This is a genomic window from Eubacterium sp. 3_1_31, assembly GCF_964249515.1.
GTDB classification, from domain to species: domain Bacteria; phylum Bacillota_I; class Bacilli_A; order Erysipelotrichales; family Erysipelotrichaceae; genus Longicatena; species Longicatena caecimuris.
The window spans coordinates 1-57,671 of sequence record NZ_CAXUBY010000010.1 but is presented as its reverse complement, the minus strand read 5'-3'; the positions used below and the strand labels follow the sequence as shown (position 1 = coordinate 57,671).

The 57,671-nt window shown below is 40.1% G+C and carries 54 protein-coding genes and 1 riboswitch (1 of these 55 running past the window's edge); of the genes, 30 read left to right on the top strand and 24 right to left on the bottom strand.

Going from position 1 to position 57,671, the window contains the following annotated elements; translation table 11 throughout:
* The 3 genes from ACESSZ_RS06045 to ACESSZ_RS06035 all read left to right on the top strand — a co-directional run.
* On the top strand, positions 1–165 hold the end of the coding sequence (locus ACESSZ_RS06045; RefSeq protein ID WP_008689553.1) for a sugar isomerase domain-containing protein. Its footprint begins 585 nt before the window's first position; only the last 165 of its 750 coding nucleotides appear in the window; the start codon falls outside the window, past its left edge; it ends in the stop codon at positions 163–165.
* A gap of 9 nt (positions 166–174) precedes the next feature.
* Positions 175–915, top strand: a complete 741-nt coding sequence (locus ACESSZ_RS06040) for a sugar isomerase domain-containing protein (protein ID WP_008689551.1) — start codon at positions 175–177, stop codon at positions 913–915.
* Positions 916–1,405: 490 nt separating this feature from the next.
* Complete coding sequence (locus tag ACESSZ_RS06035; RefSeq protein ID WP_117547130.1) at positions 1,406–4,519, top strand: ABC transporter ATP-binding protein/permease; 3,114 nt, start codon at positions 1,406–1,408, stop codon at positions 4,517–4,519.
* A gap of 222 nt (positions 4,520–4,741) precedes the next feature.
* On the opposite strand, the gene ACESSZ_RS06030 is transcribed toward ACESSZ_RS06035, so the two are convergent.
* Positions 4,742–5,704: an alpha-helical endospore appendage domain-containing protein gene (locus ACESSZ_RS06030; RefSeq protein ID WP_008689546.1), complete on the bottom strand. Its 963-nt coding sequence runs from the start codon at positions 5,702–5,704 to the stop codon at positions 4,742–4,744.
* A 141-nt stretch (positions 5,705–5,845) separates the two neighbouring features.
* Between ACESSZ_RS06030 and ACESSZ_RS06025 the strand changes: the two genes are divergently transcribed.
* The 15 genes from ACESSZ_RS06025 (at position 5,846) to ACESSZ_RS05955 (ending at position 23,092) form a co-directional block, all read left to right on the top strand.
* Positions 5,846–6,142, top strand: a complete 297-nt coding sequence (locus ACESSZ_RS06025; protein ID WP_008689543.1) for an alpha-helical endospore appendage domain-containing protein — start codon at positions 5,846–5,848, stop codon at positions 6,140–6,142.
* Positions 6,142–8,232 carry a DUF11 domain-containing protein gene (locus tag ACESSZ_RS06020; RefSeq protein WP_008689542.1) on the top strand — a complete coding sequence of 697 codons (2,091 nt, stop codon included), beginning with the start codon at positions 6,142–6,144 and terminating at the stop codon, positions 8,230–8,232. Before ACESSZ_RS06025 ends, ACESSZ_RS06020 begins: the two co-directional genes overlap by 1 nt.
* 624 nt (positions 8,233–8,856) lie before the next feature.
* Entirely contained in the window at positions 8,857–10,845 is a 1,989-nt protein-coding gene (locus tag ACESSZ_RS06015) for a BglG family transcription antiterminator (protein WP_008689540.1), read from the top strand.
* Positions 10,826–11,317 (top strand): PTS sugar transporter subunit IIA, encoded by a 492-nt coding sequence (locus ACESSZ_RS06010; RefSeq protein ID WP_008689538.1) that lies wholly within the window; start codon positions 10,826–10,828, stop codon positions 11,315–11,317. Before ACESSZ_RS06015 ends, ACESSZ_RS06010 begins: the two co-directional genes overlap by 20 nt.
* A gap of 20 nt (positions 11,318–11,337) precedes the next feature.
* The gene (locus ACESSZ_RS06005) at positions 11,338–11,613 is read left to right on the top strand and encodes a PTS sugar transporter subunit IIB (RefSeq protein ID WP_008689536.1); all 276 of its coding nucleotides are present in this window, start codon (positions 11,338–11,340) and stop codon (positions 11,611–11,613) included.
* 195 nt (positions 11,614–11,808) lie between these two features.
* Positions 11,809–13,086, top strand: coding sequence for a PTS ascorbate transporter subunit IIC (gene ulaA, locus ACESSZ_RS06000; RefSeq protein WP_008689534.1), 1,278 nt, complete (start codon positions 11,809–11,811; stop codon positions 13,084–13,086).
* 26 nt (positions 13,087–13,112) lie between these two features.
* On the top strand, positions 13,113–13,691 hold the full coding sequence (locus ACESSZ_RS05995) for a D-sedoheptulose-7-phosphate isomerase (protein WP_008689532.1): 579 nt from the start codon (positions 13,113–13,115) through the stop codon (positions 13,689–13,691).
* A gap of 74 nt (positions 13,692–13,765) precedes the next feature.
* Positions 13,766–14,629: a class II fructose-bisphosphate aldolase gene (locus ACESSZ_RS05990; protein WP_008689530.1), complete on the top strand. Its 864-nt coding sequence runs from the start codon at positions 13,766–13,768 to the stop codon at positions 14,627–14,629.
* Position 14,630: 1 nt separating this feature from the next.
* Positions 14,631–15,263, top strand: coding sequence for a zeta toxin family protein (locus ACESSZ_RS05985; RefSeq protein ID WP_008689528.1), 633 nt, complete (start codon positions 14,631–14,633; stop codon positions 15,261–15,263).
* Complete coding sequence (locus ACESSZ_RS05980) at positions 15,260–15,565, top strand: hypothetical protein (RefSeq protein ID WP_008689526.1); 306 nt, start codon at positions 15,260–15,262, stop codon at positions 15,563–15,565. Before ACESSZ_RS05985 ends, ACESSZ_RS05980 begins: the two co-directional genes overlap by 4 nt.
* A 347-nt stretch (positions 15,566–15,912) precedes the next feature.
* Positions 15,913–16,182, top strand: a complete 270-nt coding sequence (locus ACESSZ_RS05975; protein ID WP_008689523.1) for a short-chain dehydrogenase — start codon at positions 15,913–15,915, stop codon at positions 16,180–16,182.
* Between the two features lie 321 nt (positions 16,183–16,503).
* Positions 16,504–16,585: riboswitch (ZMP/ZTP riboswitch) on the top strand.
* A 127-nt stretch (positions 16,586–16,712) separates the two neighbouring features.
* Positions 16,713–18,968 carry a formate C-acetyltransferase gene (gene pflB / locus ACESSZ_RS05970; protein WP_008689521.1) on the top strand — a complete coding sequence of 752 codons (2,256 nt, stop codon included), beginning with the start codon at positions 16,713–16,715 and terminating at the stop codon, positions 18,966–18,968.
* Positions 18,969–19,024: 56 nt separating this feature from the next.
* Positions 19,025–19,786, top strand: a complete 762-nt coding sequence (gene pflA / locus ACESSZ_RS05965) for a pyruvate formate-lyase-activating protein (protein WP_499842713.1) — start codon at positions 19,025–19,027, stop codon at positions 19,784–19,786.
* Positions 19,787–20,007: 221 nt separating this feature from the next.
* Positions 20,008–22,467, top strand: a complete 2,460-nt coding sequence (locus tag ACESSZ_RS05960; protein WP_008689518.1) for an ATP-binding cassette domain-containing protein — start codon at positions 20,008–20,010, stop codon at positions 22,465–22,467.
* 205 nt (positions 22,468–22,672) lie between these two features.
* A complete protein-coding gene (locus ACESSZ_RS05955; RefSeq protein ID WP_008689516.1) occupies positions 22,673–23,092 on the top strand; it encodes a helix-turn-helix domain-containing protein in 420 nt (139 codons plus the stop codon).
* Positions 23,093–23,260: 168 nt separating this feature from the next.
* Here the strand turns inward: ACESSZ_RS05955 and ACESSZ_RS05950 are convergent, their stop codons facing one another.
* The 21 genes from ACESSZ_RS05950 to ACESSZ_RS05850 all read right to left on the bottom strand — a co-directional run bounded on the left by ACESSZ_RS05950 (position 23,261) and on the right by ACESSZ_RS05850 (position 41,887).
* Positions 23,261–24,901 carry a recombinase family protein gene (locus tag ACESSZ_RS05950; RefSeq protein ID WP_256146778.1) on the bottom strand — a complete coding sequence of 547 codons (1,641 nt, stop codon included), beginning with the start codon at positions 24,899–24,901 and terminating at the stop codon, positions 23,261–23,263.
* 90 nt (positions 24,902–24,991) lie between these two features.
* Positions 24,992–25,237: a hypothetical protein gene (locus tag ACESSZ_RS05945; RefSeq protein WP_008689511.1), complete on the bottom strand. Its 246-nt coding sequence runs from the start codon at positions 25,235–25,237 to the stop codon at positions 24,992–24,994.
* Positions 25,224–25,589, bottom strand: coding sequence for a replication initiator protein A (locus ACESSZ_RS05940; protein ID WP_008689510.1), 366 nt, complete (start codon positions 25,587–25,589; stop codon positions 25,224–25,226). Before ACESSZ_RS05940 ends, ACESSZ_RS05945 begins: the two co-directional genes overlap by 14 nt.
* Before the next feature lie 370 nt (positions 25,590–25,959).
* The gene (locus ACESSZ_RS05935; protein ID WP_081484672.1) at positions 25,960–26,322 is read right to left on the bottom strand and encodes a cysteine-rich VLP domain-containing protein; all 363 of its coding nucleotides are present in this window, start codon (positions 26,320–26,322) and stop codon (positions 25,960–25,962) included.
* Positions 26,323–27,033: 711 nt separating this feature from the next.
* On the bottom strand, positions 27,034–27,474 hold the full coding sequence (locus tag ACESSZ_RS05930; RefSeq protein ID WP_008689509.1) for a winged helix-turn-helix domain-containing protein: 441 nt from the start codon (positions 27,472–27,474) through the stop codon (positions 27,034–27,036).
* Positions 27,475–27,662: 188 nt separating this feature from the next.
* A complete protein-coding gene (locus ACESSZ_RS05925; RefSeq protein WP_008689508.1) occupies positions 27,663–28,991 on the bottom strand; it encodes an MATE family efflux transporter in 1,329 nt (442 codons plus the stop codon).
* A gap of 13 nt (positions 28,992–29,004) precedes the next feature.
* Entirely contained in the window at positions 29,005–29,835 is an 831-nt protein-coding gene (locus ACESSZ_RS05920; protein ID WP_008689507.1) for a GNAT family N-acetyltransferase, read from the bottom strand.
* Between the two features lie 138 nt (positions 29,836–29,973).
* Positions 29,974–32,610: an ABC transporter permease gene (locus ACESSZ_RS05915; RefSeq protein WP_008689506.1), complete on the bottom strand. Its 2,637-nt coding sequence runs from the start codon at positions 32,608–32,610 to the stop codon at positions 29,974–29,976.
* 13 nt (positions 32,611–32,623) lie between these two features.
* Complete coding sequence (locus ACESSZ_RS05910; protein ID WP_008689505.1) at positions 32,624–33,289, bottom strand: ABC transporter ATP-binding protein; 666 nt, start codon at positions 33,287–33,289, stop codon at positions 32,624–32,626.
* Between the two features lie 141 nt (positions 33,290–33,430).
* Positions 33,431–34,462 (bottom strand): sensor histidine kinase, encoded by a 1,032-nt coding sequence (locus ACESSZ_RS05905; protein WP_008689504.1) that lies wholly within the window; start codon positions 34,460–34,462, stop codon positions 33,431–33,433.
* On the bottom strand, positions 34,459–35,142 hold the full coding sequence (locus tag ACESSZ_RS05900; RefSeq protein ID WP_008689503.1) for a response regulator transcription factor: 684 nt from the start codon (positions 35,140–35,142) through the stop codon (positions 34,459–34,461). Before ACESSZ_RS05900 ends, ACESSZ_RS05905 begins: the two co-directional genes overlap by 4 nt.
* A 61-nt stretch (positions 35,143–35,203) precedes the next feature.
* Positions 35,204–35,377, bottom strand: a complete 174-nt coding sequence (locus ACESSZ_RS05895; protein WP_226906243.1) for a DNA-binding protein — start codon at positions 35,375–35,377, stop codon at positions 35,204–35,206.
* A gap of 351 nt (positions 35,378–35,728) precedes the next feature.
* Entirely contained in the window at positions 35,729–36,172 is a 444-nt protein-coding gene (locus ACESSZ_RS05890) for a winged helix-turn-helix domain-containing protein (RefSeq protein ID WP_008689502.1), read from the bottom strand.
* A 319-nt stretch (positions 36,173–36,491) separates the two neighbouring features.
* On the bottom strand, positions 36,492–36,920 hold the full coding sequence (locus ACESSZ_RS05885) for a DUF3788 domain-containing protein (RefSeq protein ID WP_008689500.1): 429 nt from the start codon (positions 36,918–36,920) through the stop codon (positions 36,492–36,494).
* Between the two features lie 13 nt (positions 36,921–36,933).
* Entirely contained in the window at positions 36,934–37,863 is a 930-nt protein-coding gene (locus ACESSZ_RS05880) for an AraC family transcriptional regulator (protein WP_008689497.1), read from the bottom strand.
* A gap of 144 nt (positions 37,864–38,007) precedes the next feature.
* A complete protein-coding gene (locus ACESSZ_RS05875; protein ID WP_008689495.1) occupies positions 38,008–38,493 on the bottom strand; it encodes a flavodoxin domain-containing protein in 486 nt (161 codons plus the stop codon).
* A complete protein-coding gene (locus tag ACESSZ_RS05870; protein WP_008689492.1) occupies positions 38,493–39,122 on the bottom strand; it encodes a TetR/AcrR family transcriptional regulator in 630 nt (209 codons plus the stop codon). The genes ACESSZ_RS05875 and ACESSZ_RS05870 overlap by 1 nt, the downstream gene beginning before the upstream one ends.
* A 13-nt stretch (positions 39,123–39,135) precedes the next feature.
* Entirely contained in the window at positions 39,136–39,576 is a 441-nt protein-coding gene (locus ACESSZ_RS05865; RefSeq protein WP_008689490.1) for a hypothetical protein, read from the bottom strand.
* 290 nt (positions 39,577–39,866) lie between these two features.
* Positions 39,867–40,472 (bottom strand): GNAT family N-acetyltransferase, encoded by a 606-nt coding sequence (locus ACESSZ_RS05860; RefSeq protein WP_008689488.1) that lies wholly within the window; start codon positions 40,470–40,472, stop codon positions 39,867–39,869.
* Between the two features lie 11 nt (positions 40,473–40,483).
* The gene (gene tsaA / locus ACESSZ_RS05855; protein WP_008689486.1) at positions 40,484–40,957 is read right to left on the bottom strand and encodes a tRNA (N6-threonylcarbamoyladenosine(37)-N6)-methyltransferase TrmO; all 474 of its coding nucleotides are present in this window, start codon (positions 40,955–40,957) and stop codon (positions 40,484–40,486) included.
* 117 nt (positions 40,958–41,074) lie between these two features.
* Positions 41,075–41,887, bottom strand: coding sequence for a MerR family transcriptional regulator (locus ACESSZ_RS05850; RefSeq protein WP_008689484.1), 813 nt, complete (start codon positions 41,885–41,887; stop codon positions 41,075–41,077).
* 145 nt (positions 41,888–42,032) lie between these two features.
* On the opposite strand from ACESSZ_RS05850, the gene ACESSZ_RS05845 reads away from it, so the two are divergent.
* On the top strand, positions 42,033–42,179 hold the full coding sequence (locus ACESSZ_RS05845) for a hypothetical protein (protein WP_213540207.1): 147 nt from the start codon (positions 42,033–42,035) through the stop codon (positions 42,177–42,179).
* A gap of 278 nt (positions 42,180–42,457) precedes the next feature.
* Here ACESSZ_RS05845 and ACESSZ_RS05840 read toward each other — a convergent pair whose 3' ends face one another.
* Together ACESSZ_RS05840 and iteA are read right to left on the bottom strand one after the other, a co-directional pair.
* Complete coding sequence (locus tag ACESSZ_RS05840) at positions 42,458–44,734, bottom strand: S8 family serine peptidase (protein ID WP_008689482.1); 2,277 nt, start codon at positions 44,732–44,734, stop codon at positions 42,458–42,460.
* A complete protein-coding gene (gene iteA / locus ACESSZ_RS05835) occupies positions 44,727–45,866 on the bottom strand; it encodes an anti-phage ATPase IteA (protein WP_008689480.1) in 1,140 nt (379 codons plus the stop codon). The genes ACESSZ_RS05840 and iteA overlap by 8 nt, the downstream gene beginning before the upstream one ends.
* A 375-nt stretch (positions 45,867–46,241) precedes the next feature.
* Between iteA and ACESSZ_RS05830 the strand changes: the two genes are divergently transcribed.
* The 11 genes from ACESSZ_RS05830 (at position 46,242) to ACESSZ_RS05780 (ending at position 57,570) form a co-directional block, all read left to right on the top strand.
* Positions 46,242–46,658, top strand: coding sequence for a pyridoxamine 5'-phosphate oxidase family protein (locus tag ACESSZ_RS05830; RefSeq protein WP_008689478.1), 417 nt, complete (start codon positions 46,242–46,244; stop codon positions 46,656–46,658).
* A 101-nt stretch (positions 46,659–46,759) separates the two neighbouring features.
* A complete protein-coding gene (locus ACESSZ_RS05825; protein ID WP_008689477.1) occupies positions 46,760–47,803 on the top strand; it encodes a bifunctional GrpB family protein/GNAT family N-acetyltransferase in 1,044 nt (347 codons plus the stop codon).
* Positions 47,804–48,350: 547 nt separating this feature from the next.
* On the top strand, positions 48,351–50,252 hold the full coding sequence (locus ACESSZ_RS05820) for a BglG family transcription antiterminator (protein WP_119983462.1): 1,902 nt from the start codon (positions 48,351–48,353) through the stop codon (positions 50,250–50,252).
* Entirely contained in the window at positions 50,249–51,313 is a 1,065-nt protein-coding gene (gene ypdE / locus ACESSZ_RS05815; protein ID WP_008689472.1) for an aminopeptidase, read from the top strand. The genes ACESSZ_RS05820 and ypdE overlap by 4 nt, the downstream gene beginning before the upstream one ends.
* Entirely contained in the window at positions 51,306–51,626 is a 321-nt protein-coding gene (locus tag ACESSZ_RS05810; RefSeq protein WP_008689470.1) for a PTS lactose/cellobiose transporter subunit IIA, read from the top strand. The genes ypdE and ACESSZ_RS05810 overlap by 8 nt, the downstream gene beginning before the upstream one ends.
* Position 51,627: 1 nt before the next feature.
* Positions 51,628–51,960 carry a PTS sugar transporter subunit IIB gene (locus ACESSZ_RS05805; RefSeq protein WP_008689469.1) on the top strand — a complete coding sequence of 111 codons (333 nt, stop codon included), beginning with the start codon at positions 51,628–51,630 and terminating at the stop codon, positions 51,958–51,960.
* Between the two features lie 47 nt (positions 51,961–52,007).
* Positions 52,008–53,333: a PTS sugar transporter subunit IIC gene (locus ACESSZ_RS05800; protein WP_119983461.1), complete on the top strand. Its 1,326-nt coding sequence runs from the start codon at positions 52,008–52,010 to the stop codon at positions 53,331–53,333.
* 191 nt (positions 53,334–53,524) lie between these two features.
* On the top strand, positions 53,525–54,613 hold the full coding sequence (locus tag ACESSZ_RS05795) for a M24 family metallopeptidase (RefSeq protein WP_119983460.1): 1,089 nt from the start codon (positions 53,525–53,527) through the stop codon (positions 54,611–54,613).
* Between the two features lie 3 nt (positions 54,614–54,616).
* Positions 54,617–55,804: a MalY/PatB family protein gene (locus tag ACESSZ_RS05790; RefSeq protein WP_119983459.1), complete on the top strand. Its 1,188-nt coding sequence runs from the start codon at positions 54,617–54,619 to the stop codon at positions 55,802–55,804.
* A gap of 17 nt (positions 55,805–55,821) precedes the next feature.
* On the top strand, positions 55,822–56,568 hold the full coding sequence (locus ACESSZ_RS05785) for an RDD family protein (RefSeq protein WP_008689465.1): 747 nt from the start codon (positions 55,822–55,824) through the stop codon (positions 56,566–56,568).
* A 495-nt stretch (positions 56,569–57,063) separates the two neighbouring features.
* Positions 57,064–57,570 carry a hypothetical protein gene (locus tag ACESSZ_RS05780; protein ID WP_008687389.1) on the top strand — a complete coding sequence of 169 codons (507 nt, stop codon included), beginning with the start codon at positions 57,064–57,066 and terminating at the stop codon, positions 57,568–57,570.
* The last annotated feature ends 101 nt before the right edge of the window (positions 57,571–57,671 follow it).

Sequence of the window (57,671 nt, the reverse complement as noted above, 5' to 3'; positions counted from 1 at the left end):
TATTTGCAAAATGCTGTTTTGGTGCAGATGGTTGAATTATTGGTTGAAGAAGGCATGGAACCGGATGTGTATTACAATGGGCATATGGCATTTATGAAACCGGAATGTGCAGATCATAATGATCAATTAGTCGATAAGTATTTTTATCGCATTCGTAATTTATAGGAGCTGTTTATGGAAAATAGCAAATTGTATATTGAGCATGTGATAGAACTTTTGCATGCAATTGCCAATGAGCAAGATGTTTATGTACAGCAGGCAAGTGATTTGCTTGTGGAAACGATAAAACAACAACATAGCATTTTTATTTTTGGGGCATCTCATGCCGGTATTTTGGCACAGGAAATGTTTTATCGTACAGGCGGTCTGGTAGTGGTAAATCCTATTTTACCAAGAGAAGTCATGCTAGATGTACGGCCGATCATTCAGACATCGCAAATGGAACGCTTGGCTGGATATGGTAAGATCTTAGCAGATAATAGTAAGATGAAAGCGCATGATGTATTGATCATTCATTCTGTCTCAGGTAGAAATACAATCGCCATTGATATGGCATTGGAAGCGAAGAAAAAAGGAATTGCGGTAATCGCCATCACCAATGTCACATATTCCAAACAGGTCAAAAGTCGTCATGCATGTGGAAAAAACTTATATCAAATCGCCGATATCGTAATTGATAATTGCGGGGATTTTGAAGATTCCTGCATGTTGATGGATGGTATGAAGCAGAAAGTAGCGCCTACTTCTACAATAACGGGAGCTGCCATCATTAACAGTTTGGTCATTCAAGTTGTAGAAAAGTTATTAAAGCAACAGATAGAACCGCCGATTTTTCATTCGGCGAATGTTGATGGCGGAGATGCGTTCAATAAAGCGCTCATCGAAAAATATAAGGATCAGATTTTTTATATGTAGTCATAGCATAACATAAGAATCTATGAAACCCTGACGATAGTAAGATTCGCACTGGCATCTTGTAATACCCATTATAAGATGCTTTTTTAAGTTATTTCCGCTTCTTTTATTAAAAAGCACTTTGGATATTACCATTTCTTATATCCAAAGCTTAATGAAACACGCAGTTCTTAATTTCTGTAAAGTATTGATACAGTGTTGCTCCAAATCGGTTTCGCTTGTTGCCGACTACATATCTTGAGGGGAATTACTTTTTGTTAGGTTATAAAATATGGTATAATCTATCTTGTAACCTATGCATCATGAAATGATATAAGAAATGGTTGCTCATAAAAAAGGATTCCTCTGTATTCTTGTATACAGCATATCAATTATTATCTGTTTTTCAAATAATCTTCTCCATTTGATAACAGCATCTTTTATGATTATCTTAAGAATAGATGCATAAGGCATGAAAACCATGCTTACAATAAGACAAGGAGGTATGCAAGTGTTAAGACTGGATACAATACGTAAAACTTATAAGACTGGTAACTTTGAACAAAAAGCATTGGATGGGGTATCCATTAATTTCCGCAGCAATGAGTTTGCGGCAATTCTTGGACCATCGGGCTCAGGTAAGACAACGATGCTGAATATTATCGGTGGTTTAGATCATTATGACAGTGGTGATCTTGTCATTGAAGGGATTTCCACCAAAAAATACACCTCACGAGATTGGGATACGTATCGTAATAATCGTATCGGTTTTGTTTTTCAAAGTTATAATTTAATACCTCACCAAACGATTCTCTCCAATGTAGAGCTAGCCTTGACATTAAGTGGTATACCGGCGGCTCAGCGCAAAGAAAGAGCAATTGCGGCTTTAACAGAAGTTGGATTAAAAGAGCATATACACAAAAAGCCAAATCAATTAAGCGGCGGTCAGATGCAGCGTGTTGCGATTGCCAGAGCTTTGATCAATAATCCGGAAATCTTGTTAGCGGATGAACCAACCGGGGCACTGGATACCAAAACAAGTATTCAGGTCATGGATCTATTGACGAATATTGCCAAAGATCGATTGGTCATTATGGTAACACATAATCCAGAACTTGCACATCAGTATGCAAACCGTATCGTACAGCTGCAGGATGGGAAAATTACCGCGGACAGTCATCCATTTGCGTTGGATGAGCAAGAAGGGGTAGTGCAACGCACGATAAGAAAAGCTAAGATGTCTTTACGTACCGCCATATCGTTGTCTTTCAGTAATCTGATGACCAAGAAAGCACGTACGTTTATTACCGCTTTGGCCGGTTCCATCGGTATCATCGGTATCGCGGCAATCTTATCGTTAGCGAATGGTATCAATTTGTATATCGAAGATGTAGAGCGGGAAACGTTAAGCCTGTATCCATTGACGATTCAGCAAAGTGGTATTGATCTTACCAGTATGATGAGTGAACATGGACAGAGTACGCAAGTAAAAGATAAGAAGGATGAGCAAGGCGTTAGTGAAATCAGCATGATCAAAGATATGTTTTCTTATCAAAAACAAAACGATATGACAGCATTAAAAACATATCTGGAAACACATGAAACAGCAATCTCGCCTTATGTTAATACGATACAATATACCTACAATATCACACCACAGATTTATTTAAAGGATACGGATAAAGCGATTGAACAAGTGAATCCGGATTCGTTATTTAACACCGCAAATGATCCGGCACAAAATATGAGTGCCATGATGGGAATGGGAAATTTCACCAGCATGAATGCCTTTCATGAATTACCGCAAGAAACCAAGATGTATGAAAATCAATATGAGGTAGTAGCAGGGCGTTGGGCTAAGGAATATGATGAAATGGTGCTAGTCTTGTCCTCCAGTGGCAAAGTATCGGATTTTGTTTTATATTCCATGGGAATCAACGACCGTGAAGAATTACGTAATTTATTGGAAGATTCACAAAATGGTAAGAAAGTAAAAGTGGAAAAGGAAAAGACAGTAACGAAACATTCTTATGAGACGTTATTGTCTCCTAAATTCAAGGTCATTCTGCCTGCGGATAAATATCGTTATGATGAAAAACATAAGATATGGAATGATGAATCAAAAAATAAGAAGTATATGAAAAAAATCATAGCGAATGGCGTGGAATTGAAAATTGTCGGCATTGTCAAACCTGAATCGGATGCGGCTATCTCCTCTTTATCCTCAGGCATTAATTATTCACCAAAGCTGACAAGCTATTTAATGAAGGAAGCCGAAAAGCAAAAAATTGTCCAGGAACAATTAAAAAATCCGACGATTAATGTGTTTACAGGGAAATCTTTTCAACAAGAAAACAATGATCAGCAGCCGAAGTTGGAATTTGCGGATGTTGTTTCCATTGATGAACAAAAGATTCAGAATGCTTTCAAAATGGATACTTCTGCCTTTGATATGAGTAAAATAAAAGTTAAGGTCGATAAATTTGAAATACCGAACGATGAGCTTCCTAAAGTGAACGCCAATATGGAAGAGGTGTTTGCTTCTGTTGCCAGTCAGGTCCAGATACCAACCGATCAGCTCTCGACAATCTTTTCTTCCCTTATGATGAATTTCATTTCGGAAGAATTAAAAAATGGTGTAAGTGATCCTACCCAGATGTCACAAGATCTCAACACGTATCTGGCAAAACCAGAAGTGCAGGCACAGATTGGGCAGCAATTGGGAAGTGCCATTGATACGACGAAATTATCGAAACAGCTAAGCAAAGCTTTGCAGACACAGATGGAAGGTGTTATGCAGACGTATGTCAAACAAATGAGCACACTCGTTGAAAAACAAATACAGCGACAATCGCAGCAAGTTATGCAACAGCTTATGGCACAGTTGCCGGCACAGCTGAAAAACAGCATTCAGATAGATACAACAGCGTTTCAAGATGCTTTCCAGATGAATATGAGTGAAGAGGAATTGATGAATTTCTTAAATACGCTGATGAATCCGGTGGTAACGACATATGAACGTAATATGACGGCATTAGGTTATGCGGATGTGAATACACCACAGCAGGTAAATATTTATCCTTTGAACTTTCAATCCAAACAAAATATTCTGAATTTTCTTGATCGTTATAATGCCGATTTAAAGAAACAAGGAAAAGATCCGATTCATTATACGGATCTGGTAGGGACGATGATGACTTCCGTGACCGATATCGTGAATACGATTAGTGCAGCATTAATTGCCTTTGTAGCTATTTCCTTAATTGTATCAAGTATTATGATTGGAGTCATTACGTACATTTCGGTTATTGAACGTAAGAAAGAAATTGGTATTTTGCGTGCACTTGGTGCCAGCAAGCACAATATCCGCAGTGTCTTTAATGCGGAAACTTTGATTGTCGGTTTTGCCGCAGGAATGTTGGGCGTTTTCGTAACAGCCTTATTATGTATTCCGGCGAATATCATTGTAGAAAAGGAATTTGCAATTGAAAATATTGCCCAATTGCCGATTTCTGGTGCTATCATTTTAGTCATTATCAGTATGGTATTGACTTATATTGCAGGCTTGTTCCCGGCATCAGCAGCAGCTCGTAAAGATCCGGTGGAAGCTTTGCGCAGTGAATAGTGCATAAGCCATATCTTTTAGTAATCATGTTAGTAAAATATCCTAAAAAAGCTTCTTTTACAGTATTATAGTACTGTAGAAAGAAGCTTTCTTAACGTGAACCCTTTTCCTTTATTATACAATGGTTTTTTCCTTGATTGATTTGTTGGATTAAGGAAGAACCTGTTCATTACAAAGGAAGGGGGTTCTGAAACAGATTCTGAAAAAGCATCCCTTCCTTTTCTATTCACACGATACATCATTTTGTCGTTCTTGTATCGCTGTTAATTTGGCATATAGTACCTGTTCCAACATCGTAACATTGGTAATGGTCTGGATGATAGAGCGATTTACTTCCAGTAACTCACAAATAGAATCGGATAATGCTATGGCTCGCTGTAGTTTTTCACCCTCTGCATTGAGAATATGAGAAAGGGCTGCCTCCATACAGGCAATGGATGATAATAGTTTACATATGCAATCGGTTTTACAATCCATTTCGCAACAGCACGGTTGCTTACAGGTGCAGGGCTTTAAGATACAACGACAAAAACCACAGCCATCCGGTTTTTGCAGCAACAATAAGAAACATAAGGATGAGCCTGTAGCCATCTTATCATGATCCCACAGCATATCTTTTATGACACCTTCTACGGGCAGATCATAGCTTTCTAACATATCGCCTTGCGATGAGACGATATCAAAAAAAGACATGTTTTGGCTGATTCGAATAAGTGCAAAGGCATCCGCAAAGGGTAACGCAGTGTGACAGGCTGGTAGGGGAAGCGGGCATTTATGCAGAAACTCTCCGTTTTTTGTGATTTCTGCAATTCCATCTGTATACGACAATAGCAAGGTATCACGTTCTTCCTGATATGCGATTTGCTGAATATCGCCGGTTAGGTTCATCTGCACGTAAAAGCATTGAAGCTCATTTAAATCGCTGTCCAAGCAGTATACTACATTATGCTGTTGGGCATCACTCACCCAAAAACAATAATTTATGGAATCATAGCAAATCGCCGCATAAGCATGTGGACATGTGCATGACGTAAAAAATGTAAAATCTGCCCCATAAATATGGATGCTGTGTTCTAAAGGAACTGTCAGATAATACTCTTCACCGGTAAAGGCGGCTCCTTCATAAGTGGCAAGGTCATCTTTTTGTAATGCGATTTCATCCGTAAGCTGCAGTGTATATTCCATATTCATCACCTCCATGGTAGTTCTTTTTGTAGTGTATGATGATGATTTTTAAAACATGCGTATTCATGTGCACATTTCCGCTTGTTCATACATAGAATAAACTATGTAAGTAAATGCAAATAAAAAGAGGGAGGAATGCATATGGGAATGCCGACGATCACCCCGGGAAACCGTACACAGGAACAGGTGATGACGGATCTTATCGAATCCATTGCGATGCAGGAACGAGCTCTTTCGCACATCGTAAATGCCGAATCGGAAAAAATGCAGGCAATCATCAATATGGATACTGTGAGTACACAACAGCTTTTACAGCTGAATCAATCCGTTGAGCATATGATCAATGCCGCAGCACGTTTAGAAACCGTCTTACAGGCCAAATTAGAGCTAAGCAACCAGGAATGTAACATTAACGAAGAAGAAGAGGTGGATAGCTAGTGGCAACAGTTTCAGGAAGAGTCATCTTTGATCGTGATCGCAGTCTCAGTGTTAATACTGGAGACAGTGGTATAGCCAATATCCCTATCGTTTTACAAAATGTTGCGACAGGGGCAAGACTAACCGTCTTAACAGATGCCAATGGAAATTATAGCTTTATCAATGTGCCAAATGGCAGTTATCGTATCGTCGAGTCTTATGGAACAAATGGTGGGGTAACATCACCTGCCGATTTTACCAATGCCAGTGTAGGGAGTATTCCAACAGGTGCGAATCCACCGATAAGTGCCGTACTCAATCCGCCTACAGGAGCGACCAATATTGATTCTTTAACGCCGGATACTCTTTTCATTACGGTGAATCAAGCAGATATCGGAAATCAGAATTTCTTCAATGGTCCGGTTATTTATACACCAATTGAAGCAATTCTAGATCAATGTGCCATTATTTCCGGGGAAAACTTAATTCATGCTGCAGATGAAGGAACCTTTGGGACTTTCCCAGCGGGTACACCTGCGAATACAGGTGCTCCAACAGAGCCATATCCCGGGGTGTCACCTGATTTCACCTATGTATTGCCAAATCCTGAAACCTTTACACCGCTAGATGGGGAATATACCGTACAAAATATTATGAATAATTCAAGGAGTGCAGAAATCGGCGCTTGGTGGAGAATTGCGGATCATACCTCTGGCAATGAAACTGGACGAATGATGATCGTAAATGGGTTTAATCCGGGGGCTATTTTCTTTCGCGAAACCGTAAATGTCACACCAAATACGAATTATCTTTTTAGTTCTTGGATCTTAAATCTGTTTCGTGTTACGGGATATCCTAATCCAGAATTAGGTGTGGAAATACTTGATCAAAATGGTGCTGTCCTATATAGTGCTACCCTTGGCGCTTTAATTCCGGTAAATACAAATGCACCGGAGTGGAAGGAAATCGGCAGTGTGATCAATTCCCAAAACAATACAACGTTAACTGTCGAATTTCTCAGTGAAGGGCCTGAAGTTATCGGTAATGACTATGCTATAGATGATATTGCTTTGCATGAAATACTCATTCGTGAATTTATTCCGGTAAAAACCGCTAGTACCTCGACCGTATATTTACAAGAGACTTTTGAATATACGGTAACATTAGAAAATACTTGTGATAATCCCTTAACCGATGTCTTCTTCCAAGATCTGATTCCACAAGGGCTCAGCTTTGTGCCTGGTAGTGTCATTGTGAATGGTATTTCGCAACCTACGTTGCAGCCGAATACAGGCTTTGCTTTACCGAATGTGGCTCCTCACAGCAGTGTAGTAGTGACCTTTACGGTACGTGCAGATGCCATACCTGCAACAAATCCTACCTTAAATCATGCCGATATGCGATATTCTTATACACCGGTAGAAGGTGGAATTCCACAGGAATTTGAAGTAACTTCCAATGAAGTAGCGGTAACGGTTGTGGGAACGTTAGCAGATGTATCCATTACAAAACGCGTTTCACCAACGAATGCCCAGCCCAATGAACCACTCACCTATACGCTAACCATTGCGAATGCAGGCCCATCGATCGCAGAGGATGTGGTGGTGAGTGATGAATTGGCTGCAGGTCTTAACAATGCACAAGTTTCGTTGGATGGCGGTAATAGTTTTCAGCCATGGGGTGGAAGTTTATCTTTAGGAAATCTAAATGTGAATGAGACAAGAACACTTCTGTTACGGGCAACAGTTGCGAATGATGTAACTGCACCACTAACCAACACGGCACGCGTAAGTGCCCAGACACCGGATCCCAATCTTGAAAATAATACAGCAACGATCACGACACCGATTGCAACACCACGCTGTCAGGCTTGGATTGATATTATGGATTCCATTGCCTTACAGGAAGCCGCATTAGCAAATCTCATCCAGGCAGAAGGCAGTAAGATGCAGAAAATTATACAGATGGAAGATGCTACTGCCTCACAACTTTTCCGCCTAAATTGTCGCATCACTTCTCTCATGGATGCCATTACCCGTTATGAACTGCTGTTGCAAATGAAATTGCAGACGGCTTCTGATGAATTGGCGGATTGTAATCTTTCTTCATAATGTCATCCTTTTATAACCATATGCAATGAACGGATCAAGCACTTGTTTTTTCAAATAGCATCAAAAGGAAGGATACTGCTTTGGTATTCTTCCTTTTATGATGCGTATCAGAAACAGCAAACGTCCTGTGTATTGCTTTTTTTATGGTTTTATCATGGTAAAGAGGAAATGTCATGATCGTTATTGCATAGACTGAATGATGGTTGTATGTAAGAAACTTAATTGACTATTTGCTGCTTTAATAAATTACATAATGTTTTTTTATAGGTTTAAAAAGATATTTGGACTATTTGCATACTGGAATTCATTATCGAATGGTTTTATACATAAGTTGCATCGATATGCTTGTGTACTGGATGTACGCGGCTTGAATAATGATATTTATAATGTAAAGTTTATCAGTTTTTAGAATGATAAACCTCGTTTTATGATAATAAAGAAAATGCTATGATAAAACAATACAGAAATAATGGATATGGAACAGGTGGATGGTTTAACTTCCAGTTTATACCAAACTTCGGCATCTGCTTCAACATCTGTTTTCTGTTTTTCCTTTTTAAGTGGAAAAAGGATACCTATTATATTCTTTGGTATTTTTATATACTAACATCGAAGGAGGTACGAATGGAAAATTATAACAAACGATGGATTGCGATTCTGTATTATTTTCTTGATCATAAAGATATTGCCAATGGCGATAAGATTGCCTTGAGCGTTGGTGTATCCAGCCGAACGATCCGCAATGATATTAAAGAACTTAACACTCTGCTTGTTCAATATGATGCAGAAATCGTATCAGAAATAGGCATCGGCTATTTTCTTAAAATCAATGATAACCAAAAGTTTCAAAACTTCCTAGAAGAAATAAAAGCTGCGGAACGCTTTCGTCCATTAAAAAACATTGTACCTTCCAATGCGGATGAACGTATCTGGTACATTACATCACAGCTGTTGATTCATTCTTTGAAGGAAAAAGATCTGCTTACCACAGACATGTTGGAAGAACAGCTTTTTATCAGTGATTCTACCTTGCATAAAGATTTACAGATAATCAAAACAATCTTAAAGGAATATGGATTAAAGATCAGTAATACGAAACAGGATGGTTTACATATCGTTGGAGATGAAGCCAAGATACGCTTTTGCATTTCACAATATGTCTTTAATGCAAAGAGCAATGTCATTCAATATTCCCAAGCTTTTTATGAGGATATCTTTGATCATCGCGATATTGAAATTATTAAAAATATTTTAACCAATGCCATCATTCAATATGATTTAAAGTTAACGGATATTGCTTTTAAAAATTTAAATATCCATACATTGATTATGCTGAAACGCAGTAAGGGAAAACAGCATGTCATGTACAACCATGAGGATATACAGATGCTGAAAAGTTCAAAGGAATATCAATGTGCTTATGCGATCATCACAAACATCAGTAAAGAATTAGGTATCTCCCTAATGAATGAAATTTTCTATCTGAGCCAGCATCTCATCGCCAGTCAGAAGTTCTTTATTGAGAATGTCGATGATGATTATCAGTATAAGGATATCGTCATTCATATTCTGGAAGAAATTAAAGAAACCATGCACATTGATTTGGCAGATGATTTACAGCTGATTAATGGATTGGCAATGCATTTGAATACGGCGATGCAAAGAGTTCATTTTGATATGAATATTCGCAATGAATTCATCGATATTTTGAAAAATTCTTATCCGTTAGCATTTGAGCTTGCCACTATCGCAGGCAGAACGATTGAAAAAAGTTATGCATTGTTACTAAGAGAAGCAGAAATCGGCTTTCTGACCATTCATTTTGGGGCATCTTTAGAGCGCAAAGGATTTCATAACGATGTACAACCTCAGCAATCTCATCCACGCATCAAAGTGGCTCTTGTCTGTATTGCCGGTGTTGCGATGGCGTTGCTGCTTAAGGAAAAATTAATCCGTAAATTTGGTGATGTGTTGGAAATCGTCAGAACCAGTCCTGCACAACAGGTAGATGAAGCCTTATTAAATGCCGTTGATCTCATTTTGACGACGGTTGATCTAAGCAATCTGCACAGCAATAAAATCATTAAGATCGGTTTATTTCCGGATGAAGATGATTTTAAGATGATCTCACAAGTCATTCAAAAGGATAGCGAGGCGGAAGCAATCGATTATACGACCATCTTTAGAAAAGAACTATTCTTTACCAAACAGCAACTGCATGACAAGTATGAAGTCATTGAGTTTATGGCAAATGCCATGATGAAGAAGGGGTATATCGATGAAGCAGTAAAAGCTTCCATTTTTAAGCGGGAAGAGATCTCCACAACGGAAATGGGGGGATTGATTGCTATACCACATGCCATGCTGAATGATATTGAACGCTTTGCGGTATCCATCATGGTCTTAAAGAAACCAATTCTTTGGGATAAGCAGAAGGTACAAGTAATCTTTCTGTTAAATATTCCAAAGAAGAAGTATCAGATATGGGAGCGTGTATTTAAAACGTTATATCACAATCTGATCTTAAACGCCGGTGTGAATAAACTGATTAAGCATCAAAATTATGAACAGTTTATTGCGGATATGCAGTTGAATGTTGATACAGATGGGTGAACAAAAACATAACAGGGAAAGAAACGGGGTGTTAGATTTGCGTTTATTGAATAAAGAAAGAGTAGCATTGCAGGTCAGGGTAAAGGATTGGAAGGAGGCAGTTAGAGTTAGTGGCCAGTTGCTGGTTGATGTAGGATCGATAGAATCCTGTTATATTGATGCCATTATCGAAAATATGCAGGAATATGGACCTTATTTTGTATTAGCACCAGGTGTTGCCATGCCCCATGCAAGCTGTTCTTCCGGTGTCCATCAGGTAGATATCAGTGTGGTGACGCTAGCCAATGAAGTGGCATTTATGGATTCTTTAAATAATCCGGTCAAGCTGGTTATCTGTCTGGCAGCGACAGATAATAATTCGCATATTGAATTATTAAAAAAGGTTTCGCAAATATTGTCAGATGAGACATGTGTACAAAGGGTAAAACATGCCAAGACGGTAGAAGAAGTACTGACGATATTTAATTCATGATAAGGAAAGAAGGATGAAGAATGAAAATAGCATGTGTTTGTGCCATGGGATTAGGCAGCAGTCTTATTCTGAGAATGACGGTGGAAACCGCATTAAAACAATTACATATGAAAGATGTCGAGGTTGAGGTGGTAGATACCTCGACTGCCAGAGGATCACAGGCCGACATTATCGTATCTTCGCACAGCTTCTGTGAACAGCTGAGTGATATGGGAGTAGCCATGATTGAAGTTGTCAATTATACGGATGCGAATTATATCAAGGAACAGCTGCAAAAGATATTGTCTGCACAATAACAAAAAAAGCAACGTATATGCATATACATTCGTAATCATGGGGGAGTGTTGTAACTCGTATAAGAGTATAAAACAAATGGTATCATCAAAATAGTAAGATGATGATTGCATTATCTTCAACAAAACAATTACCATTGTGCGTAGTTGTTTTCAGATAAGTCAAAAACCCGAAAATAAGGGATGAGGAGGATTTGTATGGACTTAATGATGAATATTCTGACTTCGCTGATTTCACAAGCGGCGGTTTTGGTAGCATTAATGAGCTTTATCGGTTTGATTGCGCAAAAAGCACCATTTGAACGTGTCATGACCGGTACACTTAAAACATTTCTGGGCTTTCTGGTAATGTCACAGGGTGGCACGATTATTACTGGTATGTTAAATCCATTAAATGAAATTATGATGGAAGCCTTTCACATTCAAGGGGTCATTCCTGTCAATGAGGCAATCAGCGCGATTGCGGCAGAACAATTTGGTACCCAAATGGCATTAATCGCCTTCTTCGGTTTGATCTTGAATATGATATTAGCCCGCATTACTCGCTTTAAATATATTTTCTTAAGTGGCCATCATACGATTTTCATGGGTGCATTGACTTCCGTTATGTTGAGCGCCTTAGGATTAGAGCCGGTTGTTGTTGTCGTAATCGGTACCATTATCGTCGGTGTCTTAAGTGTCATAACGCCAGCCATTTCTATGCCATTTATGCGTAAGGTTACCGGGGGAGATACGATTGCTATGGGACATTGGGCAACAACCAGCTATGTCGTAGCAGGATTTGCAGGTAAACTTCTCGGTGGGGACCCTGAAACAACTTCAACAGAAAAACTAGAGTTCCCAAAATGGATGAGTTTCTTCCGTGAACCTGTCTTGTTAATGGGCATTGGTGTATTCTTAGTAACTGTTATCTCTTGTATTTTTGCCGGCGCCCCATTTGTAGCGAAGTATGCCGGGGATACCAACATGGTCGTTTGGGCCTTTATTCAAGGCTTCACCTTCAGTGCCGGGGTTACGGTTATTCTTACCGGTGTGCGTATGATCTTAGCGGAACTTGTTCCGGCTTTTAAAGGGATTGCCGAAAAAATTGTTCCGGATGCTATTCCTGCTTTGGATTGTCCAACCGTCTTTACCTTTGCACCAAATGCGGTCTTAGTTGGTTTCTTCGCTTATACAATTGGTCAGCTGATTGCTTTCTTTATCTTCTTGCAATTGGGCATGACCGTCATTGTTCCTACTTTATTACATAGCTTCTTTATGGGTGGTACAGCAGCTGTATTCGGTAATGCGACTGGTGGAAAACGCGGAGCTTTCTTTGGTGCCTTAATTGCCGGTATCTTGAATAACATTCTTTGTTCTATGCTCTTCCCGGTTTTCGGATCTTTGGGATTCTCAGGTACGACCTTCGCAGATACAGACTTCTCCATCATCGGCTTATTGATTTACTCAATTGGTAAAATGTTTGGATTAGCATAACCATAGTGTAAGGAAAGGATAAGATTATGGAAAAAACAATATTTGCAACCAATTTTGAACGATTAAAAGAAAGTGTGAATACAGCAGGAAGAGAATATTATGAACCAGCAGAACAATGTGCACGTCTGACAGCTGAGGCTTTCTTGCAAGGGAATAAGCTATTACTATGTGGAAATGGCGGCAGTGCTTCTACAGCATCTCATATTACCAACGATTTTATAGGACATATGAAAAACTGGGAGCGTGATGGATATCCGGCAATTGCATTAACCGCTGATATTTCCGTGCTAACGGCATTATCAAATGATTTTGGTTATGATCAAGTATTTGCGAAACAGGTAGTTGCTTTAGGAAAACCAAAGGATGTGTTATGGGCTTTTAGTGGCAGCGGTAATTCACAAAATATTCTGCTTGCTGTCAATAAAGCAAAAGAGAAACAGATGAAAACAGTCGTTTTTACAGGTAAAAACGGTGGGAAATTAAAGGAGCTAGCTGATGTATGGATTCCTGTGAACACAGATGAATTAATGCTTGCTGAGGCTTTGCATCTGTTTTATATACACAGCATTGCCGAAACAATCGAACAGATCATTTCTCCCTTATAAAATAACTTTGGCGCTTGTTATTGTAAGGGGTAAAACAAGCGCCAATTCATACGAGGGGAAAAGGAAGGAGCATTATGTATAAAACGTTAAAAGAAGTAACACAGACAGCAACACAGTTAAATATGACCATTGGTGCTTTTAATACACATAATCTGGAAATGATGCCGGAGATGATCCGCGCAGCGAAAGAATTAGGCGTTCCCATTATCATTCAAACAAGCATTGCTACGGCAAAATATATCGGATATAAAGTGATGGTAACGGTAGCGAAAGAAATGGCCGAGGATGAAATGGTAGATGTATGTTTGCATCTGGATCATGCCAAGGATTTTGATGAAATTAAAGCGGCGATTGATGCAGGCTTCTCCAGTGTAATGTTTGATGGTTCGGCACTGCCATTTAAAGAAAATATTGCGAAAACGAAAATGGTCGTTGCGTATGCTCATGCCCATGGTGCATCTGTGGAAGGTGAACTTGGAACCATTGGCGGTACAGAAGAGGGCATTTGTGTCAGTGAGGATGATAAAAAGTATACACGGCCACAAGATGCAGCTATCTTTGTTAAGGAAACAAATGTTGATGCTTTGGCGATAGCCATCGGTACCAATCATGGGCAATATCAATCAAAAACAGAAGTGAATATACCTTTATTGAAGAAGATTCATGCGGCAGTCGATATTCCGCTTGTTCTTCATGGGGGAACCGGTGTGAAAGAAGAAGATTATCAGGAATTGATTGATAATGGAATCCGTAAGTTTAATGTCGGAACTGAATTGCTTGTGAATTGGACACGTGTTGCTAAGGAAAAATTTCAAGAAACGGAAGTAAACAAATCTTTGCGTCATAACATCATACCGGCAAACATGGCAGTCAAGGAAATAGTGAAGCATAAGGCGGGATTATTCATGAATCTATATCGTCCATTGCAAAGCAAATGATATGAAAAAGTATTTGATTTTGATTGCCGGCTGTCCGGCAACAGGGAAAAGCTATCTTATTCGGGAAATAAAAACCATGTTTCCTACGGTATTTACGATTACACCGGACGAAGGTAAGGAAATGCTGGCTGATGCGATAGGGTTTCATTCAAAGGAAGAAAAAAAAGCTTTAGAAAAAAGAGTATGGCGATTTTATTATCGTGTCTTAGATACGTATATGGAAGCTGGCAAACAAATAATCGTAAGTGAATATCCATTCAGTGATAAACAAAAACCATGCTTACAGGCCTTGAGTGAATTATATGGTTATCAAGTAATCACAATACGGTTAATCGCTGATTTTGAAATATTGTGGCAGCGACGAAGAGACCGCGATTTGCATTCTGATATTCATTTGTGTCATATCATGACGCATTATCGATATCAGGATACATTACAGGATCATCGTTTGGCTGATGATCTGATCACCAAAGAAGCGTTTAAAGCCATAATCGAAGAACGTCAGTACAATGCTTTTGCGCTAGGTGAGCTGCATGAATTTGATGTCAGCGATTTTACGAAAGTTGATTATCAACCATTCCTAACCGCATTAAAACGACGTATAGAAGAAAATGATAAGGAGGCAGGAGCATGAAAAAAAGTCGAATCAAAGATCTTGTTACAGGAAATATAGCAGAAAAACTATATCAAATAGCACATTCTAATCAGTATCCTACGTTAATATGCTTGTTGGCTTATGCATTTTATTATGTGGATCTATTCCTGTTTTATATCTTTGCGCCCTTTGCCCTTGGTGGTTTTAGCTATTTGTTTTATGAAAGAAAAAACTATATCATGGCGGTGTTTGCCTTCTTCTTGTTTCTATGTACATGCCTTTTTGTATATCAAAAGCTTACAAATAGGATACAACAAAAGACGATGAAGGCGCAAAGGTGAAAACAAAACTACGCTTTGCTTTCATGAACAGTTGCCGATTACTATTCTCATATGCGCTATGTTGTGTTATAGGTTGTTTCAATAAGGGATAGGATAAGGGTATGGATAAAACATAGCAGTGTATAATTATCTGCGCTATCCTATAACCAACATAATTTCTTTAGGGTTTACATACAATGAAGATGGTACGGTTGACATTGTTGTATAGTATTGACGGATATCCATGAGAATTGTCATGAATTTCTTAATTTTTCGTGAAGCCGCTTGCTTTTTTCTTTTAGAAAAAGGTAAACTGTGAAGCAGAAAACCATCATGATGGCGAATTGCTGATGAAGGAGGTGGCATTCATGAAGAAACAAGGATTGACGGTTGTCATATCGCATGCGGATAGTACATTGGGACAGCGCATGACACGCATTCTGGCAAGACATGGTGCCGAAATGATCTTATTGTATCAGAAGTTTGATCCTGCCTTACGATTAGCTGAAAAGGTTTATGCTTGTGGCAGTGATTGTGTAATGATATCCTTGGATAATGAACCTTATTATGAATTATGCAAAACAATGGATGCATTACGTACAGATGATATTGCACGACAATTTATTTATATTCATTAATAAACAGTGTTTCCGTTACCAAATCATGAAGAGATCAGACGACATTACCTATGGTTTTCTGATCTTTTTTCATTTTAGCAGAAAGGGAAAAATTCATTAAAATAGTAATCTTTTTGTAAAGATAACTTAACGAGAAAAGATTAAATTTCTTATGAAAGAATCAAATATGAATGATTCAGCATGGGTTGTCTGACAGGCTGGTAGTAGAAGCAAAAACATGTTGAAAGGTGTCACATGATGTTTAACGCAAACAAACATCCTTTCTATGATAAAAAAACATATGTAATATCTTGACGGCACAAAAAGAACATGATAAAGTGTAGACAGTTATATGACTGACGGAAGTGGAATTGACCACATGGAGTATAATGGTAAAGCAGGGCCGACCGTCTGGGCGAAAGAGTCCAGGATGTGTATAGGCTCTTTTTCTTATTTTTGGGATAGCAACAAAAGCGATAAAAGCCTATCGTTTCAATTGCAAATCCACGTAAAAATCCGTATAATGAAACGGTAATAAGGAGGTATGTGAAATGAGCATAGAACGCAAAGAATGGGAAGGCTTTGAAGGACGTATCTGGAAAGAAGAAGTCAATGTCAGAGATTTCATCCAGAACAACTATAAACCTTATGATGGTGATGAGTCTTTCTTAGCAGAACCAACCGAAGCTACAAACAAGCTATGGGGCGAATTACAGAAATTACAAAAAGAAGAACGTGCCAAAGGCGGCGTTCTGGATATGGAAACAGAGATTGTTTCTTCCTTGACATCCTATGGCCCAGGATATATATCAAACGAATTAAAAGATTTAGAAAAGGTTGTCGGTTTGCAGACAGATAAACCTTTAAAACGTGCCTTTATGCCTTATGGCGGAATCAAGATGAGTGAAGAGGCATGTACGACTTATGGCTATGAGCCAAGTGAAAAATTACATGAGATTTTCCATGAATATCATAAGACACACAATGATGCTGTCTTTGATTGCTATACACCAGAGATGCGTTTGGCACGTCGTAATAAGATTGTAACCGGCTTACCGGATACTTATGGACGTGGTCGTATCGTCGGTGATTATCGTCGTGTGGCATTGTATGGTATTGATTATCTGATTGCCATGAAACAAAAGGATAAAGCAAACTGTGGCTGTGGAACCATGAGCGATGATATTATTCGTCAGCGTGAAGAATTGGCAGAACAGATCAAAGCTTTAAAGGGCATGAAAGAAATGGCTGCAAGCTATGGCTATGATATCAGTGGTCCTGCAACAAATGCCAAAGAAGCTGTACAGTGGCTGTATTTTGGATACTTGGCTGCCATTAAAACGCAAAATGGAGCTGCGATGAGCGTTGGTCGTGTATCTACTTTCTTAGATATTTATATTGAACGTGATATGGCCAAAGGTATCTTAATAGAAACAGAAGCACAGGAATTAATCGATCATATGACAATGAAATTCCGTATGGTAAAATTTGCGCGTATTCCTAGCTACAATCAGCTGTTCTCCGGTGACCCAGTATGGGCTACCTTAGATTTAGCCGGTTTGGGTATGGATGGCCGTCACATGGTCACAAAATCTGATTTCCGTTTCTTACATACCTTGGAAAACATGGGACCTGCACCGGAACCAAACTTAACTGTTTTATATTCCAGCAAGCTGCCACAAAGCTTCAAGGATTATTCTGCAAAGATTTCCATTGATACAAGCTCTGTGCAGTATGAAAATGATGATGTTATGCGTCCGGTTTGGGGCGATGACTATGCTGTATGCTGCTGTGTATCTGCTACGCAGACAGGTAAGGAAATGCAGTTCTTTGGTGCGCGTGCAAACTTAGCAAAATGTTTATTGTATGCAATCAATGGTGGTGTTGATGAAAAGACAAAAACACAGGTAGGGCCAGAATATCGCGGTATTACCAGTGAATACTTAGATTATGATGAAGTTATGCATAAATATGACAATATGATGGAATGGCTGGCAGATCTTTATGTCAACATCCTGAATCTGATTCAGTATATGCATGATAAATATTACTATGAAGCAAGCCAAATGGCATTGATCGATACCGATGTACGTCGTACCTTTGCGACAGGTATCGCCGGTTTCTCGCATGTTGTAGACTCTTTAAGTGCTATCAAATATGCGAAAGTAAAAACGGTTCGTGATGAAGATGGCTTAGTTGTCGATTATGAGATCGAAGGAGATTTCCCTCGTTATGGTAATGATGATGAGCGTGCAGATGAAATCGCTGTATGGCTGTTAAAGACGTTTATGGAAAAAATCGAAAAACGTCACACATATCGTAATTCAGAACCAACAACTTCTATCCTGACAATTACTTCTAATGTCGTATATGGTAAAGCGACCGGTGCATTACCAGATGGAAGAAAAGCCGGAGAACCATTATCTCCAGGTGCTAACCCTGCTTATGGTGCAGAACAGAATGGCTTATTGGCATCTTTAAACTCTGTGGCAAAACTGCCATATGAATATGCATTGGATGGTATCAGTAATACCCAGACAATCAACCCAAATGCCTTAGGTCATGATGAAAAAGAACGTATCGACAATCTGGTAAATGTCTTAGATGGCTACTTTGATCAGGGAGCACATCATCTGAATGTGAATGTGTTCGGTATTGAAAAATTAAAGGATGCTATGGAACACCCAGAAAAAGAAGAGTACGCAAACTTTACGATTCGTGTATCCGGATATGCCGTGAAGTTTATCGACTTAACACGTGAACAGCAGTTGGATGTAATCTCCAGAACTTGCCACGATCATTTATAAAAAAGAAGGAGGTCTGTTTTAAGTCGTTTGACTGCAGACCTTTCTTTATGGAGGATATGCATATGGAAAATGGAAAAGGCGCCATTCACTCAATTGAAACCTTTGGTTCGGTAGATGGGCCAGGAGTACGTTATGTAATCTTTTTGCAGGGATGTCGCATGCGCTGTCAGTTTTGTCATAATGCGGATACCTGGAAAATCAAGGAAGGCAGTGAAACCGCAGAAGAAGTCTTGCGGAAAGCTTTGCGCTATAAACCTTACTGGAAGCATTCAGGTGGGATTACGGTGAGTGGGGGAGAACCGTTGTTACAGATTGATTTCTTATTGGAACTTTTTAAATTGGCGAAACAAAAAGGCGTACATACCGTAATTGATACCTGCGGCAATCCTTTTACTAGAGAAGAACCTTTCTTTTCTAAGTTTCAAGAGCTGATGCAGTATACGGATCTTGTATTGCTGGATATCAAGCATATCAATCAAGCGAAACATCAGCAGTTAACCGGCTGGGGCAACGATAATATCTTAGATATGGCACGTTATCTTTCAAGCATCAATAAACCGGTTTGGATTCGTCATGTCTTAGTCCCACAGCGCAGTGATGATGAAGAAGATCTGAAATGTTTGGATGCATTTGTGAAGACATTGCATAATGTCAAACGTTTTGAGGTATTGCCATATCATACACTCGGTGCTTACAAATGGAAAGAGCTTGGCATGGAGTACCCTTTAGAGGGCATTGAACCTCCAGATAAGGAAACGATAGAGCGAGCAAATACATTGCTGCATACCGCAGATTATCAAGACTATAAAAACATGTAACCAGATACAAAAGAGATAGCCATTCTTACTGGAGAATATTTTCTATAAGATGGCTATTTCTTTATTTTTATATTGTTTATGTTAACAACATTTTATTACTTTTTTATGTACTTGAAGAAGATAATGTTAGGATGATACCATTGAAAATATTATCGAAAGTATACAGATAGCAAAAAGTAAGCTAAAATGAAATCACATGTAAAGTTAAGGAAGTGGATATCATGGATGAGATCATCATTGAGCATGCCAATCAAGGGAATCTAAAGGATGTTTCTTTACGTCTTCCTAAGAATAAATTAATTGCTGTTACCGGAGTTTCCGGTTCTGGAAAATCAACATTAGCCCTTGATGTTTTATTCAACGAGTGTCAACGACAATATTTAGAAGCTTTAGGTATGCAAGGCATACAAAAACCAGCTGTGGAAAGGATTCAACATGCATGTGCTGCTGTATGTGTAAATGCTCAAAGCGGTAATCGCAATCCGCGCTCTAGTGTAGGAACAGCAACTAATCTGTACACGGATCTGCGTATGCTGTATGAAAAACTAGGTGTTCGAGAATGTCCAAATTGTCATCAGCTTTATAAAAACAGCGTCTGTGCAGAAGAAACGATACGCATAGAGGATGAATATATGACATATCAATATTGTCCTCATTGTCATGAGAAAGTACAAAAATTGATGCATACAGACTTTTCCTTTAATACCAGAGAAGGCGCCTGTAAGGATTGTGAGGGCATGGGCAGTGTCTGGGAAATCGATCTTGTACAGGTGTTGCATGCTGATCTAAGCTTATCACAGGGTGCAGTGACTTTTTGGAAGCATCGCTATCAATCGTATATGATAAGTCAATATGCAAATGCATTGGCATATTATGGTATCAAACAAGATTTAAAAGCAGCGGTTGCACAATATGAAGAAGCGGCATATCGTTTACTTGTATATGGCAGTGAGGATGAAAAATTTTTATCATATGTTAAAGATGAAGCAAACAGGGAAACAACAGCTATACATTTTGAAGGAGTATTTCCTTATTTATGGAGGAAATTAAAAGAGCATGAAGGAGTACCAACCAGTCTTGAGGCTTGTTATAAACGTTCTGTGTGTCCAAGCTGTCAGGGGGAACGTTTAAAGGAAGCATCCAGAGCAATTACGGTTCTTGACAAACGTTTACCGGAAATTGTAAATCTGACATTGGAAGAAATAGCTTGTTGGCTGCAAGCTGTACGAGCATCGCTAACACAAAATGAACATGCGCTTTGTGATGTTTATCTTTTGGATATGGAAACAAAGCTTCGACGTATACAAAAATTAGGCTTAAGTTATTTAACGTTGAATCGCAGTATGATAAGTCTATCCAATGGCGAAGCACAGCGTTTACACTTAGCATCACTGTTAGATGCAACAATGTCTGGTTTATTATATATTTTAGATGAACCAACGATTGGACTGCATCCGAAAGATACCGATGGCATCGTAGAGATTTTAAAGGATATGCGTGATTTAAGGAATACCGTACTTGTGATTGAACATGATGCAGGTGTATTACAACAAGTGGATCATCTTGTTGATATCGGTCCTAAAGCAGGGATTCACGGTGGGCAAATTGTGGCGCAGGGAAGTTTTGCGGAAGTATTGAAATGTAAGAATAGTGCTACTGCCTATGCCATGCAACATCTTACCAGTAAAGTACATGCATATCGAAAACCATCATCATATATCCAAATCACAAATGCCTGCCGACATAATCTGCAACATATGGATGTGCAATTGCCAATACATTTGCTATGTGGAATATGCGGTGTTTCTGGATCAGGAAAATCTACACTTGTATTTGATGTATTGGCAAAGGGGAACAAGCAAACAGAAGTAAATCGTGTAGAAGGCTTAGCACAGTTTGATCAAATGATTTGTATCGACCAACAACCACCGATACGTATGAAACGCAGCAATATTGCCACATTCACCAATCTTGCCACTCCTTTACGCAAGGTGTATGCCAAAACTAAGCAAGCAAAAGCATTGGGATTCACAGATGCTTATTTTTCCTTTAATTCAAAAAAAGGACGTTGTGAGCATTGTGAAGGCATGGGAACGATAAAAAGCCATATGTTGTTTTTTCAAGATCAGGAGGTTATTTGTCCGCAATGTCATGGCAAACAGTTTCAGGAACAAGTATTACGCGTAACCTATCATGGATATTCGATTCATGAGGTTTTACAGCTCAGTGTAGAAGAGGCGATAACTGTTTTTAAAGAGGAAAAAGAAATACAGAAAATCTTGCGACTGTTAGAGCACATCGGGCTAGGGTATGTAAAGCTGAATCAATCTTTAACCACGTTATCCCAAGGAGAAGCGCAACGTTTGAAGCTGGCAAGAGAGCTTTTGCAAACCAAAGGGAAACATAATCTATATCTTTTAGATGAGCCAACCGTAGGTCTGCATATGCAGGATGTGGAAAACTTTATTAAGTTATTGCAGGAATTGGTAGAAGAAGGACACAGCATTCTGGTGATTGAGCATAATGAGCAACTATTAGCAGCTTGTGATTATCTTATTGAGTTAGGACCTCAAGGCGGCGTTCATGGTGGACAGTTGATTGCTCAAGGAAGTCCATTAGCACTCTTACATCAAAATGAAAGTGTTATTGCACCATATTTAAAAAGGTTTATAAAGGATTAGGAAGACTAATGTCTGCGCCGTATCACTTTCTTGATGAAGTGTAGGATTTGAATGAAAGAACACGGTTAAGAAAAATACGATACTTTACGTTGATAAAATAGGATATACGCGCAATGTATGCGATACGTTACATAATGTTTGTTATGGTTGCTAGGAAAACAAAACGATTTATGATAGAGTATACGAGACATGAGGAGGTTAAGTTATGTTTCATGAAAACTTAAAGACTTTACGTATAGAAAAAGGGATGTCCCAGCAATTTTTGGCAGATCAGCTGCACGTGACAAGACAAACAATTTCAAAATGGGAAAGAGGGTTATCTGTACCTGATGCAGATATGTTGATTGCACTAAGTGAGATGTTTGAGGTATCGGTAAGTACGTTATTGAACCGATCTATTAATGAAGAAGATACATTAGAGAATACGTTATTGGCAGAGAAGCTTGAACAATTAAATTTACAGCTTGCTCAGCGGAATCAACGCAGTCGTAAAGTGTGGAAAGTTATTCGCTTTATCGCTATCGCATGTTTGGTGTTTGGTATTTTATGTATCTTACTGAACGCGGTTGCTATGAAAAGTTATCAAGCTGTGGAAGCATCGGTGGTAGAGATAACAGAAAGTTGATTGTATGTGATCAGCAAATACGATACTTTATGGAAAGATGAGTAGGACAATGGAAGCTGATCTTTCAAATTACTTTTTGATAAAACACTGAAATCAAGGGGATCCAGCATTAGACGGAGGCCCATAAGGAAGTAAACTAAAATCCCGGTAAAACCGGCGTGGCAGAGGTCACGCCGGTTTTTCTGTATCTGTCAGTAGTTCCGGTTTGGCAAGTGGAATCCGGATTTTCCCCACATAGGTAAAATAGACTTCAATCGTGACATGTTTCTTCCCGCTGATCTTCTCGGGGCTGTGGACCACGATCTTTTCAATCAGTTCATTTACCGTAGAGGCGTCAAGCTCCTGCAAATCGGAATACCTGTCGGCAAGCTGAAGGAAACGCCCTACATCGGCAATCTGTCCGGCTTCATTTTCAATTTCTCTCTCCAGCGAAGCTGCAAGCTGCTGAATTTCCGCCTGCTCTGTTTCATACTGTGCCGAGAGTTTTTGAAAGCGGAGGTCGCTTAATTTCCCAAGTACGGAATCTTCATAAAGCCTTTGGATGATCTTGTCCAAATCCTCCATACGCTTCTGCGTCCCGGAGAGGGCTTTCCGTTTTTGCGTCAGTTCCGCTTTCCGGCTGGCCTCGTCCTGCGCCAACATTTCCTGAGTGAAATCATCCCGAAACAAACGCACATAGGTCAGTGTTCCCTGAATACATTCCAGCACCCGTTTATAAAGCGTAACCTCTCGGATGTAATGGATTTGGCAGGAACCTGTATTGCTCTTGTAATTGGAGCAGACGAAATGGTCTTGAGACTCATTCTTGTAGGTATTGCAGGTACAGTAATAGAGCTTTGCGCCACAGTCGGCGCAATAGACAAGACCGGAGAAAATGCTTGTTTTTCCCGTCTTTGTGGGTCTGCGCTTGTTGGCTCTTAACGCCTGCACCCGTTCCCACTGTCCCCGCTCAATAATCGCTGGCTGTGTGTCCTCAAATATCCGTCGGTTTTCTTTCGGATTCTCCATCCGCTTTTTGAATTTCAGGGATTTTGTATAGGTCTTAAAATTAACGGTACAACCGGTATATTCCGGCCGCTCCAGTATTCCGGCAACGGATTTGGCACACCACCGGTACAGATTATCCGGCATGGCCCATCCCTTCTGTCTGGCGTTATACGCAGTAACCGTCAATACCCTGTCAGCGGTCAGGATTTTTGCAATCTGCATTGGTCCTTTGCCCGCAATGCACAGATCAAAGATACGCCGCACCACCTTTGCGGATTCCTCGTCTACAATCCATTTCTTTTTATTCTGTGGGTCTTTCACATATCCGTAGGGCGGGTTACTGGCGATGTGTTCCCCGGCTTCTCCGCGCATTTTTACGACTGCCCGGATTTTTTTGCTTGTGTCTTTGGCGTAATAATCGTTAAATACGTTTTTGAACACAGCAAAGTCATTTTCGCCCTTTGCACTGTCCACATCATCATTGATGGCGATAAACCGGACATCGTAAGCGGGGAAGATGAAATCCTGCAGCCGCCCCATATAGGAATACTCCCGGCCCAGACGTGACAGGTCTTTGACAATCAGTGTGGAAACCGAATAGTCCTCCACATATTTCATCATTTCCTGAAAGCCGGGTCTTTGGAAATTTGTTCCTGAGAATCCGTCGTCCACGAAAAACATGGGATTGCGGAATCCGTGTTCTGTTGCGTATTTGGATAATAGCGACTTTTGGTTGGTAATGGAATTGCTCTCCCCGTCGAGTGCGTCATCTTGGCTCAAACGGCAATATAACGCTGTGATCTTATCTGGCTGCTGGTTCATAGTAGCTCCTTTCCTCCCGTGTATCGGGATAACAGCCAGGTAAACGGTTGCCTATATTATAACGCGCCGTTCCTCTTTTTTCAGCAACTTTCATTCTGTTGCCTCCAAATTTCCCGCCATGATACGGCGCAGCTTGTCCAGTACGCTTTCCGCCTCTCCCTCCGCATAATGGGGGATGACATGATAGACCGTATTCCCTTCAACGGCAATCATTTCTTCTGTGCTGAAATCAAACTCGAAAACGCCGTCTTTGAAATGCTCTGCCACACGCTCGGCAATTTCCGGTTTCAGATTTTTGGGAAGTTCACTGAAATCTGCAGGTTTACGCAATCCCATCACGCTCCTTCCTTGCAGGTAAAATATTCAGCGTAATGACCACCGGACGGCCAAGCCCCTGCTTTCTGCGGAGAATCAGACCACAGCGTTCTAATTCCTGAAATGCCCTGGTCGCCACCTGCCTGCTCCTATGCAGCTTTCCTTTTGCTTCTTCCAGCGTAAAGTAGAGACGAATCCGCCCGTCCGGTTCTATGTATCCGTTTTCTCTGGAAATACCCGCCCGATCTAAGAGCAGGGCATACAGTACCTTTGCGTCGTTGGATAAGTCCATCGGCACCAGAAAACGGGGAAATGGCAGATAGGGCGGTACGCCGCTGTCCTCTTTGTAAGGCGTCAAAAAATCATTTTGCATCATATACTCCTTTCCATCAATCCATCCCTGATTGATTGGATTGATATTGACTATCTTGTTATTAACTTCTTCTCTTTAATTTCCATCTAAATATGGGTCGTCAAGACTGTCTGGAAATCCATCGCCGGAAAGAGAGGAACAGGGCTGTCCGGAGCGTCAGGTTTTCCAGTCTCTGAAAATCCAGTATTGGAGAATCCCATATAGGAGGAAATGGCAAAAGCGGTAAATTGGCAAAGTAGAAATCAACACCTGAATGGGAAAATCCCGTTTAGGTCAAAATCGTCCTGCGGACAGTTAAAAACAGGTTTTAGAGGGGAGCAGGGGATTTATCCCTCATACCCGTTGACCGCAGCCTAAAACGCCAATAATCTCAAGGCTTTTTTGCTTCTAATTGTCCGCATAGGAGCCGCCTTTTCCTGTCGCTGGCTGTTTTCTGTCCGCGGTGGATTTTCTTTGCACAGAGCTTACAGTATTTCGCCCGGTTGGAACCGGGAAGGAATGATTGGCCGCAGACCACGCAGCGTTTTAATTCCTCCTGGAACAGCAACGCCGTTTCCAATGGCCTGTCCAGCGGCAGGACAGCGCAGCGGAACCATTTGCAGAGAAGCGAATAGGAAATACTCTGGACGCAGACACATTTCTCCCCGTCGTCCAGAAGAATACAGTTTCCGTTATCGTAGTTGCAGCACTCGTGTACCAGTTTACGCATCCGGCGGTACTGCGGATAATTCATCACCGGAATCTGATTGTGGATAAAAACACCTCCTTCCTACCGTAAAAAAATGTCCCTCTACTATACATTTCATTTTTGAGGGGAAATAGGGCGGTCAATTTTGCACAAAAAATATCTTTCTATTGTTCAATTCATTTTTGAGACGAAATTACGGGGGCATTTTGCAAATTTCACAAAAAATTCATAATTGCCGTGTACAGGTAAGTTGTTATAAAATAATCCCCTCATATATCTGTACATTTTTTAGGGGAAAGTTGCCGTCTGAATAAAAATTTGCAAAAAAATTCGCCGCAGTTGTTCCTACGACGGATTTTATGGAGCAGACAGATATTCAAATTTATAACCGATTCCGGCAACGCTCTCGACGTAATTTGGCAGATCAGGCTCAAACCTTAGTTTCTTCCAAAGTTTACTCACATGGTTATGGATTGCCTTTCTTGAACCTTGACAGCATAATGTCAAGGTTACTTGTCGGTAAATTTGTGCGTCCATTGTAAAGGCATACGAAAAGCGGAACAAAAATGGTTATCCCGAAAGTCTGATTATCCCGAATACATCATAGAAAGCCAGCGACAGAGGCATTTTTGAAAGAAATGTTCGGGATAATTTTCCCTTGCAGCACAAGCTGTAAAGTCTCCCTAATGTTCCTTCACCACCTACCATATCTAATAAAGGCCACAGGGCAAGCAAAATCTTACATTGTGGTCTATATTACGGCACTTCAAATTTATAACCAACGCTGACAACACTTTTGATGTAGCCTGGAGAATCCTGTGTAACTTTCAGTTTTCTCCGCAGATTACTCACATGGTTATTGACTGCTTTTCGGGAATAGAGCGAATAATCCTCATTCCAGACCAATTCCATAATAAGCTCATAAGTAAATACACGCTTCGGGTGAGCGATTAACAAAGCAAGGATGTCAAATTCCTTAGCGGTTAATTCAATTATCTGCTCGCCAATACATACAAGCCGTTGTTCCTGGCAGAAGTATAAATCACCTATGCGAATCTCTATAAACGGTTCATCAATGACTGTCTGCAACTTATAAGTTTCGGAAATGATACATTGGCTGTCAGCAAGATTATTTTGTTGTTTCTGGGAATCGAGAAGATAGTTTACCAATTCCTGACGCTGACGGGCGCTTAACAAAATGAGCAGCTTTTCTGCAATTATGCCACCCGGTTCAGATATATCAAATACAGCTAATTTCCCATGTCGTCACCTCCATCAGTGTAGGTATTTGTGCTTTCATTTCGACTGAATAAAGTTGTCATTCGTCACTGTTAGCTTGACTATATAAAAACATATCTCCTTATAATACGGAAACAGTTTCTTGTTTAATAAGAATATTTTTTCCTGTAATGTATCAGGCAGATGGCAGATACGACAAACATAATTCCCTCTGCAACAGGTACAGCCAGCCATACCCCCGTTATTCCCCAAATACGTGGCAGTAACAAAATACCCCCAGCCAGTAGGCCGAATGTCCGCAAAAAGGAAAGAACTGCAGATACTTTTCCGTTTGACAATGCTGTAAACATTGCGGATGTAAAATTATTCAAACCGCAGAATAGAAAGCTATATGAAAAAATAGTGAAACCATTCGCCGCAATTTGATAGACTTCCGATGTATCATCCGCAAACAGCCGTACAATATAGGAGCCTCCAAACATGGAAACCGCAAATATCAGCACCGATGCCGCCGCAATAAACCGCATACTGATAGAGAAAACCTTTTTTTGCTGAACTTCATTCCTGTTTCCATAGTTAAATCCGATGATAGGTGTTATTCCCATAGAGTAGCCGATATACAGCGTGTTCAGCAGGAATTGAGAGTAAATAATAATCGTGATTGCCGCAACGCCATCCTCTCCCAGCAGGTTCATCATAGTGCGGTTGAACAAAAATGTTGTGACGGCTGTTGCCAACTGGCCTACCATTTCGGAGGAGCCGTTAAAACAGCTTTCTCCGATGACTGCCAATTTCAATTTTGGCCTTGTGAAAGACAGCGTTCCTTTGTTCCGGGCAAAATATGCCAGCCCAGTGACTGTGGGAATCAGATAACCAAAGCCTGTCCCCAAAGCTGCGCCTTGGATACCCAGACCACAGGGGACAATGAAGATATAATCCAAAATTATATTTGCCACGCCCGCCAGGACAGACAGCCCAAAACCAAGGCCCGGTTTTCCAGCCGTCACAAACAGGTTTGAAAACAGCGTTTGCAGTATATTGGCTGGAATGAATAGAAACAGCACCATGAGATAATCTTTGCAATAGGGAAAGAGCAGATTACTGGCACCAAGAGCATAAATAATGTTGTCAATCCAGATTGTCCCACCCAAAAGAATGAGAAACCCAATCACCGCACCTGTGATAATAAGCAAGGTGAAATCTTCCTTTGCCTCCTGATTTTTACCTGCCCCCATTTTTCGGGAAACAATCGCGTTTCCGCCCGTTGCAATCATGGTAGCCAGTCCCACCGTGATGTTGATAATGGGGCACACGATATTGATAGAAGAAAGCGCATCCGTATTCACAAACTGCGCCACAAAGATCGTATCTACAATGGTGTATAGTCCCATAAAAATCATCATTACGATGGTAGGAAATGCAAATCGCAGAAGCGATGCCGCACTCCATTTTTGATCTAAAATGTTATCGTTCATCGTCGCCTTTCTCCTATTTTGGTGGTAGAATGAGCCGCTGGGTGGGATAGCCAAATTCAGTGAGAAGCTCTGACTCGGCAAAACCCAGGCGTTTATAGTCCTCTCTCTGTCCCGTATCAGCTTTATCTCCCTCGCGGAAAGTAGTAATACTGATTTCACGACCTACAAATATATTGCACATCATAAAGTCAAGGAAAGCCTTTGCCACTCCATAATGCCGGTATTGCGGATGTACAGCCAGAAAGTCGATGCTTCCGGTCTGATGGGAAAATGCAGCGGCTCCAATTATGGTTGAGCCATCCCGCATAATAAGGGCTTGCCGCTGTCCGACATATTGCCTGACTTGTTCCAGATGGGAGCTTTCATCAAGGCAGGGAAAACCGTCAATGACAAGTTTAATAAAATTCATCCAGTCGGGAATATCTGCCAGCGTAGCATAAGAAATCTCTTGCATGATCGTATCAGGAACAGTTGGATTTTTGTTCAATGTAAATTCCAGTTGCAAAGGATAAAAGACTTCGTTTTGTCTATATTCCAGCGGCGTTTGCTTATACATGGATTTGAAGATGGAAGTAAATGCCTGTTGACTCTCATAGCCAGCAATCAGCGCAATTTCGATAATCGGCTTTTTAGAAAACACCAATAGCTTTGCCGCCTCGGTCAGCTGCCTGCGCTGGATATAGTCGTGAAGTGTGATCCCAACTGTATCTGTGAACATTCGGTGCAGATGGTACTTGGAATAGCAAACCGCATTTGCAACAGTGTCTAAATCTAATTTTTCATTGAGATGCGCTTCAATGTAAGAAATCACTGCCGCTATATTCTCAACTTTATAGCTGTTCATGGTTTCCCTCCTTCCTCAATCATTGTACCAAAACATCGAAAATTGCTTTTCATAATTCTTGCGGTCTTTTTATATATCATGTACCTCAAAGAACATATTGGGTAATCAGCGGTTATTTCCTTTCGTAATGCCTTCTTACTATTCATTCACCCGCAGACGCTCTACAACACTTCGGTTATTGAAGAAGCGGAGCGCAACAATCGGGACAATAAACGCAAGAGCTAAAAAGAGAACCAACATCATAAGCGCCGGGAGCAGGGTCATCTGAAACGACATCATCAGGCTGGTCGGACCTTGCTCTATAAAGACCCTTATCAATGTTATGCCAAGCGCCCCCGCAATTAGTGTACCGACAAGCCCTGCCAACAGCACATAGGAAAAACTTTCGGTAATCATCATCTTACGGAGCTGGCGGTCTGTCATGCCGATGCTCTGCATGGTGGCAAACTCATGACGGCGGGTAATGATGTTGGTCATTACCAGATTAATGAAGTTGAGCAGACCCACCAGGGCAAATACGGCTCCAATCACTCCGCCGACCAGAAGAACTACATTTTTAACGCCAGAAACATTGGATTTCAGTGTCGAGATAGAAGTATAGGCAATATCGGTATCCTGTGCCAGATGGTTTTCCATCTCTTGCTGGTATTGCTCCTCCACATCAAAGAGAAAACCGTACAAGGTAGGGGATTCATAAATCTTCTTGAACTTCCTTTCTGACATATAGATATTCAGGCCGCCAATGTCTGTTGCAATATTGGCACCACCACCGGTCAAAGTCATTTCGCTGTCTGTAACCGCCGCTTTTGCTGCAACAGTAAATTCTTCCGTTGGAGTTCCGTTTTCATAAAACTGAATGGTATCGCCAACTGATAATCCAGCAAAAGCCGGATTGTCTAAATCACCCTTCAAGTTCCCCTTGTCATCATACTTGCCGACTAAAATCACTGTATTGCCGTTCCACAGTTTGTCTTTCAGAACAGACAGATCGTTTTCACCCTCTATAATATCTATTTTATTTAACAGATTTTCAGAAAAGCCATACACATTTCCCAGGGGTAGGTTATCCGTAGTCAACGCAGCATAACTTTTATCCTTGCCCCATCCCAAATTTAACGAATCAGGGAGCAGATAGGCATATTTATCTGTATTATCAATCGAGTAAGAATCACCCCAATCACAGGCGATATGGTCGTCCTCAAAAGTATTGCGGTACAGACGGACTTCATTCATTACTCCTGGCTGCTGTTCAATTTCTTCTATTGCTTTTTCCGAAAGGGCGCTCTCGTGCCCAAATTCACCTCCAAAAGCTGCCTGAATACCTGGATTATAAACCACAAAATTACTTCGGGTTTGTTTTTCAATATAAGTACCTTCATCAAAGCTGCCACTGAATACAAACACCGAGTTTAGAAGCACAATACTCAAGGTTAGGGAAATCACAATAAAAGCTGTCCTGCGTTTGTTGCACTGGAGATTGGCTTTCGCCATGCGGGGAATGACCGCGCCGGTGTCTGTTTTTTTCTGTTTTACAGAAACAGCATCCTGTTCTACATAGCGGATTGCTTCTATAGGTGACACACGGGATGCTTTTTTTACTGGCTTTCTGGTGCTAATATAAACGGTAAGCCCTGAAAACAGGATTGCGCCTGCAATAATAGCAAAATATGGAAGCGATCTAACCTCAATGTTTCCACCGCTATAATCAACAGCAAATGTCTGAATTGCGGCGGGCAAAATGCCGCGTCCAAGCAATATGCCCAAAAACAGCCCAAATGGTGTACCAATTAGGAATAGATACAGTGCCTGCCGGTTTACCAAATGCTTTACCTGACGGGAGGTCGTTCCAACCGTCCGCAGCAAACCATACTGTCGAACATCGTTGGTTACAGCAATTTCAAATACATTGTAGATCAGCAGGTACCCACAGAACATAAACAGGACACCAAATACGGCGGCCGCCAGCCAGATCACCAGATTGCCGTCATTAGACATGACTGGATTAGGCGCAACACGCACAGCGTTATCAGCGCTTGCATCATCCGGGTTTCCTCCGATACTACGGACAAACTCTGAAATGCGCTCCTTTGCCATGTAGTTGTCCCGCATTACCACATCGGCCTCATAAATACCACAGCCGACACGCTCCCCGGCAACGGCATTCATCAAATCCTGATTTTCTTCAATAAACGCTTCAGAAACAATAACCGATTCTGATTTTTCATTTGGCGTGTCATAAATACCGGATACGACCATATCAAAATGGTAAAGCTGTCTTTGATTTTGGAATTCAACAGGAATTTCTGCACCGACTTTTTCTTCAATATTCAGATCCTTCAGTATGTTGGCAGATACCAACACCTCATTTGCTTTTTGTGGTGTGGAGCCCGTATGAGGTGTCAAAAGCCGAAGTTCCAGTTGGTTCTGATCGGCATAATCAACCTCTGTAACACGTCGGTTGGTGTTAGTCATGATCTCTATGGGTATCCAGCAGCCTACTTTTTCAAACATAGAGTTCTCTTTTAACTGCTGCAACTGTTCCTCAGAAAGCCCCTGAACCAGCACATCCGCCGAGGACCCCATCATCTTTGCCATACTGTATTCCAATGTGCCTTTGGTTCCCATACCGATGGTTAAGACAGATGTAAAGAGAAAGGTTGTCAGGGCAATCGCAATTACTGCAATCACATTTCGCATCCTGTTGCTGCGGAAGCTGCGGTTTGCCAGGTTTTTGATGATTGCTTTATTGTTATTGCCGAATAAAATGTCATTCATAGTCCCGCCTCCTTTACTGCACAATCCTGCCATCTTCGATCCGAATGATACGGTCAGCAAGCTGGGCAATCTCGCTGTTGTGGGTAATCATCACGAGGGTTTGATGGAATTTCTGGCTAGTAACTTTCAAAAGTCCCAATACATCACTGCTGGTTCGGCTGTCCAGGTTTCCGGTGGGTTCATCAGCAAGGACAATAGCGGGTTTGGAAATCAGGGCACGGGCGATAGCGACGCGCTGCTGCTGGCCGCCGGAAAGGTTATTCGGCAGATTGTTCAGCTTATCCTCCAACGCCAGCATCCGTACCACTTCATCCATAAATTTTTTATCTGCCTTATCGCCATCCAGTTCCACGGGCAGCACAATATTCTCGTAAACATTCAGCATCGGAACGAGATTGTAATTCTGGAAGATAAAGCCGATTTTTCTCCGGCGGAAAATGGTGAGCTGTTCATCGTTTAATGCAGACAGTTCTTTTCCGTCTACAATCACTTTGCCAGAAGTCGGCACATCCAGCCCGCCAATCATATTCAGTAATGTGGATTTGCCGCTGCCGGAAGTACCGACGATGGCGACAAATTCTCCCTGCTCAATGGAGAGGGTCACACCGTCCAGGGCCTTCGTGATGTTCGGCTCTGTACCATAGTATTTTTTGAGGTCAGTTGTTTGCAAAATGCTCATAAGGAACACCATCCTTTCTTTTTGATAAACCCATTGTAACGGTCAAACCTCGCAGAAATGTCACGAGCCACCAAAAATTTCAGCAAAATCCGGCCCCAAATGTCACAATCCTGTGACATTTCAAATACTGGTGCTCCTGGCTTACTTTCGGAGTAGGAAAACGGAAAAGACAGAACCTTTCCCAGTCTCCGAAGCCACCCGGATATAGCCGCCCTGCAAGGAGATAATCTCACGGGCCAGATACAGCCCAATCCCGATCCCGTCTACATCATGTACGGCGTCCTCCCGGTAAAACCGTTTGAAGATCGTTCCCTGGTGCTGCTCTGGAATCCCAATGCCGGTGTCAGCAATGTCAATCTTCAAATACATTTCCCAGCACTCTACACGCACACGGATTTCGCCGCCCTCCGGTGTGTACTTCACAGCATTATCCAGAATGTTAAATAGCGCTTCGCTTGTCCACTTCCGGTCATAGCACGCCTTCAAATGCTCCGGGCAGTCTACCTGAACATCGATCTGCTTCTTTTCGGCATTCAACAGAATGCCGCCCAATGCGGCGGCGAGGGTGTCATAGATTGGCTGCTCCTTCTTCTCCAAAGAGATAACGCCCGTTTCCAGCCGGGAAGTCTTTATCATGGCCTGCATAAGAAAGTCCAGTTTATCAAGCTGGCTGGTCTGCGCCGCCAAAAATTCCTTTTGCTTTTGTACCGGCACCTCCTGGTCTATCAGGGTGCTGTTAATCATTTTCAGGTTTGCAATCGGTGTTTTTACCTGGTGGGAGATGTCGGAAATCAACTCCTGCAGGTCGGCCCGCTCTTTTGCGATGTTATTTTTATTTTCCTGCATGACTTCATATAATCGGTCAAGACGGAAGCCTATTTTATAAAACAGGCTTTCTTCTTCTACGCTCTGCCGTGGCTGCTCAGCCCCGGACAGCATATCGTCCAGCATGACGCAAAAGGCATCGGAGAATTTTACCAGCTTCCGGCGGATCAGTACCACAAAGCAAATGACGAAGAGCAGTATAAAAAAGCTGAACAGGAATACACACCATACGGCGGCCGTGTTCCGGGTCAGCATATAGACAGAAGCAGAAATGAATCCTGTTGCTAACAGTAGAAGAACCCCTAAAAGAACACAGGCTTTATTGATGGAGAGCTTTCGCATATTCATTTCTGTGACCCTCCAATCCACATATATCCCATGCCGTACACGGTCTTGATATACTGGCGGCCATCTATTTCTATCTTGTTCCGTACCCGGCTGATTGCAGATGTCAGGGCATGTTCGTCCACAAAGTTGCCATCCGCGTCCCACAGCTTTTCAAGAAGTACCTGCCTGGTCAGGACAATCCGCGGATTTTTCGTCATGACCTTTAAGAGCCGGTATTCCAATGGAGTGAATACCAATGGCTCTCCGGAAAGGGCAGCAGTCATTTCCGGAAAATTGATTGTAAGCGCACCGTCCTCATAACAGTCTCCGCTGGATTGCTTTTCAAGCCGCCCCAGCACCACTGCCAGCTTTTTTTGAAAGACGCTCACAGAAAATGGCTTTGTCACATAATCGTCCGCGCCCAGCTCGTAGCCTCTCAGCATATCACTTTCCATATCGTTTGCGGTCAGGAAGATAATCGCCGTATCAGAGCGGCGTTCTTTTGCCTCCCGGCAGAAATCAAAACCATTCCCGTCCGGCAGGTTTACATCCAGCACGATCAAATCATAGTCCTGCTTCGTCAGAAAATCTTCTGCCTCCTGTTTTGTCAATGCGGAATCCACCGTATATCCCGCAACGTTTAAGTTATAGCATAAGGTATGGTTCAAGAGGTGGTCGTCCTCAACTACTAAAATACGCATCCTATCACACTCCTTTATGTTCAGCGTAGCACCCAAATGTCACAGAAACCTCACGGAAAAATTATTTTTTTCTTTTATCAGCCGGTTTTTCCGCACTTTGGGGTATCAGCCAGATTCGACTAAGGTGAATTACACCATCAATCCGGTCCTCCGCACATAGTTTCTGCACCCGGCACTCGGACAATTCCCATTTCTTCGCAGCTTCTTGCACTGTCATATATTCAAATATAGCCAACCTCCTGTTGATAATTGTACCTCCATTATAGGCGGTCAACCGAATAATAGCAATGGCATTGTTGTGAACATATCCTAAATAAAGGTTTTTGAAACTACCGGCTATACCAAAAGTCAAATTATCCCGAATACCTCATAGAAAGCCAGTAATAGAGGCATTTCTTAAAAAATGTTCGGGATAACTTTTTAGACATTTACACTGTCAATTTCCTATAATTTGCATTTTAGAAAAATAATTCGGGACAAATTTCCCTTGCATCACAAAACTGTAAAGCCGTCTTAATGTTTCTTCATCACTTACCGTATCTAATAAAGGCCACAAGGAAAGCAGAATCTTACCCTGTGACCTTTGCTATGGCACTTCAAATTTATAACCAACGCCAATAACACTTTTGATGTAGTCCGGGGAACCAGGTGTAGTTTTCAGTTTCCTTCGCAGATTACTCACATGATTATTGACGGCTTTACGGGAATAGTAGGAATAATCCTCATTCCAGACCAATTCCATAATCAACTCATAAGTAAATACCCGCTTTGGGTGTGTGATCAACAAAGCAAGAATGTCAAATTCCTTAGCCGTTAATTTGATTTCCTGCTCGCCAATATATACAAGTCGCTGCTCTTGGCAGAAGTATAAATCACCCATGCGAATCTCTGTAAACGGTTCATCAATGACTGTCTGCCCCCTATTAGTTTCGGAAATGGCGAATGGGCTGTCGGCAGGATTCTTCTGTTGCTTTTGAGAATCGAGAAGATAATTTACTAACTCCTGACGCTGACGGGCGCTTAACAACACGAGCAGCTTTTCCGCAATTCTGCCGCCAGATTCAGATATATCAAATACAGCTAATTTCCCATGTCGCCACCTCCTTTCCGTCAGCGTGGGTATTTATTCTTTTACCATCAACTAATACTCCTGTTGTGTTGTTGTGCTCTATGCCGAAAGTTCCTTTTAAGCGTTATATAATTTTCTATATTGTTTCGGAGTCGCCCTGATATATTTTTTTGAAAAAATTAGTAAATTGTCAACACGGAAAAATGAGATGAAATAAAACACTACATAAACTCTAATTATCTTCATTAGGGCTTGTCGAATATTGTGTTTTCATTTCCTGTTATGACGGTATACGCTTTCTGAGATTGATGAGGCTAAATACATCATCCATAATTCCTCTATCCCTTACATCCAGCATCAACCATTTCTGTCCATTACCGGTTTTCGTGTTTTTGAATACTGTCTGCACATAGTCGGAACATTGTGGCATAAGAAGTTCTGCTTCCATAAGTTCATGACTTCCTACAACCACGAGAGCGATAAAATAGCCTTGCATTGGATAGAGCGTACAAAGAGACTTTCCACCTTTTTTATACTTAATATTCCAGCCTGCCTGCATGGAACAACGACTGTGTTCCATGCAGGGTTCAATCCGATAGGCGGACTGGATACGGTTATTAAAATCTATCCATAACGGATTGTTAATGTATTCCGTGACTTGCTCCAGCGATGGAGATTTTTCATTTGAATATAGCACATTCCAATCCATTATAAATTCTCCCTTAGCATTTATTTTCCAGCGGCAGAGGCTTAACCCAAATTTCCATACAAGCCATACCCTCTGAGTCACGGTAATACTTTTCTGCCGAGAAAGGCTCCGTGGTTAAATTGTGGCGGGGCAGCCATATACCAAAAAGATATTTGCTGGCCTGGTCTAAAGCGACCGTTACTAAATCCTCAAAATTTTCTGCTTCGACTCTGCAAACGATGTATTCTCCTGCCGAGAGTTCTCTCTTAACAAAACCATCCTGCAGCCGATCCGGAATATTTTGAACAAGGCCACCTGCAAAATAAGTGAAAAGGTTTTGTGAAGTACCTTCCGTATGGGACATTCCCATTTCTACAGTAGTATTTAGATTGGCTTCGATTGAAGCCTTCTCCATGTGATAACGCTTCCAAAGCTGCCCTGGCACATCTACACCTGTGCTTTCACCAATCGGTATTTGTTCAGAAATGCGAACTTCCGTTTCCAAGCCGAAATAAATTTCCGGTTTTTCCAATGTCTTTCTCTGGATCTCCAAGACGATATTTCCTACCACTAGCGGAACCCCTTCGTCTACTAAAACATAATTCATAGAAACTTCCGGCTTGTCAAATGTATTGAGCATTGGTAAATCCTTCTTGTAGTTTTCAGGCGTAATCCCATACGTTTCCTTGAAAGCCCGTGTAAAATTCGCATGGCTTGAAAAGCCATAGTCCAAGGCAGCGTCAAGAATCCTCTGTTCGGTACTTTTCAGATTTTCAATAACCTTTGCCAGACGGCGGAGCTTCACATATTCCTGAACCGGTTTATTTACCAGCCGCTTGAACAAGCGCTGAAAATAAAAGGGGGACAGACCTACAGTATTTGCCAGTTTTTCCGTTGAAATTTCTTTTGTCAGGTGTTCCTCGATATAAGTCAAGGATTGTTCGATTGCTTCATATGCGTGCATTGCGGCACCTCCTATATTCGATGTTCAAATTATATCATTTTATTTTTTGCCGGGCTTTTCACGCAATGCGCTTTTTGATTAGGAAAATGCACTTTGTAAAATAGAAACCTTAAACCACCTCAATTCGTAAAGAAATAATGTGTGTTACTTATTAACTGTTTCTGCTAATTTTTTTATTTCACTCTCGTTTATTTCTGGTTCAGTAAATTCCTCATTAAAGCCGTCAATCTTTTTCAAAGAATGAAACAATTTTCTATATAGAACATTCATTTTTTCGTAGTCCATCTTGCCGCCGACAGAGGTTACATAGGAAGCATGGTTTATTAGCTCTATTGGGTAAAGTGTTTCAAAAAATCCCTCTGTATCTTTCGGGGTATAGCAACAAACGAACAATCCAATCTTCGTGTGTAATAGCTGTTTTAGATTGCGTTTACAAAATTGCGTAATTTCTTTTTGGATTTTACCCATATACACAGAACCGCCAATAAAAACAGCGTCATATTGAGACAGATTGATTTTATCTGCTTTTGCTGAAAGTATGTTTACTTCACCATGAAGATAAGTCTTTAGGATTTCTGCGCATTCTTTTGTACAGCCGTATTTTGTGGCGTACACGATTGCAGTTTTCATTAAATTGCCTCCTTACGGTAAATCATGTCAAACTGTTCTATATGTTTTCCCAATATTTCTTTTGCCTCTTTTTCCTTTTCAGCAATGCCGTCATATTTATTTAGCAAAAGAAAAATCGGCGAAAAGAATTGTAATGCCATGACTTCGGGACTGGCTTGCCGCATGAAGCCTTGTTTTATCATTTCTTCAAATAGTCTAGCTTGATACGAAATAGCAGTATCAATATAAACTTCTCGATATATGCGGTCTATTTCCTCATTTTTGTATTTCTCAATGGAAAGCATTTTACGAAACTGTGAGGCATAGGGGTCTTTCAAGTAAAAACAAAAAATATCACTACTAATTTTTTTCAAAACCTCGTTGCCACCTGTTGCGTATTCCCTTGCCATTTCTCGCAATTCGCCATTTGGAAGCTGAAAAGAAGTAGCCGCATCCCTAAAACGTGATTGCATTGTGTCTACCAACGTATCAAAGATTTCTTGCTTGCTTTTGTAATGCTTGTATAAAGAGCTTTGCTTAATTCCGACTTCTGCCGCAATGTCACGCACTGTTACACCGTCATAGCCTTTATCAGCAAACAGCTTTAGTGATTCAAATAAAATGGTTTCTTTCGTATTTCTTTTCGCCATGCCAATACCTCACTTACATATAATCAAAACGAGTAGGAACAGAATTGTAAAGCCATATACGAGAGCCTTCAATAAATGCAATTTGAACTATGCTCACGATAATAATTATGTAAAAAATATTTTGCCTATATTCCGGCTTAAAAATTGCTACTATTCCAAGCAACCATATAATCAAACTTGCAACCCAAAAGACAATAGATTGAACGCTGCTAACAGAGAATAGTCCCATTTCTACGCTGCCATCAGTAGCATATACGATAGAGTTAGAATACAAATCTCGGACGTTGGCAAAATACCACAATACCCCATGTAGGAGTATAAAGAACAAGATAACCATGCCCCATTTTTGAATTGTTGCCCGACTGAAATATCCCCATAGCATATAGCCGATATTTACCCCCAACAAAAGTGTACTGATAATTGTAATGCTGTTCCCAAAGTATAGTTTTAACATAGTCGTAAACCCCTTTCTATTTGGCTACTGTTTGTTCTCTTTTTATTTTAGCTACTTTTTGTTCGCCTGTCAAGTCCTTTGCAGAGATTATAGAAAACTCTTTGCGGATATATGCTCTATTCATGTCAATAATATAAGTGCCGCTAATGCGATTCAGACAATAGCTATTCTCACTTTACGGCGGCCTTGATTTGTTCAAAACCGCCGTAAAAATCAGAACATGGGATAAAAGCTGCCGGACAGCGGCTTTTTTCTTTTGCCGTCGTGCAGCAGATTGGGGCTATATGGTTTCAGTTCTTTCGGAAAAAGCGTTCACAGTGCTCGTAAGGGGGTAGCCCCTTATCGGTGATTTCAATATAATCAGCTTTAGTCATACCGTACAAATAGTAATCGCAGTATGTGTTTACCATTTTACCCTCACGGATAAGTCCCTCACGCTTGAAGCCTGCCTTTTCCAAAGTTTTATACGATGCAATATTTTGTGCGTGAACATCGGCCCATAAACGCTGTAATTCCGTTTCTTCAAAGCAGAAGATAGCTACTCTCGCCAACGCTTCTGTCATAAGTCGGTTGCCTTGATAGGCAGAAGAAAGGCGAAATGCTACTTTTGCCATGCGGTCATTTTCAATGAGATACACCCACATATCCCCGATAACTTTATGATCCTGTTTGTGTACAACACCCCAATGAAAACTTTTCTTAGGTTTCTCCGGCTTTTGAAAAAGCAATTCTGGATTTAAGTCGCTTTTTCCTGGGCGTTTTCCCCAATACTGATAAATAGAACTGTCACCCAGCCATTCTTTCAAATCTGAAACATCTTCTTTTCGCAGAGGGCGCAGGATAAGTCGTTCCGTTTCAAGAACAGGTTTATCCTGAACAAAATCCTGTAATTTCATAAGCCGCCCCCTTAAAAATTGAACACCTGTGCCCAATCAAAACAGCCGGACGCTTCTGTACTTTTCGGCCATCCGCTGCACCATGCGGGAACACCGGGCGTTTCAACCCTGTCAAAACTCGGCGTGTAGGGCTTGATGTCGAATACGGGTGTATTATTGTTTGCGTCAATGAATGTAACACGAATCGTGCCATTGGTGAAATCAATACTGATAATTTCAGACGCTGTTAATGCAATAGGGTTCGGACGTGCAGGAGATCGTGTCGCAAATACACCCATGACTTCGGGTGCGCCTTTATAGGGCTGATTTGTCTGTAATTCATTCCGGTCTGCGTCGTTGTCACAATCGCTGAACCACCAAAGGACATTGATGTGGCTGAAGCCCTCTAAGGCTTGCAGTCCGGGAATGTATTCCGGCGCCAACTGAATAAATGTGCCGTTTTCATCATTTTTTACTTTGCCAATGGCTTTTAATTGATAGGTCATATTTTTCCTCCTTGCTTTGTTGGTAAATCCAGTATAATACCTCACATCATGTGAGATGCAACAGGGAAAATAAAAAATGCCCTGCATTTTTAACAGGACATTTCAAAGTCTGTACAATCATGTGTGTTCCAGCGGTATTTGAAGCTCAATCAAATATTTTTCAGGGTTATTCTCATTCCACGGGCCCCTATGCACGATTTGACGCATCGGGTTAGACATTTTGTATTCGCTGTTTTTCTGCAGCCATTCGGCAAAGGCAAGGTAGGCTCCTTTTATATTTGCAAAATCGCCATAGACCATTGTGCAAGCCATATACGGGACTGGTTCTGTCATGCGGAAACAAAATGGATCTTTTGCCTTTCCCATTTTCTTTACCGGAGCGCATAGCTCAATATCAACATCTGTCTCCCGAAATTCTGTATCGTGATAAATGGAAAATGTATTGCTCGTTATTTCTATTTTTTGCGCACCAGTAAAAGCAGAAAGTTCTTTCCATAAGTCGCCCTCGGAATAGTAGTTTGGTACAACTTTCCGCAAGGACAGCACCTGATACGCCGGGATCGACTTAACGGAGATGTTATAGTGCAGTTCTCCTTTACCGCCCTGTATCTCATTTTTTGCAAGTTCAATCTTACTCAGTTTTTCCCGTTCGGCCTGTATTGCATTTTCTATCTCTATACGCTTTTTGTCAAGCTGCGCAAGGAGTGATTGCTCGTCCAGCGTCAGGGCAAGCGCGATTTCTGAAACATTCAGCCCACTATCCCGCAAATACAGGATTTTATTTAGACGCGGTATTTGCTCCACCGAATACAGTCGGTGTCCCGTCCACTTGTCAACCTCTGCTGGCGTCAGAATGCCCGCCTCATCATAATAGCGGAGCATACGAATAGATACCTGCGTCAGCTTTGAAAATTCTCCTATCCGAAACATCGTTTCACCACCTACTCTAACTATATTTGTACTTTTATCTCATTACAGCTTTATATGTTACTTGCTGCATCCTCATTGTACCGTCTTTCGTTCAGTCTATCAATGCTGTTGCGTGGTGCAAGAAGTTTTTCTGGTGTTCCACAAAATGGCAAGCAATGCAATCTTACGTAAGATTGCGTATTTAGCAGGATTTCCGTTCCCGGAATTCCTGCCAAAATGCTTGTTGGTGACATGTCCCCAAACCCCTGAGATCATCACCTGCGGTGATGGCTGCGCGTTCTGCGAACACTGAAAAAAAGAATAAACAAACCGTATCAAAACAGAAAAAAACTCTATGCGAAAGATTTTTCAATCACATAGAGTTTTCGTTTACCTTATATAAAATATAATATTTGGATTCGTTTGGCAACTAATTTTCTTTGAATCATAGGAGGGTACATTCCCCGCGGCTTGCCGCGTGCTTGCTAATGCCGAACGGAGTGAGGCTGGGGCTGATACCCCGCCCACGGAGTGGCGCATCGCACGGGTTAGGCGATACGGGCTTGCCGCGGGGAGTTTTATTCAGATGTTTTATTGTCTTTGTCGAGGCTGATATCTTGTTTCAAGATTATTTGTAATATATCCTCGTTCTCTTAGTCCTGTTGCAATTTCTGAATAAATATCATTGCCATTTGGATCCTTAATTGTTACAATTAGGACAAATTCTTGGGAAGGAATATAAATACCATTTCGAGCTGTCATATCAATACGGAGTTTCCATCCGTCAGCAAGTTGGATACCTTTTTTCAACTTTCTGTAATAGGATTTGATTGGACTCCACTTAAATCCATGTTCAACCCTTGCAGCTTCAAATTTTTCATCCCATTTTGTTTCAAGAGGTACTTGACCCTTATAATCAACTTCCCCATTTTGCGAATAAGAATATGTACCAAAACTTACATCAATATTAGTTCGGCAATATTCACGTCCGTATCGCTCATCAAGAGGTGGTAAATAGGCAAGCGTCATACCAATTTCTCCGATATACTTACCGTTTTTAATGAGTGATTTTGGGTAAGGAAAATCATACATTTCAAGGTGTGAACCTTGGGATATTTTTTGCATAAACACAAGGGTCACCTCATCTTCGCTACACTGAAGGATTTCTTGGACATTCGGCGATGGGATTCCAAATCCGTAATACTTAATATTATCAGGCTTTTCATCTAATAATTCACGCGAATTCATTCTGGCTGAATGAACAAGCATGGCTTTTGCAAGAAGAAGATTAGGATCTAGCATCTCTTCGTAAATAGATGCAAATTTTTGCAAAGCCCTAGGATTTGAATAACTTGTGCCATTACCCTCAATTATATTACCTTCTGGATCAAGACCCTTTACACCAAGACCATCAATGCAATAAGTGGTAGAGAGGTTTCCTCCATAATCTACAATATCAGGCTTTACCACATAATTAGCACCAGGACCTCTCCGGCTAAACGGAGATGGTTCATTAAATTTAACAATGGAATCATCAGATTCAAACAATGCAACGGAACCAACAGTTATAGCTCTTACAGAGTCAGCCGGTGATATCAAACGATCATGTTCGCCAAGACCACTCTGAGGAGGCCAGGTTCGCAGTGGTAAATCGTTGATATTTCCGCTAGAAACAAACATTTGAACATGATATTTGTCTTGAATATAATCTAAAAATACACCCAAATCAGACATTGTTCCACTGCATGGTTTATTTTCGATGCCTAATGAGATATTCCATATCTTTGTCGAGTGTGAATATTTTTCCATAACTTCTTCAATAATTTCCATTAAATCATATTCGGATATTGAATCGGTAGGTCCAAATTTTTTATCACTGTTTGGCATTGCAATAATGTCCACAAATTTAAAACGATGGCAAGTCGGACTGCTAATGCCATTTAATAAATTTCCATACTGAATCGTTGAAGCAATAAAAGTTGCATGATGAGGATTTTGATATACTTCGCTAACATATTCTTCCCTGGCAATTATATATGGTTTTAAATAAGGATTGTCAGCACTAATGCCGCCATCAATAATGCCGATAGAGACTTCACTATCAGTATACTCATGTTCCAAAAGCATTTTTAAGTCGGTTGATGAAAAATCATCTTTTGGAAGAGAGTATTCTTGAAAAAAATCAACAGATTTAACACCATTGATAGATGCTATATTTATAATATCTTCATAGGAATTAATTCCAATTTTAAGAAATTTTATATGCTCTCCATAGGTGATAAGTTCACAATTATCATGTAATCCTAATAATGTTATTTTTCTATTTATATAGTCCCAAATCTGAGCATTGTCAAAATCATCATCAAAATCAAAGATTTTCACTTTGATGTTATTTTTAATTGAAGAGAAATCACTTTGCGCAGCTAATGCAAGTGATGAAGTTATTTTTTCATCAGCTTTAATAGGTTGGATATCTGAAACTGCGGTCATATTGGCTTTAAACTTTATTGACGGTGGATTCATAACCAATTTAACCGTTTCTTGTATAGATTTTTTCTTCACCTTAATATAGATTTCATTTAAATCTTCAGTTCCTATAATAGGACAGTTTCTACATAAATCATCCGGTTTATGTGACTTGGCAATTGCTTCAGGCTTAACTATCACCTTACCGATAGCGGGAATATTTTCATTTTCTTCAAAAACATCATTATAATATTCCAATAAAGATTCAAATTTATTAGAAATGTCTATTTGTAATTGTGGTGTTACCTCACTGAAAAATTTGGTTTTTCCACCACCGGAATTACTAAAGATATCATCTGTCTTTTGAAGAATTATTTTTATTGGTAGATTGTTTTTACTCATGTATATCAGCCTCCTTTATAATTTTTTGTATAGTTGTTTTGGAACTTCCTAAAACGTCAGCAATAACTTGTAGGCTGAATATTTTCTCGTTACATTTCCTTAAATATTTTGCTTTGATTTGAAGTAGTTTTCGAGTGTCGTTACAATTTTGAGGTAATATATTTTGAAGAATAAAATATTCCTCATAAATATTTTTTTTATCAAAAGAGTGGTTGTGAATAACAGCATTTCTTATTGATTTTGTAATCAGCTCCTCAATTTCTGCACCACTCAGTCCAAAAAATAATGTTGAAAGTTCAGTAACATCTTTTTCGCTAAGAGTTCCCATGTGACCGGTAAACAAATATATTAGTTTACTGATTGCTTCTTTATCAGGTAACTCAATTTCTAACTTATAATCAAATCTTCTCCATACTGCAGAATCTAATAGTTGTTGATGATTTGTTGCGGCTAAAAGCAGACTATCTTTACTCATGGAATCCACATTTTGTAATAAACTATTAACCACACGTTTCAGCTCACCTAATTCATTATTATCGTCTCTCGCCTTTGCTATTGCATCAAATTCATCTAAAAACAGAACACATGGGATTTTTTGAGCAAATTCGAATAAATTACGAATATTTTTGGCCGTTGTGCCTAGGTAAGATGAGATAAGGCTATCAAGTCGAGCAATAACCAGTGGTAGATTTAGTTGTTTTGCAATTAAATAAGCACATTTTGTTTTTCCGCATCCAGGTGGACCATATAGCAGCAACGTATTAGATACCCCTATACCTAAGTCATTTAGTTTATCGGCATTTTTATAGCTCAAAATAAATGAGTCCAATTTATCAGCATTTCTTTTGGATAATATCACCTCGATATTATTCTCATCTGGATAAATAATATCAGCAAGCGTAGTTCTGGATTCTGTATCAACAGGAATCGATAAACTCTTTGCGTTGTTTCCCATGGCAGTCAAAGACATTTCTGTTTGTGCCGACAATAATTTTTTGAATTTAGCGACTGCTCGTGTTTCACCATCTGTTTCAAGTTTAGAAATCAATTGGTTTGTATAGTTAATAACTTTGGTTTGATCATGTTTTAATGAGCCCTCTATGATTTTTCCTATTTCAATTGAATATTTCATTTCGCACCTCCCCTATTATTATACTGGAACGAATGTAAAATGTAAAGAACGAAATTTAATAAAGCAAGAACAATTTATTATTTATTAGGAACGATTTGCGTTTTTAAAGAACAAGGATTAATATCCAAATACCATGATAGACGTTTGAATAAACAAAAACTCTATGCGAAAGATTTTTCAATCACATAGAGTTTTTTATTTTTCCGTTTACCTGGCGTAAGTCATAAGTTTTGTAATGTTTCCTTATGGGCTACTGCCATTCTATAGATCCTCTTTTTTTACATAGGATTTCATGATGATCTGTGGTATTCTAAAAGTATGGTATAGGATAGGATCATGTAAAAATATCAATGAAAAAAGCAAGGAGGATATTTTATGAAACCATGCACAGCGGAAGTTGAAAAAATTATGGCAGAACGTTTTGGACAAGACACGGTAATTGCATTAGCAACCGTTGAAAACGAACTGCCTTATGTAAGATATGTAAATGCTTATTATGAAAATGGTGCATTTTATGTAATAACCCATGCCCTTTCAAATAAAATGCGACAAATGCAGCATCATACGATGGTTGCGATAGCTGGAGAATGGTTTAATGCGCATGGAAAGGCTGTGAATTTAGGCTATTTTCGAAAGAAGGAAAATCAGCATCTTGCGGAAAAATTGAAAAATGTATTTGCCGAATGGATTGACAATGGGCATAATGATTTTGAGGATGAGAATACGATTATTTTATGTGTGGAGTTAACAGATGGGGTGCTCTTTTCCCATGGGACAAGATATGTATTATGATAAGTAGAAACATCTTATAAGATGAAGTAGCATAAAAGAAGGTAAAGTTATGTCTTATGTATTTCCTTGGAAATAAAGAAGAGATGAGGAGGCGGTTATGGATGAAAGCTTTGGAAGATATGACATTAGAAGAGCTATGGCATTTGTTTCCGATTGCGTTACAACCCTACCAAAAGGTATGGCTAACATGGTATGAACAGGAAAAAAGCTTATTAACACAATGCCTTCCTATGGAACATGTGGTACGTATTGCCCATATAGGTTCTACCTCATTTGGCTCAATTCAGGCAAAGGCGATCATTGATATCCTGGTGGAAATAGCACCCTGGGAAAAACGTATGGAAATTGCAGCAATCTTAAAGAAGCTGGGCTATTTGTGTATGTCAGAAGATGCCTCACGTATTTCATTTAATAAGGGATATACGCCAGAAGGTTTTGCGGAAAAAGTGTTTCATTTGCACCTACGTCAGCGCAATGATCATGATGAATTGTACTTCCGTGATTATATGAAGGAGCATGAAGAGCACGCTCAAGCGTATGAACAATTGAAGATGAAATTAGCGCTTGCTTATCCATATCATCGTGATGCTTATACCGAAGGGAAAACGGCTTTTGTGAAGCATATAACGGCAATAGCACGTACAGCTTATGGAAATCGTTATGAAACAAAAGCATATGCCATCTCTTTGCATGAACAAACCAAAGAACATGTACGCATATTTTTTACACGCACGCAAGAGCAGGAAGTACGAAAACATATGTACCAATTGCCGACTTCTTTACAGGAAGCAATGGATATCTATGATGCACAGGATTCTCAAACATATCGCAAGACGATTTTTATAGCGAATGAATATATAGGTGATATTTGGTGTCATAATATGGCAGATGAAAAAGCTGTGTTAAGCTGTTGCATCTTTGCTAAAGCCTATTGGGGAAAAGGCATTGGGAAACATGCTGTGGCAATGTTTTTAGCTGATTGTAAAAAGCATTGTACCCTGTCCTTTATAAGCGCATATCTTTATGCAGATAATCTTGGCTCTATGCAGATTCTGGAATTTAATGGATTCTTACGTAAACAAACCTTTATAAAACATGGGAAACCTTGCTACTACTATGAAAAAGCACTGCATAACATGGTATGATACATGCTCTATATATACTTCAAAAACTGTCATAACTGCTGCCTAATAGGAAAAGGATCAAAGATTTTAATATCTTACATAACATGAACACCTTTACTTTCTGGATAGAAAACATTGAATGTCATAAACGATATTGATTCTAGTTGACGCATTCTTGCGGGTAATGTAAACTATGTCAGTGCATGCGTTTTCTTGTTCGCACCAAGAAGCAAAAGAACATTTGATGGTTGATTTTGATTTTCAAACCGGTACCAGCAATAAAGCGCATAAAGGGTAAAAACTGCCCTGTAAAATAAACACGAAAAATAGATGGATTCATGAATTCGCACTTTGATTGAGTGCTTTTTTATCGAGAGTAATTGCTATATCATCATGACAATTGAAATGTGGAGCATACTAGCATAGGTAGTAAAACATTGATAAAAACAAGTGATTTTAATATTAAGTTCGCTTTTGCACATTAGCGTGAAATTCTTAATCTTTTCTTTCACACTTTGAACTTTTATAATGGCAATGTAAGCGATACCGATAGAAAGGAGGACCTGCTATGAGGCTTTGTCATATTATGAATGATTTACTTGAAGCAAAAGATTATTTGAGTCTGGATCATTTCATAAAAACGTATGAGGTTTCAAAAAGAACGATACAAAACGATCTATCGTATCTGATGCAGATGTCTTCACGGAAAGGGTATCAGCTGCATATGCGCCGCGGTAGGGGTTACCTATTAGAGGTGACCAATCAAGAGCTGTTAAATGATTTTATCAAATCCTTGGAAAGTGATCGGCTCATAGATACCAAAGATCGCAACAAAAGTATTGCTGTGTATCTAGCTATGCAAAGTGATTATGTTTCCATGGACAAGGTGGCTGAAACTTTCCAGATATCCAAAACAAGCGTTAAAAAGGAAATGCGGGAAGTAGAGGAGCTATTAGAAAGCTTTCATTTACAGCTAGAGAAAAAAAGCCATTACGGCATACGGCTGATTGGTGCTGCTCATGACTGCAAACAGATGTTGGCGGACTTCTTCTTTGAAAATAATCCATTCTTAGAAAATGCCATGCAAGATATCTTAAAGGATTTTGCTCAGGTGAATTCTTTACTGGTGAATCAGATTGAAAAAGAAGATTTAAACATCAATTACAATGAATTAAAGAATGTCATAGTCTGGCTGCAGATCACGGTCTTTTATGCCCGTATCCATGTGGAAAAACAAATGTTTATGACAAGCAAACCGGTGAATGCGATACAACGCATCGCCTGGAAGATGAAGGAAATGATGGAAGCCTGCTTCGATATTGCAATCAGTGCAGAAAGCTTGCAGGAAATGGAAGTCGTTCTCCGCTTGAATGTCAGGGCAAAACAGCCAACGGTTTCTTTCTCTGATCAGCTGCGTCAAGATGTTGATCTCTTCCTACTGGATATTGACAAATTGTACAACACGGCTTTCAGTGAAGATCAGGACTTTAAGGAATCCTTATTGACCCATGTATCTTTGTTGATTGAGCGTCTGCATCAAAAGATTTCCTATAAGAATACTTTAATTAAAGAAATCTGTATCCGTTATCCAATGATCTTCAACATTGCCATTCGCTTCAGCGATATGCTTAAGGAAAAGTACAATGTGGAGGTTACCCATGATGAAGCGGGTTTCATTGCCACTCATTTTGCGGCTCATATGGAACGCGAGCGAAAATCGCGGATATTGCGCTTTAATCGCATTGGCGTTGTCTGTTCCTCCGGTGGAGGCAGTGCATATCTAATCAAGCTGCAAATCGAATCGTTATTCTCACAAGCGGATGTGGAAACCTTTAGCTTCCTGCAAATGGATGAGCTGGAACGCTATCATCCCGATTTAATCTTTACCATTATGCCGCTGGATCGTGATTTTGCGGCACCTGTCATCTATATCAAAGAACTTCTGGATGATTTAGATCTCATGCGCATCCGACAGGTATTACAGTATGATAACTGTGATTCTCTATCCATCGCAGATGCGAATTCCTATTTGTATTCTATCTTTGATCGACACTTCTTTCAAATTCGCAAGAGTGATGACTACCTTGCCTTATTGCAGGAAATGGCACAGCAGATTGAAGAGAGTGGCTATGGCGGTGAGCTTTACGCACAATATGTCATGGAACGCGAATCGTATATGAGTACCATTTATATGAATGGTGTCTGTATCCCACATCCGATTGAGATATGTGCAAACCGCAATTTGATTTCCGTATGCATACTGGAAGAGCCAATTTGCTATGAGGATAAACAAGCTTCCATCATCTTCATGGTTTCTCTTACAAAAGAGGATTATGAGGTGCATAAGGATATTACGAAAAAGTTATACCAGTTGATGAATGATGAAAAACGTTTACAACGGGTATTGCGCAATCGTACATTGGAAGAATTGTTGATCGTGATGAAAGAGTTGGATGGAGGAACGCTATGAAAGAAGACTTACTAAGACGTTTAAGCAATGCGGATGCTGTTGCATCAAAGGAAGATGAAGTACGTGAGATTCTTTATGAAGAGTTAAAGGATGCCTGTGATGATATTTCTTATGATCATCTTGGCAGCATGCTGTTTCATGATAAGGGCAGTGAAAAAGATGGCGTAAAGCTGATGTTTGCGGCACATATGGATGAAGTTGGTTTTCTGGTTCGGCATATTTCGGATATTGGGTTTGTTTATTTGATTGCCTTAGGCGGTGTTTTGGATAAAAGCAAAGAGATGCAAAAAGTACGCATCACAACCGCAGAGGGAAAGAAAGTACAGGGTATCTTGAATGTTACGAAAAATGAACAGGGAGCTGTAAAAGAAATGTATGTCGATGTAGGCTGCGATACCAGAGAAGAAGTCGAAGCACTTGGTGTAGCCATCGGTGATATGGTGTGCTTTGCCAGTGACTGTGATATTTTAAATCGTGATGCGATCATCGCAGGAAAAGCAATGGATGATCGAAGTGGTTGTTATGTCATCGCAGAAGCACTCAAACAGTTACATGCATGCGGACATCGCTGTGATTTATATATGGCCGCAACCAGCAGTGAAGAAGTTGGCGTACGCGGTGGAAAGACGGCAACCTATCAGATAGATCCGGATATTGTATTTGCCATTGATGTTGCCAATAACCCGGAACTGGTAAAAAACTATACGAATCATCGGCAGATTGGAAAAGGCTGTATGATCGTCCATTATGATAAAACGATGGCACCGAATGCCAAACTATTGCAATTTGTGAAAGATACGGCAAGCAAGCATGGGATTCCTTATCAATGTGATATGTTCAGCGGTGGAGGAACCGATGCAGGAAATGCCCATTTAACACGAAATGGTAAACTCGCAATCGTTATTGGTATTCCATTGCGCTATTGCCATGGTGCATGGTCATTGGTGCATCAAAAAGATTTAGAACATGCCATTGCACTCGTCAGGGAACTTGCATTGGCAATCGATAAAAAACGTTACGAAACATTCATCGATTTTCAAGGAGGTAAGAAGTATGAATGAAATGGAACAGCAGATCGTAGGAATGATATCTGCCGCTGGGGACAGCAAAGCAAAAGCATTTGAAGCTTTAAAGAAAGTGAAAGAAAGTAAGTATGACGAGGCTAGAGCGCTGTTACAGGAAGCAAGAGAGATTGACTTGGAAGCGCACAAGATCCAGACACAGCTGATTACAGCGGAAATGTCCGGAGGCGAAAACAAGCCGGAAGTTGGGTTATTAATGGTTCATGCACAGGACCATTACATGACATCTCAATTGGCAAGAGATCTGATTGAGGAAATGATAAACGTATTTGAAGCAAAGGAGGGAAAGTAAGATGAAGATCGTATTATGCTGCGCTGGTGGATTTTCCACAACCATGCTGATGGACAGTATGAAAAAGACGGTAAAAGACAGTGCTAAACTGAATGAAGCTGATTTTGAATTTAAAGCTATTCCAGTAGATTTACTGAATGCCGAAGTAGAAAACACGGATGTTCTGGTTGTTGGTCCACAGATTGCCCACAAGATTGATTACATCAAACCAATCATTGATCCATATAAGATTCCATATGTCATCGTTGACAAGGAAACCTATGGAAAAATGGATGGGGCAACCGTCATGAAAATGGCTTTGATCGCAAGAAAAAAAGCTGACATGAACAAATAGTTTCCATCGGGGGAAATACACACACATAAGAAAGCGAGAGTGAACGTATGTTTGACAAATTTGAAGCATTTATGAACAAATACCTGACTCCAATCGCCAATAAGATGGATAAACAAAGACACTTAAGTGCCGTTAAAAAAGCGATGGTAGCAATGACACCATTGTTGATCATCGGTAGTTTCTGTTTGATTCCAGAAGCGATTCCAAACATGATTGGAGAAAACAATCCTATTTCACAGTGGATCTTAGCAAACCTTGACATTATTTATATTCCATACAATGTCGGTATGGCGTTGATGTCTTTATATGTAGCCGCTGTTATCTCTTATCATCTAGCTCAGTCTTATAAGCTGGATGTACCTGGTACCTTAAGCATGGGTGTCATTGCCTTCTTGATGATGGCCGTTGATTATACTGAAGATGGCGGTATCATGACAACTTACCTTGGCCCAAAAGGTTTGTTTGCGGCAATGTTTGCCTCTATTATCGCAGTAGAATTATACCGCTGGTGTAAAAAGAAAAACTTTACGATCAAGATGCCGGAATCAGTACCTGATTTCGTATCCAGATCTTTTGAAATGATTCCTATTTCTGTTATCGTAATTGGTTTCTTCCTGATCATCCGCGTGGTTTGTGTCAATGGTTTACACACTGTGCCACCAATGATCTTTACGAATCTGTTTGCCCCACTTGTTGGTTCTATGGATAACCCATTTGCTGTTACCTTCTTACAGATCTTACGTTGTTTACTGTTCTTCTTCGGTATCCATCCATCTGTATTAAGCCCTATTACAAGCCCAATTTCTACACAGTTCTTGGCTGAAAATATGGAAATGGTAAAAGCCGGTGGAAAAGCTATGCACTTCTTCACACCTGGTGTAGAATCTGCATTTGGTAACTTTACCGGTACCGGTGTAACCTTCGGTTTGGTATTCTGGTGCTTATTATCAAAATCAAAAGCGCAGAAACAGGTTGGACGTGTTGCCTTGATTCCGGCATTGTTCGGTATCAATGAACCAATCCTATTTGGTGCACCTATCGTATTAAATCCAATCTTCTTTATCCCTTATGTAATCTGCGGTGGTATCATCGGTACGATTCCACACTGGATGATGCATTTTGGTTGGGTAAGCTGTTCTACCTTTACCCCTCCATACGTTGGTGTCTTCCTAGAAGGTTTCTTAACCAATGGCGATTACATGTCAATTGTGGCAAACGGTATTCAGTTGATTCTTTCAATTCTAATCTGGTATCCATTCTTCAAGTTATTTGAAAAACGTGAGCTTGAAAAAGAACATGAAAATGAAGAGAAGAAATCAGTCATCTCTGCAGAAGATGAAGCATTATTAAATGATTTAGATTTGGACTTCTAATTACGTAAAAAGCGAAAATCTTACGAGCAAAGGCAAGCATTTCGCTTGCCTTACGTATTTTAAAGAGATAAAAAAAGGTTAAGTAGAATAAAATCATAGGCAGTAGGAGAACTACCAAGTTGTATTAGTACCACCTAGCATCAGAAAAACAGTTTCTACTTTACCCTAAAAAGAAAGCAAGGAGGTGCAACATGGCAAAACGATTAAAGAAATTACAAAAGTTTCTGGAAGACGAAAAGTTAGATGCACTGCTTATCAAAAGCAAGACCATGAAGAAATATATGGACACTCTTACCGGAAGTGGCTGTCAGGTATTGATCCTAAAAGATGCAGCATATCTGATTGTAGATGGTCGTTATATTACCGAAGCAAAACAACGTGAACATGATCTAACCATCATTCTTCATGCTCCCCATAAAACTGGTCGTAACTATTTAGGAACGGTTGAAGAGTTACTGAAACAGCATGGCTGTACTTCACTTGGTGTTGAAGCCAGTCAAATGCTGATCAAAGAATATCGTCAGGTAGAAGAATTAGGTGTTATCATTCGTCTGCTTGGTGATGAAATTGCCAAGATTCGTATCCAAAAGGATGATGAAGAGATTGCCATCATGCAGGAAGCAGTGGATATCACGGATGAAATTTATGCCCGTGTGTTAAAAGAGTTATACATTGGGATGAGTGAGTATGAAATCAGTGCACTGTTACAATACTTTGCCATCAAGGCAGGAGCGCAGCAGATGTCTTTTGAAACCATCGTAGGAACAGGAGAACGCAGTGCTATGCCACATGGTCGTCCAACCGGACGTAAGATCAAAGCACATGAACCGATTCTTATGGATTTTGGTATTCAGTATAAAAATTATCAATCTGATATGACACGCGTTGCTTTCTTTGGCAAACCACAGCCGGAAATTGAAAAGATCTATCATATCGTCTTGAAAGCACAGCTGGCAGGAATTGCCGCTATGAAAACAGGTGCTTTGGCGAGTGATGTAGATAAAGCAGCTCGTGATATTATCACCAAAGCCGGGTATGGCGATTACTTCGATCATGGCTTAGGACATGGTTTAGGAATCGGTGATGGAGATGAATATCCGATTCTGAATGAGAAGGGGGATGTCATCCTGGATGAACATATGATGATGTCCTGTGAGCCGGGCATCTATCTGCCAAATGTCGGTGGTATTCGCATTGAGGATGATGTTGTCATTATTGATGGTATTGGCAGACCAATGAACAAGACTACAAAAGATATGATAATTTTAAAAGAGGAATAAGCTATGAAATATAATTTTGATGAAGTCAACAATCGTTTAGGTACGTATTGTACGCAATGGGATTATATTGAAGATCGTTTTGGAGAAAAAGATTTATTGCCTTTTTCCATTTCCGATACGGACTTTAAGATCCCCAAACCCATCACGGAAAAAATCTTAGCTGTGGCGCAGCATGAAATTTATGGATATACCCGATGGAATCATCATGATTTCAAAGGTGCTATCACAGGTTTCTTTCAACGCCGTTTTGCTACCGCCATGGAAGAAGATTGGGTGCTGTACAGTCCTAGTGTCATGTATTCTGTATCCTTATTGATTCGCTTGTTATCAAAGCCAGGCGATGCAGTTGTGACCTTTAATCCGATGTATGATTCTTTCTTCACCGTGATTGAGGATAATGAGCGTGTATTGATTTCACATGATCTCATACATGAGAATGACAGCTTTGTAATTGATTTTGAGAAGCTAGAAACACAGCTGGCACAGGCGAAACTCTTCCTATTATGCTCTCCGCATAATCCAACTGGCAGAGTGTGGAGCGAGGAAGAATTACGTAAGCTCATTGCCTTGTGTCGTCGTTATGGGGTAAAGATCATATCTGATGAAATTCATATGGATATTCAAATCGGTGCACGCCGTCATTCCCCGATCTTGAAATTTTTGGATCAATACGATGAGCTGTATTTAGCTTCCTCCTGTTCCAAGACCTTAAATGTACCGGGATTGATTGGTTCTTATGTCATCATCCCTAACAAAGAAATCAGAGATGGCTTCCTCTTTCAGACAAGAAAGAAAGATTTCCTGAATTCTGTCAGTATCTTAGGGATGTATGCAACCATGGTTGGCTATACACAGTGTGATGATTATATCGATCAGATGGTGGAATACTTAAGAGATAATATGCATTATGTGGAAACCTTCCTTGCTAAGGAATTACCGGATTTCCATTTCAAAGCACCGGATGCTACCTATTTAGCTTGGATTGATGGCAGGGATGTGCCATTTACCAGTGAGCAGATTCAGGAGGCTTTGGTACATGTAGGCAAGGTAGCCATCATGAAAGGGGAAACGTATGGTACAAACGGTGAAAAATATTTGCGTTTGAACTGTGGTTGTCCAAGAGCAAAATTAGAGGATGGATTACAAAGATTTAAAAAAGCCATGGATTGGCTATATGCAAAAAACAAATAAGAAGTGAGGTTAACTATATGAGTGAAACAACTGGTATCTTTCGTAAATTAAGCAGCAAGCTGGATCATACACCGAATGATATCCCTATGGGGAAACGTTTAGGTGCCTATTTTATCGATTGGTCTTTAGGCGGTATCATCAGTGGTTTTCCAGCGGTCTTGCTGTATGGTGTCATTACCGGTAAAAGTGACATGTTTTCTGATTTGTATGTGTTTGAGGCATTAGGTTTTGAACGTTATTGGGGCATGATAGCAGGTATCTTATGCCTGTTGGCAGCCATTCTGTACTATATTGTCGTACCATGTAAGATTTGGAGGGGACAGACGCTTGGTAAGCATCTGCTTGGTCTGCGTATCGTACGCAAAGATGGGAAAGCTGTCAGAGTAAAGGAATTGATCTTACGTCAAGGAATTGCTATCTTCCTGATGGAAGGAACCTTATTTATCATATCTACGTATATTCGTCAGCTGGTGACTTTAGTAACATGGGTATATGTTGATGCTATTTGGCAGTATATCGGGATTGCCTTTACATTGCTATCGGTCGTTTTAGCAATCTATACGGCGAGTCATCGTGCTTTGCATGATTACATTGGGGGAACAAAAGTTGTATTAGCTTTAAAAGAAGAGGAAGTAAAAAAGGATACGCCAAGACAAACAGAGAAACCTAAACCAGAGCAGCAAAAAAGAAAACAGAAGCCAATGCCTGCACCTCAGAAAAAGACGGAGAAGAAACGTCTGCCAAAAAAGAACGGAAAGAAATAAGTTTCACTCTTATAAGGACTTTTCATTGAGAAGAGTCCTTTTTCTGTAGAGCATATACATGAATTTATATGGCGGTTATAAAGTAGGACATCGATAGCTAGCTATGTCTAAACACTATTAAAAAAATCATAATGATCGACAGAAGCTACTCCCATAAGATGAACAGGTTATAAAAATTTTAAATGGTAATTTATGTAAGCGCTTGACAATGGCCATAAATGGCTTATAATATACTTGTAACGTGTTACTGTTAAAAACAGGCATGAGTTATAGTAATAACTTGTATACTTTTTAATGGAGGTAATTATGTTACGTTTTTTATAGAAAAAATGACATAAATATCTTAAAGTTTACATAAAGAAGAAAATATGCAAAAAAATACGAAAACTTTTAAAATTATTAGCAGAAAATAGAACATTATTTAGAATTTTATGATAGAATTATAGAGGATTTAGAAATACAAATGAGAAAGCAATTTGTGCAAGGAGCAGGACTATGAGATATCAATTTTCATGTAAGAACGTAAAAGACAAAAAGCAGTATTGGGAAGATTTTAAAAAGCAGTTAAAACCTGGGGATGAAATTAGTTTTAAAAAAATTGAACGTTTCGGATTTGGACTTTTAGACTTACAGGATAAGCTTACATTCTGTAAAGAGAACAACATTTCACTGTATGATGAATCTTATGGATTGACATTGAACAGTGAACGGGAATTAGCGATGTTTTACTTCACCTTATCATTGAAGAATGAAGATCATCGGGAAAAACAATTGCGCGGAATTAAAGATGCATTGCGCTTAAAAGAAGAAGGAAAAGGCGCATATGGTCGTCCGATTGCAGAGCTTCCAAAAGACTTTGAAGAAAAAATCATAACTTTAAAACGTGAGCATCGTCCGTTAGAGGCTTATCGGAAAGCTACGGGAATGAAAAAATCAACATTCTATAAATATGCCAAAATAATTCTTAGCAAATATCAGGATGATGATGAAGATGACGATTAAAAAACTGATGGAGACTCATCAGTTTTTTCATGTGTGGCGGGCATGCCACATATCTAGGGTGAAAATCCCTCGGGGCGTAGTTATCGACGAACCCAAGAGCG

Coding starts and splice junctions, on each gene's coding strand:
- ACESSZ_RS06040 (WP_008689551.1), top strand. CDS start 175: ATGGAAAATAGCAAATTGTATATTGAGCATGTGATAGAACTTTTGCAT.
- ACESSZ_RS06030 (WP_008689546.1), bottom strand. CDS start 5,704: ATGGAATATACACTGCAGCTTACGGATGAAATCGCATTACAAAAAGAT.
- ACESSZ_RS06025 (WP_008689543.1), top strand. CDS start 5,846: ATGGGAATGCCGACGATCACCCCGGGAAACCGTACACAGGAACAGGTG.
- ACESSZ_RS06015 (WP_008689540.1), top strand. CDS start 8,857: ATGGAAAATTATAACAAACGATGGATTGCGATTCTGTATTATTTTCTT.
- ACESSZ_RS06010 (WP_008689538.1), top strand. CDS start 10,826: ATGTTGATACAGATGGGTGAACAAAAACATAACAGGGAAAGAAACGGG.
- ACESSZ_RS06005 (WP_008689536.1), top strand. CDS start 11,338: ATGAAAATAGCATGTGTTTGTGCCATGGGATTAGGCAGCAGTCTTATT.
- ulaA (WP_008689534.1), top strand. CDS start 11,809: ATGGACTTAATGATGAATATTCTGACTTCGCTGATTTCACAAGCGGCG.
- ACESSZ_RS05995 (WP_008689532.1), top strand. CDS start 13,113: ATGGAAAAAACAATATTTGCAACCAATTTTGAACGATTAAAAGAAAGT.
- ACESSZ_RS05990 (WP_008689530.1), top strand. CDS start 13,766: ATGTATAAAACGTTAAAAGAAGTAACACAGACAGCAACACAGTTAAAT.
- ACESSZ_RS05985 (WP_008689528.1), top strand. CDS start 14,631: ATGAAAAAGTATTTGATTTTGATTGCCGGCTGTCCGGCAACAGGGAAA.
- ACESSZ_RS05980 (WP_008689526.1), top strand. CDS start 15,260: ATGAAAAAAAGTCGAATCAAAGATCTTGTTACAGGAAATATAGCAGAA.
- ACESSZ_RS05975 (WP_008689523.1), top strand. CDS start 15,913: ATGAAGAAACAAGGATTGACGGTTGTCATATCGCATGCGGATAGTACA.
- pflB (WP_008689521.1), top strand. CDS start 16,713: ATGAGCATAGAACGCAAAGAATGGGAAGGCTTTGAAGGACGTATCTGG.
- pflA (WP_499842713.1), top strand. CDS start 19,025: ATGCATATGGAAAATGGAAAAGGCGCCATTCACTCAATTGAAACCTTT.
- ACESSZ_RS05960 (WP_008689518.1), top strand. CDS start 20,008: ATGGATGAGATCATCATTGAGCATGCCAATCAAGGGAATCTAAAGGAT.
- ACESSZ_RS05955 (WP_008689516.1), top strand. CDS start 22,673: ATGTTTCATGAAAACTTAAAGACTTTACGTATAGAAAAAGGGATGTCC.
- ACESSZ_RS05950 (WP_256146778.1), bottom strand. CDS start 24,901: ATGAACCAGCAGCCAGATAAGATCACAGCGTTATATTGCCGTTTGAGC.
- ACESSZ_RS05945 (WP_008689511.1), bottom strand. CDS start 25,237: ATGGGATTGCGTAAACCTGCAGATTTCAGTGAACTTCCCAAAAATCTG.
- ACESSZ_RS05940 (WP_008689510.1), bottom strand. CDS start 25,589: ATGCAAAATGATTTTTTGACGCCTTACAAAGAGGACAGCGGCGTACCG.
- ACESSZ_RS05935 (WP_081484672.1), bottom strand. CDS start 26,322: ATGAATTATCCGCAGTACCGCCGGATGCGTAAACTGGTACACGAGTGC.
- ACESSZ_RS05925 (WP_008689508.1), bottom strand. CDS start 28,991: ATGAACGATAACATTTTAGATCAAAAATGGAGTGCGGCATCGCTTCTG.
- ACESSZ_RS05920 (WP_008689507.1), bottom strand. CDS start 29,835: ATGAACAGCTATAAAGTTGAGAATATAGCGGCAGTGATTTCTTACATT.
- ACESSZ_RS05915 (WP_008689506.1), bottom strand. CDS start 32,610: ATGAATGACATTTTATTCGGCAATAACAATAAAGCAATCATCAAAAAC.
- ACESSZ_RS05910 (WP_008689505.1), bottom strand. CDS start 33,289: ATGAGCATTTTGCAAACAACTGACCTCAAAAAATACTATGGTACAGAG.
- ACESSZ_RS05905 (WP_008689504.1), bottom strand. CDS start 34,462: ATGAATATGCGAAAGCTCTCCATCAATAAAGCCTGTGTTCTTTTAGGG.
- ACESSZ_RS05900 (WP_008689503.1), bottom strand. CDS start 35,142: ATGCGTATTTTAGTAGTTGAGGACGACCACCTCTTGAACCATACCTTA.
- ACESSZ_RS05885 (WP_008689500.1), bottom strand. CDS start 36,920: ATGGATTGGAATGTGCTATATTCAAATGAAAAATCTCCATCGCTGGAG.
- ACESSZ_RS05880 (WP_008689497.1), bottom strand. CDS start 37,863: ATGCACGCATATGAAGCAATCGAACAATCCTTGACTTATATCGAGGAA.
- ACESSZ_RS05875 (WP_008689495.1), bottom strand. CDS start 38,493: ATGAAAACTGCAATCGTGTACGCCACAAAATACGGCTGTACAAAAGAA.
- ACESSZ_RS05870 (WP_008689492.1), bottom strand. CDS start 39,122: ATGGCGAAAAGAAATACGAAAGAAACCATTTTATTTGAATCACTAAAG.
- ACESSZ_RS05865 (WP_008689490.1), bottom strand. CDS start 39,576: ATGTTAAAACTATACTTTGGGAACAGCATTACAATTATCAGTACACTT.
- ACESSZ_RS05860 (WP_008689488.1), bottom strand. CDS start 40,472: ATGAAATTACAGGATTTTGTTCAGGATAAACCTGTTCTTGAAACGGAA.
- tsaA (WP_008689486.1), bottom strand. CDS start 40,957: ATGACCTATCAATTAAAAGCCATTGGCAAAGTAAAAAATGATGAAAAC.
- ACESSZ_RS05850 (WP_008689484.1), bottom strand. CDS start 41,887: ATGTTTCGGATAGGAGAATTTTCAAAGCTGACGCAGGTATCTATTCGT.
- ACESSZ_RS05845 (WP_213540207.1), top strand. CDS start 42,033: ATGGCAAGCAATGCAATCTTACGTAAGATTGCGTATTTAGCAGGATTT.
- ACESSZ_RS05840 (WP_008689482.1), bottom strand. CDS start 44,734: ATGAGTAAAAACAATCTACCAATAAAAATAATTCTTCAAAAGACAGAT.
- iteA (WP_008689480.1), bottom strand. CDS start 45,866: ATGAAATATTCAATTGAAATAGGAAAAATCATAGAGGGCTCATTAAAA.
- ACESSZ_RS05830 (WP_008689478.1), top strand. CDS start 46,242: ATGAAACCATGCACAGCGGAAGTTGAAAAAATTATGGCAGAACGTTTT.
- ACESSZ_RS05825 (WP_008689477.1), top strand. CDS start 46,760: ATGAAAGCTTTGGAAGATATGACATTAGAAGAGCTATGGCATTTGTTT.
- ACESSZ_RS05820 (WP_119983462.1), top strand. CDS start 48,351: ATGAGGCTTTGTCATATTATGAATGATTTACTTGAAGCAAAAGATTAT.
- ypdE (WP_008689472.1), top strand. CDS start 50,249: ATGAAAGAAGACTTACTAAGACGTTTAAGCAATGCGGATGCTGTTGCA.
- ACESSZ_RS05810 (WP_008689470.1), top strand. CDS start 51,306: ATGAATGAAATGGAACAGCAGATCGTAGGAATGATATCTGCCGCTGGG.
- ACESSZ_RS05805 (WP_008689469.1), top strand. CDS start 51,628: ATGAAGATCGTATTATGCTGCGCTGGTGGATTTTCCACAACCATGCTG.
- ACESSZ_RS05800 (WP_119983461.1), top strand. CDS start 52,008: ATGTTTGACAAATTTGAAGCATTTATGAACAAATACCTGACTCCAATC.
- ACESSZ_RS05795 (WP_119983460.1), top strand. CDS start 53,525: ATGGCAAAACGATTAAAGAAATTACAAAAGTTTCTGGAAGACGAAAAG.
- ACESSZ_RS05790 (WP_119983459.1), top strand. CDS start 54,617: ATGAAATATAATTTTGATGAAGTCAACAATCGTTTAGGTACGTATTGT.
- ACESSZ_RS05785 (WP_008689465.1), top strand. CDS start 55,822: ATGAGTGAAACAACTGGTATCTTTCGTAAATTAAGCAGCAAGCTGGAT.
- ACESSZ_RS05780 (WP_008687389.1), top strand. CDS start 57,064: ATGAGATATCAATTTTCATGTAAGAACGTAAAAGACAAAAAGCAGTAT.